The organism is Marinoscillum sp. 108 (genome assembly GCF_902506655.1).
GTDB classification, from domain to species: Bacteria; Bacteroidota; Bacteroidia; order Cytophagales; family Cyclobacteriaceae; genus Marinoscillum; species Marinoscillum luteum.
The window spans coordinates 403,701-460,693 of sequence record NZ_LR734817.1; the positions used below are offsets into that span (position 1 = coordinate 403,701).

The following is a 56,993-nucleotide window of genomic DNA, read 5'->3' on the forward strand; positions in this document are numbered from 1 at the left end:
TTGGAAACTGTTTCTTTCAATAACTCCAAACTGTTATAATACCTCTTCTCAATGAGTTCTTTCTCCACATGATGTCCTCCTTTTTTAACCCTGAGATTCACCCTCTCAATATTTATTTTAGGAGATGATGTGCAGATAAAATATAGGTAAGTTTTGTAGCCATTCTGATTGGCTCTTTTGATTAAATCAATCTTAGATGGATGTGACATCACAGTCTCAAAGGTCATTTTCTTCCCCTTATTGAGTAATTCTTGTCTTAAAAATTCTGCGATAAGAGCTGCTTCATATGACACTTCTGCTGAATTGTCCACTAGAATATTTTCTTCATTGAGACGCATATCAAGTTTATAGCCCATTGAACCAGCTTTCTTAGTCATGCCATGATTTTGAATGAAAGAATCGAACAACTTTGGGTCGATTGAATCTAGATTGTAACTGGAAAGGTCAAACTTGCCTGATAAACTAACTTCCTTTTCTATGTCATCGGCATTGATATAGAAGCCTACATCAAAACTTGATTTGATTAATTCTATGATGGTGGTTTTACCGGATCCATTAGGACCACCAAAAACCCTCAATCGACGATTCTTAATGTAAGGTGAGTTTGGCATCTTGATCTATTGTTACAGGTGTATTATTCAGTCTTCCTATAACTTCAATCCTACCATTTGGAAATTCTCTGACTATCTCAGAACCCCTAGCATAAGTAATATAATGGCCCGCTTCCTTTGCTGATGCAATACCTTTTCGAACCCCTCTAACAATTACTTTCACAAGTTGGCCGTGATGTTTAGGAGTTTCCTCAATATAACTAAGCGTCTTTCTTCTAGCAGATTTTGACATGATGTAAATATAACAGTGAATGGCCACTATTATGTTCACTAACTATACATTTATGTATACGAAGAGTACAAAGCACTACATTCGGCGAATAAAACATACCCATTGAATTTGCCAGTTTTAACCGCTCCCGGATATACTCGTTCTACCCTGATTGAATCATTAAAAAACCCCTCACCCAAAAACAAAAAACCCTTCTCTTTTGGAGAAGGGCTTTTGTACCTGAGGCCGGAATCGAACCGGCACTCCTTGCGGAACACGAGTTTGAGTCGTGCGCGTCTACCAGTTCCGCCACTCAGGCTTGTTAAATGCTCACCGAACTCATCAATCAAATCCGGCAAATCTGAGCGTCTACCTCCCGATAGTTATCGGGATCGCCACTCAGACTTCTTAGGTTGGAACTGAATTCCATCAGGGTTTTCACAGACCCTGCCGATAAACGGATGGCAAAAGTATTTAAATGATTTAATTAATACAACAAAAAAGGGATGTCAAAACTGACATCCCCATTATTAGTTCTTTTGAGTTTCAGATTTTAAAAAGCAAACTTTTCTTCTTTGATCAATTTGCTGTCGTGATACAGGAGGAAAGTCACATCTCCACTCTTCAGGCTTTGGAAGTTGAAGCTCTTGTGCACCTGATTGTCCTGATCGAATGATTCTTTGTATACCACATCTCTGGCTTCATCCAGGATGTAGAGAGTCAGTGACTTACCTTGCTCTTTAGCCCCTACCATGGCGATCTTACGGTCAGCTTTCTGATCAAATGAAAACACAAAGCTGGAGATATCTCCAATCTTCAGATCTTCACTGAAAACGTATCCGCTTGACTTTACCTGGATCTGGTAATCCCCGTCGGGGAGGTTCGTGAGATCAAACTTTTTGGAGAAACCTGCTGACTTTAAATTTTCTTTATAAACTAAGTGTTGTTTCTCGTCGAAAAGCTGGATGGTCACATTCTCTTCATTTGCAGCCTGATAAATTACTTTGTATAACTTATCCTCTTCGGCCACAACCTTACAGATGGTAGCCATGTAAGCAGAGTCTGCTGAGTAGGCTACTGATGCACTAAAAACTGTTAATAGTGCAAGTACGTGTTTGATTGAATGTTTCATAGTTCTATTCATTTTTCGTTATGAATTACATTACAAAGTTGAATAGATTCTGGTATCATTCGCAAGTAAATGCTGTTTTTATTGAATGAATTAATAGTCAAATAACAAATATTTACACTTTGCGTAATGTAAAAACGATTTCATTGAAAATGTGATGGTTTATCTCCTATGATGACCGATTGCATTGTATTATTTTTATCATTCATGTAAACATTCTAATGATTACATGAAAAACCGGCCAAAAATTCACTTTAAGCCGGTTTTCCCACACATTCTTTTGAGGTATATAGAGAAACGCAAATTTTATTGTACCGGATAGTAAATATTGGTGGTCCAAGTAGCTGTATCCGGGTTGGTCTCAGGGTCTGTGATGTATTCTTCCCAGGGATTATCTACCAGATCGTAGTTATAAAAAGCTGCAAACTCCATGATTTGATCATATCCTTTGTCCAGATTTTCATATCCACCCTGGCAGTTGAGAACTATGGCCGGCCCGCCTTCCTGGCGAAACAACTCAATGCGCCCGCTACCGCTCAACGGGTCGGCCACTGGATATCCGCAAACGAAGGATAGATCAGCATAGCCGAAATCCGTGAAGACAGCCAGGGGATTGCCGGTGGCCTCCACTCCGCGTATAGACATATAAGTGACCAGTTCACCATAATTCTGCGCCATCATGGTAGACACCAGTGCCGGGTCATTCACAGTAGAGTCCCTGATGCCCAGATACTGAAAAGGCGCTATGGTTCTTAAATTCATGGGAAACTGAAAATCTGGCGCCGACTCCACCCGTTCTTTCAAGGCCAGCAGTCCCTGCTCATAATCTTCTCCCAAAAACCCATCGATACCCAGCATGAAAATTTTGGCCAATCCCTGCACATCGAATTCGTCATAGGTCCAGACCACCTCAGTGCCCCCCGCTACGGGATTCAGAATAAAGGCCGCTGTTGGGTCACTTTCGTATTCATCAAACTTCATCAGGTTCACCACCTTGCGGTTTTCCATCACCTCAACGATCTGCATAGATCCATTGCCCACCACAGTACTCTTCCATGAAATTCTGGCTCCCACACCAATCACCGGTCCATCCCACAGATACTCTGCCATAGGATCCTTTGTGGCCCATGGTGACCATTCGTTAAAGGTCCTGAACGATATCAACTCCGTATACACCGCCTCAGGTTGGCTTTCAATTAATATCTTACGCTCCATGTGAGCATTATCCGGTAGCAAATAAATAGTTATGAGCACTACCGTGGCAAGAATCATCAGAATGATTCCTACGATTTTAATTGCTTTCATCTTTGAGATTGTGATTGAGTTTTTTCAATATAGCGGAAAATTAAGAGAAGCACGATGCATCCTGTTGGATTTTGGACCAGATTGATGGCGCACAATATAGACCTGATAGTTATGCTACCGGTCTATTATCTGATGAGCTTCTTCATTGATTCAAACCAGATCCTCATTTGGCTATGTCTGGTAGTCACTTATCTCTATGAAGTGATAGCCATAGCCAGCTCCTGGAGCGGCACCCTGGGCAAGAAAATGATGAAAATAAAAGTGACCAATGATGACCTGACACCAGTCTCTCCCTGGAAGTCCGCCCTGAGGGCCTTTGTAAAAGCCTTCTCCGTGCTCACACTTTTCATCGGTTACCTCACCATTGTACTGCACCCTCAGAAAAAAAGTCTCCATGATCTGGTGATGAAAACTTCCGTTATTTTTTCTCCCACTGACTGATTTTTCATTTATTCATTCGAATGGAAACTATAGAATATCGTATCTTTCGCCTTTGTAACTATTAGCAATTCAAAATGGCACAAGATTCTGGTATTAAAAGATTTGAAAATTTCTTCGAGGGTTTCATGTTCTGGAGTAGATGGGTGCAAGCGCCACTTTATACAGGACTTACTATAGGAGCCTTCCTTTATCTGGTTAAATTCTTTCAGGAACTCTATCATACTTTTCAACAAACCACATCTCTTCACGAAACTGAGATGATGCTTCGTATTCTGGGCCTGGTGGATATCTCCATGGTAATGAACCTTGTGGTCATGGTAACAATAGGTGGTTACTCTATTTTCACCAGTAGAATAGATGTGGACTCACACGAAGACAAGCCGCTTTGGCTGGAGGATCTGGATGCAGGACAGTTGAAAATTAAGCTGGCTACTTCGCTGGCATCAATCTCCGGGGTTCAGTTACTTAAAACTTTCATTGATTACCGGGAAGCGGAGCAAAAAGCCGGAGCTGAAGGGATCATTATTGAAATCGTTATTCACATGGTCTTCATCATCTCTGCCCTTCTACTGGCGCAGACAGAAAAAATCACTCACAGCTATAAGCATGGACATGCTGCTGCCGTGAAGTTTAGCGACGAGGATCATTAAAAAATAATACAGACTAAAAACTAAAGCCGCCGCGATATCCATCGCGGCGGCTTTAGTTTTTTACATTGAGCTCAAAGTCCAACACTACTTGTCCTTCGCTCCAAATGATCGAATGAGCTCTGTCCACCGGAATGGATCCAGAAAATGATTAGGCTGCACCACCCCGGTCAGCTCATACAACCGGCGATCAGCCCACATATCATAGTAGTAAATGTCATTCTTATAAGAATCCTTGAGCAGCTTCATGAGGTCTCGTTTGGCTTCCAGGGCGCGACTTTCCATGTCCGTTTTTGGCGACACTTTCAGGAAGGCCTCTCTGAATTCCTCTTCACTGGGAAAAGAGAAGACCTTCACCTCATTCAGCAATACCGCAGAAGGCTGTAGAAGCTGAATGATCCCATAATCGGACGCCTGCAGTACAGATGGCACCACCAATGTAGATGGCTGATATCTCAAATCACGAAAGACAAGGGTATCTCCTGACTGAGCCTCAATACTAAACAGACCAAGGCTATCGGTCACTGCTTCATGGTTTCTGGAAAGATTGAAAATATAGGTGCCATCAATTGGCGTGATCTGCTCTCTGTCGAGCACCACTCCTGAAAATCTGAGAAAGTCCTGTGCCCAAAGCACATTGGATAACATCAATCCGAAAAGCAGCAGTAGTGTCTTCATGATCCCTTTATTTGGTTTTCAATATTCCCAGCTGGCAGTATCTATCTCTTCTAACGCATAAACGAGCAAATTAATTGACGCAATGATGTCATCTTTGTGTGCCATCTCTATTACCTGATGCAAATGACGTGTAGGAATGGAAATCGCCCCGGCAATGGAGCCATTTTTTCCCATACGCTGCACGCCCGCTGTATCTGTGCCTCCGGCGGCCAGAATTTCAGGCTGCCATTCTATCTGGTGGCTGTCTGCGGTCTTCTTTAAGAATTTCACCATTCGGCTGTCACATATCGTCATGGCATCCATGATTTTGATGGCTGTACCCTTGCCCAGCTCTGTAACTTTTTCGTGCGCCTGAGCCCCAGGAAGGTCATAAGCGATGGTGGTATCCAGAGCGATCCCAAAATCAGGGTTGAGAGTGTGTGAAGCTACATTGGCACCTCGTATGCCCACCTCTTCCTGTACGGTAAACACACCGTAAAAATCAAAAGCCGGGTTTCTAATCTGCTTAAGGGCCTCAATCAATATATACACAGACACCCGATTGTCGATGGACTTGCAGTTCACACAGTTGCCCATTTCTATCAGCTCCCGCTGACGGGTAATTGGGTCACCAATGGTTACCCATTTTTCTACTTCCTCTTTGGACATCCCACAGTCGATAAAATACTCTTCGATCTTCGCAGGCTTGTTGCGCTCCTCTGCCTTCATCACATGGATGGGCTTACTACCCATCACCCCAATCACTTCTTCACGTCCATGAATAATCACACGCTGTGCGGTCAGGGTTTTCGGATCAAAACCACCCAGGGTCTGAAACCTGATAAAACCATTGTCATCTATGTGCGAAACCAAAAAACCAATCTCATCCATGTGAGCGGCCACCATCACCTTCTTGCCTTCAGGGTTTTTTACCCCTTTCTTTATGGCAATCAGATTCCCCATATTATCAATGCTATATTCATCCACATGGGCCTGTATCTCCTTGATGATCAACTGACGAACGGGATTTTCGAAACCCGGTGCTCCGGGAGCCTCACAAATGGCTTTCAACAATTTTACGTCTACCTTCATAATTTGGAATTTAACAAAAAAAGTCCGGCTGTATCAACCGGACTTCAAAGATTTTAACACTGAAAATGATCTCCATGAAAGACTTATTTTTTGCCAAAAAGCAACGAATATGATAATCATTTTGACCTTAAGTGCCCAGAGGGGGAGTCGAACCCCCACGTCCTAACGAACACATGGCCCTCAACCATGCCTGTCTACCAATTTCAGCACCTGGGCAGATGCGACGGCAAATTTAGCCGGATAATTTAAAATGGAAGCACCAATCTTTAGAATTTATCAGATTACTTCCCACACAGAATCGCAGAACAAATGCTCCTGATCAAAAAAGTTCTGAACAAGCCTGAATCCGGTTTTCCCGGCCAGCTCTTGGATTTCCTCCAGGTCGTATTTTTTGGACACTTCCATGAAAATAGGCTCCCATTCTCTGAAAGAAAAAGTCTCATTGAGAGCTCCCACATGCACTTCCAGCGCTTGCTTGCTGATCAGATAGCTCCGACACTGCCCGGTCATGGGATCATAGATAGGGTTATGATCAAACATGGAGGTATCGAAATTAGCGTCTAGCTCACGATTGATGCGATCCAGCAGGTTCATATTGAACGCCCGGGTCACCCCGGCGGCATCATTGTAAGCATTCAATATCCTTTTGGGGTCTTTCTTCAGATCAAAACCGATCATCAAATAATCTCCCTTCTGCAGGTTATCATGAATGCTGGACAGAAAAGCAATGGCCGTATCGCTCAGGAAATTACCAATATTGGACCCTAAAAAAAACGCTACTGAATGGGTGTGATTTTTGAACTTCAGGTCTGCCAAAACCTTGAAGTAATCGCCTGCCAGGGGCTCGATTTTCAATGTTGGCATTTCATTTAAGAGATTTTCCTGCAGATGCTCCAAAACATCGGGAGAAATATCCACCGGTGCATAGGAAAAGTCGACTCCTTGCTGAAGGAAGTGCTTCAAAAGCACTTTAGTCTTCAAGCCATCTCCTGCCCCAAGTTCCACCAATCTAAACGGGACGCCGTGATCCATGATGGTGAGGAGCGCCTCCTTATGCGTCTGAAAAATCTCAAGCTCCGCTCTGGAGAGATAGTACTCATCCAAATGCATGATCTGCTGAAAGAGCTTATCCCCGCGGGCATCATAAAAATACTTAGAAGACAGCCGTTTCGGGCTGGATGAGAGGCCTTCCTTTACATCCCTGGCAAATTGATTCAATGGCACTGTGATTGTTTTAGTGATGATAGATTCTTAACGTTTATTGATGTCTTGCCAGCCGCAAGCCTGAAAAAAGCCATTGACATTGAGGGGCGAAGAAATTTCGATATGTGGCGCGAATATGCGCTTTTGGGGTAGCAAACGAACCGCCCCTCAGCACCATTTGATTGATCATAAACTTGCCGTTGTATTCGCCAAGTGCTCCATCAGGAGCCTTGTAAAATGGATAGGGCAAATAGGCACTGGAGGTCCACTCCCACAGATTTCCCATGAAGCCAGGATCAGATTGGGCCTTCGGGGCCAGATGACCACCCTCCACGAAATTACCATTCTCAGGAGTACCCGCCTGATGTATCCCTACAGCCACCTCCCACTCAAACTCAGTAGGCAGCCGACAGCCTTTCCACGAGGCGTAGGCATTAGCCTCATAGTATGACAAATGCATTACTGGCGCATTCAGGTCGATGGGCCTCAGACCATACAGGGTGTAATGCAGCCAATGGCCACCTTCGTTGATCCAATACATTGGTGCCTTCACTGCCTGATTACCCAGCCAGTCCCAGCCATCTGAGAGCCAATGTTGATGATTGGTATAGCCTCCATCCTGCATAAACTCCAAATACTCACCATTGGTAACCGTTCGACTGGCAATCTCATAGGCCTCCAGGTGTACCTCATGACGCCCCTGCTCATTGTCAAAACAAAAACCTTCTCCCTGATGGCCCACGTGGTAGTTGCCCTTGTTCACGGCCAACCATTCTAATGGGCTACTCCCATCACTACCCTCGGTAGGGTCTTCTTTATAAGGTGGAAAAAGTGGATTGTGTCCAAGAATGTATTTGATGTCATAGAGCAGAAGCTCCTGGTGCTGCTGCTCATGCTGCAAACCTATCTCTATCACGTGTGTCAGCTCAGGGCTCAAGGGCTGCTGCAGAAGCAACCGCTCCATGTGCTCCTCCACATGAGTGCGATAGGCCAGTACTTCCTGCACGGTAGGTCGGGTCAGGTGTCCACGGGAAGCCCTGGCCCATCGATCACCCGCTGCCACGTAGTAACTGTTGAAAAGAAAAGGGAAATCTTTATTGAAAAGCTCGTAACCATCCAGATTGGGCACCAGCAAAAACACCTCGAAAAACCATGTGGTATGTGCCAAATGCCATTTTGGAGGGCTTACATCTGAAACCGGCTGAACCACCAAATCCTCAGTCTCCAATGGCTCCACCAGATTCAGGGTTTGCTTTCTTATGCTTTTGAACCTCTTCAGGTAGTCCAGAGCAGGATCCGCGAGGGTGGCTTGCGATTGTGACATCTCGTTTATTTTTATTTTAGTTAACTACAAAAGGCGCTGGAGGTTTTGGCAAAACCAAATGAAAAAGCCCTGACCAGACTGACCAGGGCTTCATCAAAAACTCAAAAAAACTTAACCTTACTGAAGTAAGAATATAACGACGATTGGTTTTAAAAAAGTTCAACTCCCGAGCTCAATCATTCAGCCATTTCTTGAATGGACCGGAGCGTTCCACGCTTACGATCACATCCATGGCATTGGGGGGTGGCGGTATCAGGTCTATTTTGACCCTACTTTTAGAGTACGCCACCATGTTCTGAATGCTCTGATAAGAAATGATAAATTTCCTGTTAATCCGGTAAAATTTCTTAGGATCCAGGCTCCCTTCCAAATCTCCGAGATTCATATTGATGATGTGTTGTGTGCCCTTCTTGGTCACCAAAAAAGTGTAACGGTCTTCACTGAAAAAATAGGCCACATCTGCAGACGGTATGGAGTTAATCTTTTCCCCCAGGGTGACCAGAAAGCGCTCCTGATACTTCTGATCAGAGTACGGCCGCAAGGCTTCCAATAAGTTATCAACGTCAAATTCCTGACCTTTCTGCTTCCAGTTGCGGTATTTCTTGATGGCCGTCTCCAGCTCGGTTTTGTCTATAGGTTTGAGCAGGTAGTCTATGCTATTTTCCTTGAACGCCCGGATGGCATACTGATCATAAGCAGTGGTGATGATGATCGGTGTATTATTTCGCACCTTGTCGAAAATATCAAAACTCAATCCATCTCCCAGCTCTATATCCGACAGAATCAGGTCCACCTCATTTACATCCAGCCACTGCACCGCGGTATGCACACTATCCAACTTCACCACCACTCTGGCATCGTTATAAACCTCCATGAGTGTTTTCTCCAAATCTTCGGCAGCTAGAGGCTCATCTTCAATAATTGCGACGCTTAACATAGTATCCATTTTTTAAAAGTTAAGACTTATCCAGCAATAATGGAATTTTAGCAATATAAAATTCTCCTTCCAGATAAAACTCGGGGCTACTCAATGACAAATAGGACAATCGTTTCTTCAGGTTGTCCTGGCCAATGCCGGTAGACTCTTGTCTGGCATCTTTCGGTTGATAGTTGTTTTTCACAATCAACCATTCACCTTCTATAAAAACCTCCACTTTCAGGGGGTTTTCCCGGGTGACTATATTGTGTTTGAGGGTATTTTCCACCAATAGCTGAAGTGAAGCACTGGGCAGCTTAAAGTACTTGTGGTGCTCACTCACACTGTGGGTAAACATAAGTGCATCCTTGAATCGGACCTTCTGGAGGTAGATATAGTTCTCCACAAAATTCATTTCAGACTCCAACGACACCAGGTTATCATTATGCTCCAGCAGGTATCGGTACGTATTAGCAAGATTCTTCACAAAATCACGCGCCTGACTGTTGTCATGCACCAGCGCATGGAGTGTATTCAGGCAATTAAATAAAAAGTGCGGATTAACCTGATTGCGGAGATTTTCCAGCTGGGCAACCACCCGCTCCTTTTCCACCCGCTCAGATTTAATCAGCAATTCCTTATTGATTAGCCTGAGTCTATAGGTTTCTATGGCCCTTTTGATGATGATTTTCATCTCATCGTAGGTCCAGGGCTTTGAAATATAGTAGTAAATATGGCCCAGGTTCACCGCATTGATCACCGTCTCCATATCAGCATACCCTGTCACCAGGATCCGTATACTGTCACGAGAGATATTAATGGATCGTCGGAGAAACTCCACACCACTCATTCGAGGCATTCGCTGATCCGTGAGAATAACCGGGATGTCCTGATTTTCAAAAAGCAAATCCAGCCCTTCTTCACCGGAATTGGCGGTAACGATCTCATACTCCCGCCTGAAAACAGACCTGAAGTAATCAATATTGCCCCGCTCATCATCTACATAAAGGATTTTTATCAGTTCTGACATCCGCGCAAACGCTTTTAACCTCCCAAGCCTCGTTTAGCAATCAAAAATATGAGCAACACGCCCATGATAAAAATCAGACTCAGCATAAAAACGCTTAAATATTCGGGTATGTAGCCAATGTCATTTTTAATCATAATCAGAACAATGGCCATCAATGCAATGAAGAGCCCACCAAAATATACAATTCTCCTCAGGGTAGTAATCATGCTATAGTTAGGTTTGGTCAGTAATAAAAGCTTAAAATAGTTGATTTCCTGATTAATGCATCCATTTTTTCGTCGAACAAATCCAGAAATACAACACGCTTGTGTTTTCAAGGTAAAACGCAGGATTGACCATACCTAACGATTCCGAAGTTTTCCAGAAGAAAAACTCCGACAATCGGATGCTCCGATTGTCTGCAGCAAAACTATTCGTATTTCAGCGTATCCGATGGATTGATGAGGGTGGCTCTGTATGCATGAAAACCAATAGTGAGCATCGCTACCACAAAAACCACCACACCGGACAAGATGAATGGCCATGCCGCAATACTCACCCTGAATGCAAACCCATTGAGCCAGGCATCCAATAGCAAATAGGCGAGCGGAATGGCCACCACAAAGGCCACCCCAATCAGCAGCACAAACTCCCTGGACAAAAGCATCAGGATTTGCATTGAAGAGATGCCAAGGACTTTCCTCACGCCTATTTCCTTTTTTCGCTGCTCCACCGAATAAGTAGCCAGCCCAAACAAACCGAGACAGGCTACCACAATGGCCAGGCCAGAAAAAATAAGGGTTACGGTGCTGAGTTTTCTTTCAGCCTTGTAGGAATCGTTCAGCCGATCGTCCAAAAAGAAGTAATCAAACGGTCGGGTGGGCATCACCCCCCTCCAGGCCGCTTCCAAATCGGCTATGGCTTGCTCCGTGTTGTTGCCATCCACTTTCACAGCCACATACTTGATAAATAAATTAAATGCCCCCGGGAAAGTATTGAGTGTAATCACCAGTGGTGCTATGGGGTGGTGCTTGGAAACGAAATTATAGTCTTTCACCACGCCTATCACTTTTCCGCGAAGCTCTCCACCAAAGTAATATCGTTTGTTGAGTGCCTCCTCCGGAGTGCCCCATTGCATACTCCTGACCAGTGTTTCGTTCACTATCAGTGCCAACGAGTCATCCGTCTGCACCTCATAACTAAAGTCCCGGCCTGCAACCATCTCCAGCTCCATGGTCTCACTGAAATCATGGCGAACATGAAAATGAGGAAAAGGTTTGGACTGATCCATCCCCTCAAACTGGTAATTATTGACCTGATGCTTGCTGCCCACGATCTCCTCCACCGCAGTGACGGATCGGATCAGGGTGCTCTGAAGGGCAGCGTTCTTAAAGGATTCATAGTGCTGCCCCATGGGAGAGCGGATGACAGGAATCATCATTACATGCTCCTTATCAAAGCCAAGGTCATCATTTTGTAGAAGCTGGAGCTGACTTACGGCCACTATGGTACCGATGATCAGCATGATGGAAATGGCAAACTGGATGGTCACAAGTACCCTTCTGAAATTAAACCCACTGACTTTCTGATAAGCATTTTTGAGGACCAGCACGGTATTGAAAGACGACAAGACAAATGCGGGGTAAAAACCAGAAAGCACCCCCACCAGAAGTGTGAGTCCTAAAAGCCCGCCTACATCCAGAGGATTGACCAAACTGGCAATGGAAATGGATTTTTCGGTGAGCTCATTGAAGGCCGGAATGGCCAACCACACAAACACCAAGGCAATGATCACTGCAAAGAATGTTAACAGTACCGATTCAAAAACGAACTGACGTACCAGCTGCCGCTTCTCGCTCCCTAGTGATTTTCTCACACCTACTTCCTTTGCTCGCTTGCTGGCACGAGCCGTGGAGAGGTTGATAAAATTGATGGCTGCGATCAACAACACAAAAATGGCCACCAGCCCGAAAATCTTGAGGTTTTCAGCGGTGCTGTTGGCCTGAATCTCATAGTCCAGACGGGAATGGAGATGGATATCCTCCAGTGGCTGCAGCTCCAGGGTGATATCATCCACCACAAACTTGGGGAAATACTTTTGGACAAAGTCCGGAAAGAAGGCCTCCATTTCCTCCTTCCCCACCCCCTCTTCCAGTACCACATAGGTCCAGCAGGGGTTCCAGTACCACGTGCGGGGATAGTTGCCCCCGAAAGATTGCTTCAGAGTGGAAAAAGAACCGATAAAGTCAAACTGAAAATGAGCATTCCTTGGCGCATTGGCCAATATACCAGTCACCTGCAAATGCTGATTCCCCTGAAACTCCAGCACCTTTCCCATGGGATCTTCATCATCGAAATATTTCCTTGCCATCTCCTCTGTGAGCAGAATGGAGTTGGGCTCGTCCAGGGCAGTCTGCTTATCTCCTGTTTTTAGTTCAAAGTCAAATACATCAAAAAAGGTGGAGTCCGCAAAGAAGATTCGCGACTCATTGAATGCTTTATCTTTTTCACGATAGGCCAGCGCAAGACTGGGGCTCTGAAAGTTAAAAAGTCGGACCTGATGCACAATCTGCCGGCCAAAGTCATTCACCAGGGTGGGGCCAGTAGGAAAAGGCTGAGAAGCCGAGTGCTCCCCTATGCCTTCACTTTCAAAGTGCTCGATCACTCGGTAAGTCCGGTCAGATTTGGAATGAAACCGATCATAACTCATCTCATCCCGGATGTAAAGAAAAATGAGAATAAAGCATGCCAGGCCTATCGCAAGTCCGGTGATATTGATGAGTGAGTAAACCTTCTGTCGGAGAAAGGATCGATAAGTGACTTTTAGGTAGTTCCAGAACATATTTGTCAGGATTTGGTGGTTTTTAAATATACGGGGATCAGCGATTTCAAAGACACTATTCTTTTATAAGCGCATCCATATAACAATGACCGGTCGTAAGTACCTAACCAAACGATATCCGTAAGTCCCGAATGTTGTCTTTCGAATAATCCTTATATTTATTCATGTACAAACACTTATTTATGAGACCAATCCTACTCATTCTTTTAACTCTGTGGACCTCAGTGGTCTTTTCTCAAACAGAATATGCTTACGAAATCTTTGATGATACCCGGGTTGTAAATGGTCATTCGGTTGAAACCAACCTGGAAGGTGTTCTCACATTTATCATTTCGCACCGCTTCGGCACCCTCAACCGGGGTGCCTATGAAGTCTGGGGCTTAGACAATGCCACCATGCGGATGGGGCTGGACTACGGCCTCACCAACAACCTCATGATTGGTATTGGGCGAAGCACTTTTGAGAAAACCGCAGACGGTTACCTGAAATATAGGCTCCTGGCTCAATCAAGTGGTGACCGGACAGTCCCCGTTACCATTACCCTACTGGGCACCACCGCCCTCAAAACCCTCAAAAGGTTTGACGGGATTGACCCGACGTTTCAGCAAAAGCTCTCCTACACATTACAGCTGCTTATCAGCAGAAAATTTGGCCCCAGATTTAGCGCACAGCTCATGCCCACCTACCTGCATCGCAACCTGGTGGAGGATGACGAACAAAATGATATTTTGTCTCTGGGTTTTGCCGGACAATACCAGCTGTCTAAAAACTGGAGCCTCTCCATGGAATACTATGCCACCCCCGGAAGTGCGCTCCCCGACGGGTCGGGGGCTAGTCCCGAGTATTCTCAATCCATGGCGCTAGGGGTGCAGATAGACACCAAAGGACACGTTTTTCAGCTGCACTTTGGCAACAGTCGTGGTATGATTGAGAAATTTTTTGTGGCGGAGACTGATGGTAAATGGCAAAAAGGAGACATCCATTTTGGTTTCAACATCACCCGTGACTTCACAGTAAAAGGCAGGAGAGTCAGATGAAAAAGCACCTAACCATTTTCGGATCGCTGCTCATCTTCAGCATAGCTATGATACCAGCAGGCTTTCAACGTTCTCTGGATGCCTCCACTCCCATTGCGACCCTCCTTTTCGACCTGGGAGAGGTAAAGCCTGAGCACTTTATAGAAGCACCTACCACGGAAGCGATCCTGCGTGGAGAAGAGATCGTGAAACTGGGCAGGACCATAGCGCCCAATGGCTCACAAAGCAGCTACGTAAGTAAGTACTACACCTGCACCAGCTGCCACAATGTGGTACGTGAAGATCCGAACCTGACTGTGGTAGATCAGGATGCCCGACTGGAGTATGCCATGACCAATAACATCCCATACCTCCAGGGATCTACCTTCTGGGGGATGGTGAATCGTGAGACCTGGTACAACGATGACTATGTGCTGAAATATGGTGATCTGGTTCGGAAAGCAGAAAAAAGCCTCAAAGAGTCTGTACACCTTTGCGCGACAGTCTGTGCTCAGGGAAGACCACTAGAAGACTGGGAAATGCAAAGTGTATTGGCCTACTTCTGGTCGTTACAGATGCAAATCGGAGATTTAAACCTTTCCGATTCGGAAAAAAAACAACTGGCAGGACCCACCCTCACCAACGAAGAGAAAATAGCCCTGGTCAAGTCCCAATATCTGCAAAAGTCCCCGGCCACCTTTGCGAACCCACCTGATAACAAGAAAAAAGGGTATCCTTATGAAGGAGACCCCAAACTAGGGAAGGGCATCTATGAACTGGGATGTCAGCACTGTCACAGACCTGAAGGGGAAAGTGATGTAGTGTTTGATAACAGTAACCTTACCTATAAGTGGCTGAAAAAGCACATTCCTGACAACTCAGAATTGTCGATTTATGAAATCATCAGAAAGGGTACCTATGCGGAGTATGGCCATAAGGAATACATGCCACATTACACCCAGGAAAAGATGTCTGACAGGCAGCTGGAGCATCTGCGTGCCTTTATAGAGCACCCCGAAGATGCCAAGTAGATGCTACTGTAGCGCTATCCTCAGGGTATCGCCACTGCCCAAAAAGACCTTTGCATCGTCAAAGGAGGGTGGCCCAAAGGTACCCCGGGCGTTATTGGAGAATCCATAGCGTTCCGTTGGGATGCCAAAAAAGTTTTTATTGAGCTTGCCATCTTCATTCACATCATGCATGACCGCAAGAGCATATTCCCCTTCGGGTAAATCTATCATGAAAGTCAGGGTACCGCTCTCTCTTACTTGAATGACATAACCCTGGGTCATCTGGGACTCATCCAGATAATTCTCGCGTGTGTTGTATGCGGCGATGAGCAAATTCCCGATGGGCTTTTTAATACCACTTATTTCCAACTTCACCTCATTGGGTGTGAGCAACAAAAGGACAATGAGGAGTATGTTGATCATGAAAGGGCTATTTATAAAAAAGCCTGACTTGATCTTTCAAGTCAGGCTTTAATATATTCAAACCTGCAACTCTACGCTGCAGCTTTCTTTTCTGTTTTTTCCAATTTCACGGTTTTTTGCTTCGCTACCTGGATGACTCCCACAGCGTTCAGCACTTTGATCACCTGATAGGTAGGATCAATCTCATGCCATCTCACGCCACCAAAGTTTGGTCTTGAGCCATGCTTGTGGTGATTGTTGTGATAACTCTCGCCCATCATCAGGAAGTCTAAAGGCAGGAAGTTTTTGGAAGTATCTCCCACTTCAAAGTTTCTGTATCCGTAGATGTGTGCAAACCAGTTGATAATGGCTCCGTGGATAGGAGACAACAACCACTGCGCTGGCAACAACAACCACAACCACCATACATCGGCATAAAACCAATATACCATGAAGTATGAAGTGGCCCAGAATAATCTGGAAACCCATGAGCGAGCGAATTTATCAAATGCATGCCACTGCGGCACACCCTCTGTAAATCGCTTGTCTACGTCTACTTTTTTATTAGTAATGTCTGAATAGATGCTTTTGGTCTTCCACATCATCTTAAAGATGGTCTCATCGTACTTCGGTGAGTGTGGGTCATTTTCCGTATCTGCAAAAGCGTGGTGCATTCTGTGCATCACACCATACCCATAAGGACTCAGGTAATTGGAGCCCTGAAATAACCAGGTCAATACGAAGAATACTTTCTCCATGAAAGGACTCATAGTAAACGCTTTGTGCGCTGCGTATCTATGCAGGAAAAACGTTTGAAAGAATAGCGACAAATACCAGTGCGCTATGAAAAAGGTGATAATTACTGCCATTTAATTTGTTTTACTTCTGTTTTGTGAAGGGGTTCTTTCCCTCAGTCATTAGTAAAGACAAAGTCGTGGCTGGTTTGTGACAGAAATCCGAAAAATATTTTCGAAATTATTTTATTTCCTTTTGCTCATCATTCAGATGATTGATCAAATCATCGAAATTTCCATCAGAACAGGCTTTTTGAAAAGCAGAAAAGTATTTTTCAGAGTCGAAAGAATAGGTGAATTTGTCAGTCTCCCGGGCTAGTTTTTCCTTAGCACGGCACACCATCTGGCGACAATGATCCTTCTTCTTATTGAATATCTGCTGTAGCTCATCGTACTCAAAATCGAAACCCTCTCTGAGCAGGTACAATCCACGCTCCAAAGGCCCCAATTTTTTATGCAGCACGCTCAGCATGGCATCCAGCTCCTGCCTAAAGTCCAGGCTGGAGAAGTCTATTTTCTCAAAAAGTTCTGGCAGTTTCACTGATTCTAGGTACTCCTTTTTCTTTTGCTTCAGGCTATTGAGATGATTGAGGCAGTTATTGGTCACCGAGCGAATCAGATAGGCCTTGGTATTCTCTATTTTCTTAGGATCCACCGCCAGATACTTCAAAAAAGCATCCTGCACCATGTCCTCCGCATCGTGCATGCAGCCCAGCATTTTGAATGCAATAGATTGCAGCAGGGGTTGGTATAACGTGATGTTGGCTGAGTGGGTCATGGTATATTTAAAGTGCAAAGTTAACTAAGAAGTGTGAAAACTAAAGCCGGAAGGGCATTACCACAAAATATATTTGAAGATTTGCAATTCGCATAGATTTTAGAGCGTGTTAGAGATACTTTATCAAGATGATCACCTGGTCGGGATCAACAAACCTCCCGGGTTATTGGTTCACAGATCGCCCATAGCCAAAGATGCTGAAGAGTTTGCGGTGCAGCTGCTCCGTGATCAGCTGGAAATGCACGTGTATCCGGCCCACAGGCTGGACAGAAAGACCTCCGGGGTATTGCTCTTTGCTTTGGAAAAAGACATTCACCGCGCCCTGAACCTCCAGTTTGCCGAAAAGACCGTGAGCAAAACCTACTATGCCATCGTACGCGGATTCATCCCGGATGCAGGCACCATAGACTATCCACTGAAGCGGGAAGATGGCAAGGAGCAAGAGGCCGTGACTCATTTTGAATGTGTAGCGAAAGCCGAACTGGATGTTCCTTTTGGCAAACATGCCACCTCGCGCTATTCGCTTGTGAAAGTGAAACCTGAAACCGGCCGAATGCATCAAATCAGGAAACACTTTGCGCACATCCTCCACCCCATTATCGGCGATCGACCACATGGGTGTAACAAGCAGAACAAACTTTTCAAAGAAAAATGGGATCTGATGGAAATGATGTTGCATGCTCATGAACTCACATTTATCCACCCGCAGAGCAGTTTACCTGTCACCATCAAGGCCGGCTTTCCAGACGAATTTCGCCGAATGATGATGCTTATGGAGTTTGAGATTCCCAGTGCATAAAACGATTCGGGGAAGATCCTGAAATTGACTTATGGGTTTCTCCCCGACATTGCCATAAATTCTCTAATATTGAAGAAAAAACATCAAGATGATCAAATGCCTGGCTATTGATGACGATCCGCTTTTCCTGAAAATGCTCATGGTGCTGTTCAATGACATCAAGTCTGCAGAACTAATTGCCACCTACAACAATCCGGTAGAGGGTATGATGGCCACTGTGAAATCCAAACCAGATGTACTGCTGCTCGATTTGGAAATGCCCTATCTGGATGGATTTGAAGCACTGGAAACCCTGGATGTACCACCAAAGGTCATTGTGATCTCAGGACACCTGAACGAACCACGGAATACCGTGATTCCTATCAGCCGGTACATCAGCAAATCTGAGGTACAATCGGCTGTGATGCTGGAGGCAGCGATCAAAGAAGTGATGGGTGTATAAACTCCTCTTAACAAAAAAATCCCTCATCATTATCAGATGAGGGACTGCAAGCAAAGAGTTAGTATTTATTTTATAATAACCTAAAGGTAGAAAATCCTTTAGTGATTCAAAAATGAATGCCTGCCTATTCGCTAATGGCCATCAACAGATCACTCTGAGTGACAATGTGCACCACATTCTGATGGTCCCTTACCAGCAACGCTTTATTCTCTTTCTGAATCAATGAGGACAGCACATCGATGGTATTGTCCATCCCCACAAATTGGAACGGAGAATCCATAATGTCGCTGACCGGCTGATTTTTGATGTCCGGGTTTTGCAATAGACTCTTGAGGACATGGGTATCATTCAGACTGCCCACAAACTCATCGCCATCCACCACCGGCACCTGATCTATCCCGTATTGGTTCATGGTGAGAATGGCTTCTCCCACTTTCAGGTTTTTATCGATGGTCTTCAGGCCAGAACTTCCGTTACGGCTGCTGATGATATCCTTGGCCGTAGCAAACTTCCTGGTCTCCAGAAAACCATGATCCTTCATCCAGTTGTCGTTGTAAACCTTGCCCAGGTAACGTGTGCCATGGTCAGGCAACAGAATGACCATCACATCATCTTCTTTCAAGTGATCTCTGGCAAACTCCAGTGCTCCATGCACTGCAGAACCACAAGACCAGCCACAAAACAGGCCCTCTTCTCTGGCCAGCCTTCTGGCCATCACTGCTCCATCCTTATCTGTCACTTTCACGATGTGATCGATCATATCAAAATCCACATTCTTTGGCAGGATGTCCTCGCCAATCCCTTCGGTGAGATAAGGGTAGATTTCTTTTTCATCAAAAATGCCGGTCTCCTTATATTTCTTAAAAACCGAACCATAAGAATCAATGGCAACCGACACTACCTCCTTTTTCTGCTCTTTCAGGTATTTGGAAGTCCCGCAAATGGTTCCTCCGGTGCCCATTCCAGCTGCATAGTGGGTAATTTTTCCATCCGTGTCATTCCATATTTCAGGCCCGGTAGACTCGTAGTGCGCAAGTGTATTGGAGGGGTTGTCGTACTGATTGGGGTAAATCGAGTTCGGAATGTCCTCATTGAGTTTTTTGGCGACGGAGTAATATGACCTGGGATCATCCGGTGAGACGTTGGTGGGGCAAACGATCACCTCCGCGCCCACAGCCCGTAGGATGTCCATTTTTTCCTGCGACTGTTTATCAGCCAAGGTGAAAATACATTTGTAGCCTTTGGCCTGAGCCACCAGTGCCAGTCCCATCCCTGTATTGCCCGAAGTACCCTCGATGATGGTGCCACCAGGCTTTAGCTGCCCTGATTTCTCTGCATCCTCAATCATCTTGAGCGCAATCCTGTCTTTTACAGAATTGCCCGGATTAAAATATTCTACCTTCACCAGTATAGTCCCTTTGATGCCCTTATTCACCCGGTTGAGCTTCACAAGGGGCGTGTTCCCAATGGTTTCTATCAGCGTATTGTAGTATCGCATGTGTGTCTGTTGTTTATTTTGCGCAAATTTATGGAATAAGGAAACGCGCAGCCTGAAGTAAAAGATTCTTTTTCAAGAACTTTCAATCAAAACTGTCGTATGCTGGTTAATTCATATAGATATGACGAATAAAAAGGAACCCGTTCTCTCTGGAGAACTCAATGTACAACTCAGACACTTGCAACTCTCTGACTATCCCGAGCTGCGCGAAATCATGGAACTCGCCTATAAGGGGATCGATGAGCCCTATTGGGAAAGAATGGACATCAAGCGGTTGCTCAAGATTTTCCCGGAAGGGCAGCTCTGCGTAGAGGTAGATGGCAAAATGGTGGCTGCAGCGCTGGCCATCATAGTGGATTATAAGAAATTTGGTGACAACCATACTTATAAGCAAATCGTGGGCAATGACTCCTTCAGCACGCATGACGATGCTGGAAATGTGCTGTATGGGATAGACGTATTTGTGCATCCCGACTACCGCGGGCTCAGGCTGGGCCGTAGACTATATGATAGCCGAAAGGAGCTTTGCGAAAACCTGAACCTCAAGTCCATAGTAGCTGGCGGCCGCATCCCCAACTATGAGAAGTATGCCAAGGACATGACGCCCCGTCAATACATAGACGCGGTGAAGAACCGTGAAATCAATGACCCGATCTTGAACTTTCAGATTGGGAACGACTTTCACGTGAAGAAGATTCTCAAAAACTACCTGCCCGGAGATAGTAAATCCAAAGACTATGCTACCCTGCTGGAGTGGAACAATATCTATTACGCCGAGACGGAAAAGCTCATCAACGCTCCCAGAACCTACGTGCGTGTAGGTCTGGTGCAGTGGCAAATGCGTCCTTTCAAAGACCTGGAGTCACTCGTGGAGCAGATGGAGTACTTCATTGATGCGTTTGGCGATTACCAGTCAGATTTCATCCTTTTCCCGGAGCTCTTCAATGCTCCACTCATGGCGGAGTTTAACCACCTGGGAGAGCCGGAAGCCATCAGAGGTCTGGCCAAGTATACCCACGCTTTGCGCGAAAAGTTTACCGAGTTTGCCATCTCTTACAATGTGAACATCATCACAGGCTCCATGCCGGAGATAGAGAATGAAAAACTCTACAATGTCTCTTATCTCTGCCGACGTGATGGCTCATGGGACAGCTACAAGAAAATTCACATCACACCCTCAGAGCAAAACTCCTGGGGAATGACAGGCGGTGACAAAGTAAAGGTCTTCGATACAGATGCCGGAAAAATCGGAATCACCATTTGCTACGATTCGGAGTTTCCGGAAATCTCCAGGTTATATGCGGAGCAAGGCATGCAAATCCTGTTTGTACCCTTCCTTACAGACACACAGAATGGATACAACAGGGTGCGCTACTGTGCACAGGCCCGGGCGATAGAAAATGAGTGTTATGTGGCCATCGCGGGATGCGTGGGTAATTTGCCCAAGGTGAACAACATGGACATCCAATATGCCCAAAGTGCCATCTTCACTCCCTCTGACTTTGCGTTCCCCACCAATGCCATCAAGGCTGAAGCTACGCCAAACACCGAGATGACGGTGATTGGGGATCTGGATTTGGAGCTGCTCAAGGAGCTCCACGAGTTTGGCAGTGTAAGAAACCTAAAGGACAGAAGGCTTGATCTTTACAATATCAAACTCAAAAAGTAGGGAGAGCAAATACCTCATAAATGGTATTGTGATTGGCCCAGCTTTTGCCGACCTTAGTAAAACGATTGAGTAGCGTACATACTTCATCAATCCTCTTCAGATTACGCACCTTTTTGGTGCGTAATTTTTTTGTCTACCACAGGTGATGTACCTCCGGTCGGATGTATTCATCATAGATGTCTTTCACAGCTGTCATCTGCTCATCATCCAACGCTGGCAAATCACCCACCTTCAAATTGGAGATCACTTGCTCGGGTCTGCTGGCACCGGGTATCACCGTGCTCACTTCCGGAAATTGTAAAATCCACTTCAGGGCATATTGATACAGGGCCTCCTGCCCAAAAACAGACTTTAACTTACTGACCGCCTGAAGTCCCTGATCTAATGGCACGCCTGAAAAGGTCTCGCCCTTATCAAATACTTCACCATTTCTATTGAAAGCCCGGTGATCGTTTTTGTCAAACTCCCGATCGGCAGACATCTTGCCACTCAGCAGCCCACTGGCCAGCGGCACCCTGGCTATGATGCCAATATTGCGCTCACTCAATAGCTTAAAACAATCCTCGGCTGGCTTCTGGCGAAACATATTGAAGATGATCTGAACACTCTCCACCACATCGTAATCTGCAGCCATCCTCGCTTCCTTCACTTTCTCCACACTCACTCCAAAATGCCGCACCCGGCCTGAAGCCTTGATCTTCTCCAACCTGGCAAACACGTCATCAAATTGATAAACGGGTGTAGGAGGACAGTGAAGCTGCACCAGGTCCAGGTATTGAAGCCCGGTATTTTTCAATGCCTCGTCCACGAAAGCCTCCATGGCTTCTGGTGTATAAGCATCCGCCACGTGTGGGTTCAGCCTTCGGCCAATTTTGGTGGCTATGATCAGCTTATCCCGGTTTTCCTTGACAAACCCTGCCACGGCACGTTCGCTTTGCTGGTCATCATACACATCCGCAGTATCCAGAAAATTCACCCCGTTTTCTACAGCAGTGCTGATGATTCGTTCGGCAGCTTTTTCATCAAACTCACCACCCCAGCCACCTCCTACCTGCCAGGTGCCCAGTGAGATTTCTGAAATTTTGAGACCTGTTTTTCCTAAAATTCGATATTGCATGGGCCTTTGGTTTTAACGTATTGAATGAATAACTCCGAAAATTGTTCGTCGGCAATTTCTACCCTCCCTTCGAAAAATGAAAGTCTTGCGGGTTAAAGATTTCGGGGTTCAGGGATAGTTTACCTATTTTTAGCCTGCACCAACAATCCCTCATCCTCATGACCAAACGACTCGCCGTATTTTGTGGTTCCAGTACCGGAAAAAACATCAGCTATTCCCAGGCAGCCAGCGCCGTGGGTAAGCTTATGAGTGAGCAAGGAATAGGGGTGGTCTATGGAGGTGGTAAAATAGGCCTGATGGGAGTGGTGGCCGATGCTGCCCTGGCCCATGGTGGAGAAGTGATCGGGGTGATCCCCGAAAAGTTGATGACCAGGGAAGTAGGACATACGGGGCTTACAGAACTGCGCGTAGTAGCCACCATGCATGAGCGCAAGGCCATCATGGCAGAGCTATCAGATGGTTTTATCGCTCTCCCTGGTGGCATTGGCACCATCGAAGAAATCATAGAGGTATTCACCTGGCACCAGATCGGGTATCACAACAAGCGCTGTGGCTTCCTCAATACCGATGGCTACTATGATAAGCTGTTCGGCTTTATTGATCACATGGTGGAAGAAGGATTCCTGTCCGCCAAACAACGCAATGAACTCACCATCTCGGAAGACCCGGAGGAGCTGATCAGGTTAATGATCAAATAAAAGCCAAATGTTTCTCACGGTCCATATTCCCACATACCCCATCAATCAGCTCGTAGAAAGCATCACCTACTATTCTAACTATTCGGTGGAGCACTTTGCCGAGAGACTCTTGCCTGATGGACATGCGGACTTTATTGTGAACCTGACAGAGGCGCCCAAACATACCTTTGACAATACCACCCTCAAAGTCAATGATACATTCAAAAAAGGATGGCTCTCCGGGGCAAGAAAAAAATTACTGTCCATAGATGCCGGTGGCCAAAATGACAGCATGATGATCGTTCGCCTCAAATTCGGGGCCGCCTACAACATCTTCAAGATTCCACAGGAGGAACTCACCGATAAGGTCTATGAAGCAGATCTGATCCTTGGAAGCCCTTTTGAGGACCTTCGTACAAAAATCCTGGAAGCGCACTTTGTGGAGACCAAAATTCAGATCATGGAAGATTTTATCTTCGCGAGATGTGTGGGTGTAATTGATTTGCCTCCGGTAGTCACATTTGCCTTTCACCAATTGGTACACTCCCCCTCCAATACTTCTATTAAACTTCTCGCAGACCAGTCGGGCTACAGCCACAAGCATTTCATTAGTCTCTTCAAAAAACATGCAGGTATGTCACCAAAGGAGTTTCTGAAAGTAATGAGGTTTCAGCGGGTCATACGGGAAATCGAAACCTATGGCAGTATCGACTGGACCAGGCTGGCTCTCGATTGTGGCTACTATGACCAGGCACATTTCATCAAAGAATTCAAGAACTTCTCTGGCTTCAGCCCAGAGCAATATCTTTCTCAAAAAGGTGACTTCCTGAATTATATACCGGTTAGGTAAATTTTTTACAATACAGCCTTCTGGTGCCACTCTATATTTGAAATCAAAAAACGAAATGGAAGACATGATAATCAATCACTGGGCTGTGATAGTCGCCGCCCTAGCCAATTTAGTTGTAGGAGCCCTCTGGTATTCACCGGCCTTGTTTTACAAAGCCTGGAAATCAGAAAACCAACTGACAGACGATCAACTGAAGACCGTCAATCCCGTCAAATTGCATGGAATCTCCACACTTCTTTCGCTAATCATCTGCTACAATCTGGCCTTCTTCCTGGGTGATGCGAAAACAGACTGGGTATGGGGGACCACCGCCGGATTTTTAGCTGGTTTTGGCTGGGCAGCCATCATTTTTGCCATCATTGCCATGTATGAGTTCAAATCATGGCGATATATTTTAATCAACGGAGGGTATATTACTGTCTATTTTACTTTAATCGGATTTATCCTGGGCATATGGAGATGAGAAACCTAATCATACTTGGTTTACTGGGCCTGACGGCCTGTCAGTCCACCGAAAAAACGACTTCTAAGGAGACCTATCGCATTGTCTACAATGTATGGCACGATCGGGAGAACGATGATTACGAAGTATTCAGCATGAAACCCGATGGCACAGACCGTCAGAATATTTCCAACTGGGAAGGCGTGGACTGGGTGTATTACGCCTATGATGACAAAGTCTATTTCATCTCTGACCGGGATACCACCCACAGGATGTATTTTCTTTATGAAATGGATGCTTTCGGACAGAATGTGCGCAAAGTATCTGACCAAAGGCTCAACGATAGCTGGCTCAGCTCCAGAAAAAATGGTTCAGAACTGATCGTGGATCCCAGAGTACCTGGAGACAGTGCTTTTCACATCATTGACCTGAATGGAAAACTGGTATTCAAACTATACACTAACCTGGCCTATTACAACGACCCCTTCTTTTCGCCGGATGGCAGTGAAGTGGTCTTTCGTGGGGCTACAAAAAAATTCAAGAAGGAAAGTGGTTATCTGGATGAACTCTATATCATCGGGGCAAATGGAAGCGGCCTGAAAAAAATCACTGAGTACCCTAAGAATGACACCCTATCCGAGTGGTATCAATATCATGCCGGACCGCCCTTCTGGGAGCCAACTCGCAACATCATTACTTACAATTCTGTGCAGGACGGCTACAGCAGCCTCTTCATGACAGACCCTACCGGCAAAGAGCCCAAAAGAATCACCCCGGACACACTGTATGCAGCATGGCATGCCTGGTCTCCTGACGGGCAATGGATCACCTTTGATGGATACCCACGGGAATATGAAGGTGACAGGGATTTTGACATCTACCTGATGGAATACGAGACCGGCAACATCAGCAGGCTAACCTCAGACTCTACCTATCAACAAGGGCCGGTCTTTGTGAGGGTGAAGGAATAAAAGACAAGGCCTTGAACCAATGGAGTTCAAGGCCCCATTCCCTACCTCCAGGCAGTCAGGATCACACCCATCAATGTGAAGGTGATCACGAAATAGAAGGAGTTGATAAACCACAGCTTGAAGGAGCTTCTGGAAAACAGCGCATTCACCCCCATGGCCAGAGCCACCCAACCAAAGCCTGTCAGAAAGCCGTACAAAGCCCCTTCGCTCACGCTGGCTTCTCCGATGAACATCGCCAGGTTTATCGCCATAATCAACTCGAGCACAAAGGCTATCCCGTAGATTTTAACCATATTGGCTTCTTTGAGCTCTTCTTCGGTGAAGCCCATCTCGTCCATCCAGGTCTGCCCGAAAAGTGGGCCATACCAGATGCCGCCCACTACAAAAGTCATAACTGCTGATGCGATCACCGCCAGCCAGTTCAATGATGAAATATCCATAATTTCTAAGGTTAGTTGATGGAGAAATATAGCTATTCTATGTGAAAAAATTGAACTCTTTCATCACCGGTATTGTGAAGCCATAGGCCTGGCCTTTCCTGAAATACCTTACCTATTCAATCCTCCAATGGAACCGCCCGCTCGTACTCCTGCTCCCTGATGAGATAGGTAAAGTAGTGTTCCGGGTCTTCCGCATAGGACAGGTCATCGAGAATGTTTCCCGAGTGAGGACTCCAATATCCCCTTCCGGGGTTGAATACATGGTAAGTTACCATAGCACTATCGAAGATAATCCGCATTGAATCAGTTCGGATACCCTCATTTATGCCCAAAGGCTTACCTTCGAAAGTACCGATTTCAAAAAGAACACTTTCGCCACCATACCCGATCTCCACGGTTTCCTTAGATCTTCCGTACTTGAAATACTCCAAAGAGACATGATGATCAGTGATATTACGGATTTCGAAGGTCTGTACGTAGTTCTCCAACCTGTGGCAGGATGTGAGCAAAACAATTGAGAGCAATAATAAAAACACCTTCATATCTAATTGCAGTTTACTCCTGAATTGCTCTATTATTCGTTTTTTCAAACATAACTGACCCTGGTATAAAAACAAAATCAGACGGATCACCATTCCCTTACTGCCTTCCAGTCCACTTCGAATTTCCTGTTCACTTCTTCCAATAGAGCAGGATCAATCAATGGCTCCTCACCTACCCATCTGTCGGGAAGAAGGGCAGCACCATACAGCACCAGATGATAAAATGCCCAAACGGGCCGGTACAGGAGCCAGTGTTTCCACTTATGCTGATAATTGACCGGAACACGGCGTACCACTTTTCTGCAAAACGTGCGCAGTACTTTGAGCTGCTTTTCACTGAAAGAAGGATGAATGATCTTGTCCGTCACCTGGGGCGCAGGTACGCCCATAAAGCCTGCCAATGAGTTCAGAAATGCCTCCGGATTCGTTTTTAAATCGTCGTAAAACAACACCAAGGGCGGATCTATGCAGCATTCTGAGATCACCCGCAGCATTGGGGCATAGCACAGGTCTTTTTGTTTCCAGTACCCGGCATCATTTTCCAAATCCAAAAACGCTTCAAAACTTCCAAACCACCCGTTCTTCACATGTCGCTTGTACTGTGAAGCGATCCAGTCGGCATGCCGCCGCAGAAGGATAATCACCCGCGCCTGCGGATAGGTACTGGTGAACCAGCGCACCTCCTCTTCCAGCTGACGATCAAACTCCCGGGAAACCAGAACCTTCTCTGCACTTAGCCTGGGTATGATCGCCTTGGACTTACGGTAACTGTGGGTGGAAATATAATGCACACCCTGCAGTCGGGGGAAAACCGCCTGCTGTAGGTAAGTGGAGGCTACCTTACCCAACCCGACATGAAAGTAAATCTCCTGCTCAGTGTCCATCTAGCGAAATTAAGGTTTTGGTGCCAACTGACTTTTCTTCATTTTCCCAGATCAAGCAGAATTCCCGTGGGGAGATTGCAATAAAGGTGGATGGTGAGGTAGTGATCTGAAACCTTATACACCTCAATCTAATTGATTGGCTACTTACCCTTCATTTTCTTTGCTTGCCCCGGGCCGCGTAGGCAAAGAAAACAATTCGTTGATCCACATAAAGGCACCAACCTGGTCGGTCGCACGCAAAAAATCATTTTGACTTAACGAACTAGGTCTTTTTTAGAACTTTTGGAGTCAAAATGATTCACACTTGTCCCGGCCGGGCAAGGCTTGGATGCCCTGCCCGCCTTTACGCCCCTACTTTTCTGAATTCAAAGTGGATTAATTCAGTGTTGCAAAATATAGTTATATAGTGATACCCCCATAAATATTGTTTGATCCATTTTTCCAGCCACTCTTTGAGTAATGTTGCCGTAATATTTGAATAATGTTTTATTATTTTAGCCGATCACTCCATGTGGGTGCCCCATACATTTTGAAAAATTTGGATTCTACTACCGAAAACCTTGTGAGGAAGGGCAAAAATAACTGGAAAAATATCATTCTGATGATCGAGATCGGGCTGGTGATTGGGTTTCTGGCCATCGTAGTTCTCAACTACTTTTTCAGGTTTCTCCTCTGATCCTTCATACAGTTAATCACCAAAAAAGGATGCGTCATTTTTCACTTTCCAACCCCGAAGTTTGAGGGTTTAAATTAGATTTGCCGAATGGCAAGTGAAGTGCAGGCAGACTATCTCAACGAGCTCAATCCCCCCCAACGAGAAGGCGTAGTAAACACAGAAGGACCCACCATGCTGATAGCAGGCGCAGGATCGGGCAAAACGCGTGTACTCACCTATCGGATCGCGCACCTTATCCAGCATCACCATGTAGAGCCCTTTAGCATCATGGCGCTTACCTTTACCAACAAGGCCGCTAAGGAAATGCGCGAGCGTATTGAAAAAATCGTGGGCAATGAAGCGAGAAACCTCTACATGGGCACTTTTCACTCGGTGTTTGCCCGTATTCTTCGGTCTGAAGCTTCCAGACTTGGTTTTCCCAGCAACTTTACCATCTACGACACTGACGACTCCAAGACACTCATTCGGCAGATCGTAAAACAGATGAAACTGGACGACAAGCTCTACAAGGCCAATGTAGTGCTCAACAGGATCTCAGCAGCCAAAAACCGACTGGTTTCGTGGCAGGATTACCTCAACAACCCCATCTATGCACAGGATGACGCGGACAATATGCGCCCTGAAATGGGGAAACTCTATCAGACCTACGTGATGCGCTGCTTCAGCGCAGACGCCATGGATTTTGATGATTTGCTCTTCAATACCAATGTGCTTTTTCAGGAGCATCCGGATGTACTGAACAAATACCAGCAGCGATTCAAATACCTGCTCATCGACGAGTTTCAGGATACCAACATCTCTCAGTACCTCATCGCCAAAAGACTGGCCGCAGTGCGTCAAAATATTGCGGTGGTGGGAGATGACGCCCAAAGTATCTATGCTTTTCGTGGAGCAGACATACAAAACATCCTCAACTTTGAGCGGGACTACCCGGACCTTAAAGTCATTAAGCTGGAGCAAAACTACCGCTCCACGAAGACCATTGTCAATGCAGCAAATTCGGTCATCAATAAAAACACTGCCCAGCTGCAAAAGAATGTGTGGACGGACAACGACGAAGGTGACCTGATCGAACTGATCAAAGCCACGTCCGACAATGAAGAGGGTAAGCTCATCGCGTCAGCCATTTTTGAAACCAAAATGCAAACCCAGTCGAGCAACGCCGAGTTTGCCATTTTGTACCGAACCAACAGCCAGTCCAGGGCCATGGAGGAAGCCCTCCGCAGAAACAACCTCAAGTACAGGGTAGTCGGCGGGCTGTCATTTTACCAAAGAAAAGAAATCAAGGACCTGATCGCCTACCTGCGGTTTATCGTGAACCCCAATGACGAGCAGGCCGTGCGGCGAAGCATCAACCTACCCAAAAGAGGGATAGGGCCAGGCACCATCGAAAAGCTGGTGGTAGTGGCCTCAGAGGAAAACCAGCCCCTCTGGAATGTCATGGAAAATGCCAAGAGCTATCTGGGCGGACGCGGTGGCAATCAGGTAGATGAGTACGTCACATTGATCAAGAGTTTCAGACTCACTGCGGAGAAAAAAGACGCCTACGACACAGCGGCTCTGGTAGCCAAAAACTCAGGTTTACTAAAGGAACTCTATGCGGACAAGACCATAGAGGGGATGAGCCGATACGAAAACGTACAGGAATTGCTCAACGCCATCAAGGAATTTACGGACGACAAAGAGCGCGAAGACAAAAGTCTGAGTGCTTTCCTGCAGGAGGTCACCCTGCTCACAGACGAGGACCGAAGTGACTCTAATGAAGAAGCTGTCACCCTCATGACCATTCACATGGCCAAAGGGCTGGAGTTTAATCACGTGTATATCGTGGGTATGGAAGAAGACCTCTTCCCCTCACAGATGATGCTGAGCAGCCGCGCCGACCTGGAGGAGGAACGCCGATTGTTTTATGTGGCCATCACCAGAGCCAAAAAGAAGCTCACCCTGAGTTACGCCCTCAACAGATATCGCTTTGGGAGGCTGAAAAATTGTGAGCCAAGTAGATTTCTGGAGGAAATAGACCCCCGGTTCATCAAAGTCAACAAGAAATTTGGAAGCAGGGCTGCACTGTCCAGCGCGGAGAGCTATGTCACCAAAAACTTTGTGAATAACCTGAAAAAGGACCAGAACAACCGAAAGTTTGCCTCGGCTCCTAAACACAAGCCCAGTCCGGATTTTCAGCCCAGCGACACGAGTGGCCTGCACGAAGGGATGCGAGTGGAGCACGCCAAATTTGGCTTTGGCAAAGTGACCGTCATAGATGCTGAGGGGGCCAATAAAAAAGCAAAAGTGGAATTTGATACCGCGGGAGAGAAGACATTATTATTGAGTTTTGCAAAATTGAGAATCATTGAAGATTAATTATCACAAGAAACGTTTTAAGGCCGTAACCAATAGTGAACACGGCGAAGTAGACCCACAAACCATCTTTCATTACTCACAGGAAGGTGACGTACTATGGGCAGTCTATCAGGGCAGCAGCATCAAACTGGGCACCATCACGGGCCTGGTGAAAACGGACGGCTCGCTGGAGTTTGCCTATCAGCATGTGAATACTGAGGGTGATATTCGCAGTGGGAAGTGTATCTCCTGGCCTGAAATACTGGAAGATGGCCGCATCCAGCTTCATGAAGCCTGGCAGTGGAATGATGGCGGAGAAAAGGGCGAATCAGTGATAGAAGAGATTGCCTAAGTATCTCCGGCCTGAAAACTAAAAAAGGACACGGATCACTCCGTGCCCTTCACACAAAACAGCTTTTGTTATTCTACTACTCAGCTATTAATACTCTGATACCGTAGCTCTGAGGGTCGTTCGGGGGATCCGCATTCCAGTCGTTAAAAGAATGCGACCCATCGGTCTCATAATTCAAGCGGTATTCACCTTTTGGAAGCCTGAGATTCTCCACGACCATTCGGTTCTTGCGGGCACCCCCTGCGTGATCCGTGTCGTAGTAGTCCATTTCCCAAACCACCTCGCCGGTGTTCATGTTTTTGATCCAGCCGTAGTCGTACATCCGGTTGTCGGAGCCTTCGCCTATGGCCATTATGGTTACCTTGGTATCTTTATCCAGGACAAAAATCTTTTTCAGATAGGCATTATCACTGGGCATTAAGAGCTCAGCAATCAGGTTCTTGGTCACAAAGTCCTCTACCTCAAAAGTCGTTACCAGCCCTACTTCGTTATCATTAGTGGCCCAGAGGGTCATTCCCCACCGATCTTCTTCATGCGGGCTGGCTGCATTCCATGAGTTGTATGCATGAGATCCGTCCGTGGTGTAATAGGCGATGTAGTCACCCTTATCAAGCGTCAGCACATCCTCAAACCTTCGGTTTTTGCTGGCGCCTCCGGCATGCTCCGTTTTATATCCACGCATTTTCCATACGGTCTTTCGGGTATTGGCATCCACAATCCACCCATAGTCAGCCATGTCATCATAGCTGGAACTCTCACCCAGGCAAAGCACCCGCACATCCATGTCTTTGCTAAGGGAAAAGCCTTTAGAGACCAGGGCATGATTGCGCACCTTCACCAACTCCGCTACGGGTTGCATAGATTTAGGAGCCTTAAACGTGGCAAAGTTTTTACGATCAGCTTCTGTGGCCGGAAAAAGCGCCACTCCCCAAAACTGAGGATCGTCTGGCGGCAGAGCATTCCATTTCTCAAAAGAGTGAGAATCATCCGTGCGGTAGCTCACGATATAGCTCCCTGCTGGCAAGGTGATCTGCTCATCTACCCTGAGGTTTTTATCTGCTCCACCTGCAAAGTCTGTGTTTTTATAATTCATCTCGAAGACCCGCTCTCTGGAGGCTGCGTTGTAGATCCATACATAGTCAAAGATCTCGTCCTTGCGGCCCTCGCCTAAAGCATAAATACGAATATCTGTAGAAGCTGTGAGTGTAAAACCTTGCTCAAAGCGCTCTTTGTTTTCAGCTTTCAAAAAATAAACCGGAGCTTTTTTCACCTTCGCATCAAAGAGTGCATCCACACTCACTGATGATACCCCGGAACCACTTACAGAGATCATCAAATCGTCCTGCAGGCTTCTTCTGAACTTCTCCTTATCTCTGGAGTCAAAAATTTCATCCACCAGGGCATCAAAACTATCGATGGTCCAGTCGCTCATGGTGAAGTTGTTGCCCCACCCACGAGTATCATACGCTCCCGTAAAATAGAGCTCGTAGTTACCCGGCTTCAATGGCAACTCCACTGAGAAGTCATACACCCCATCACTCTTGCGAAACTCATGGTCCTTCATCTCGTCAAACAAATGCCAAACCACCTCGCGGGTGTCAGCGTCCAAAATCCAGCCATAGTACAAGAGCAACCTATAATCATCTCTGAATACGCCACCAGAACCACTAATTTTCACAGTTGCATTCTTAGATAGGTTAAATGCTTTGATCTCAAGATTTTCAGGATTTACATCGTCGATGGTCACGGTCTGCGCATGGAGGTTTCCGAGGAGCCCAAACATGACACCAACCAGGATAGCTAAGTATTTCATAGGTTATTGTTTTGTGATATGAGCACATCGTGCCAATTTTTGTGCCGTAAGCAAAAAAATGCCCTACAGAGCCATAGGAGAAGATTCCCTATTGCAAAGAGTGACCGAATACGGTCAATACTGTCCTTTTCTGATACACCCTAAAACCTTGATCGGACCAATGCGATCACAGCCTCGCCCATCACCCTCGGGCTTCGCAAAACATATAAACCGGCCCCCAGTGCTTTAAACCATTGGCCCGCCTTCAGCAAAAAATAAGCCTCGAGTAAATGCAGATAAGCCTTTTCAAAAGGACCTCTGAGCCAACCAGATCGCTCCAGCTTTTGGATAAAAGTCAGCTGACGAACAACCAGCGGGGGCTCCTGTTCATGTATGCGATACCTGCCACCCACCACATCCGTTGAATGGAAAGTCACTCCTTCGTTCCGCATATGCATGAGCAAATACCTGTCCTCCCCATAGGTGAGGTCTTCAGGAAATCTGTGCTGCTGAAAAGTGCCCTTTCGGAAAACCATCGAATGTATGGCAGGGCAATAGATCAAAAAATATGCAGGGTGATTCGCAGACTTGAAATGATCTCTTTGCTGAATATAAGTGTAGTAGCGTCTCAACCTTTCGAATCGGGCAGATGAACGTTCGGCAAACAGTGTAGTTCTGGAAATAAAGACATCCACCGTGGAGTGTTGCTCAAGGTATGAAACAGCGACTTTCAAAAAGTGCTCTTCCAGCAAATCATCGTCATCCAAAAACAGCAGGTAATCACCAGTAGCCAGATCTACTCCATAGTTCCTGGCAGCAGACACTCCCCCATTTCTTTCCAACCTTGTGAGCTTCACCTGATCAAATTCAGCCACAATTGCTGCGATCTCGGCAGCTTGCTCTGTATCGGATCCATCATCTATCACCAGCACTTCACAGGGAGGCAGTGACTGTGCAAGGGCGGAGGTCAGCGCAGCTCTGAGAAAGGCCACCCTGTTATAAACCGTGACAATAATAGAAACCCTGGACAATGTGTTGAGGTTATTAAATGAGTTGATCGAAATGAAAGTAGCAAAATACAACCAGCGAATCTGATAAACCTAAAAAATGTTTTCATTTGCCCCGGAAACCCGCTCGTGAAGGAATGCCTGAATCTGAAAAAATCATACTTCCCCCAAAATACTATCTGGACTACTTCAGGGACCTGCTGGCGTTTATCCAAAAGGGCTCATCGCACCTGCTAAGTGCAGATGACGTCATTTTCATTCAGCTATTCGAAGCCCTCTCCGAAGATGCGCAATGTCTGATGGTGCGCATGATGAATCGCAAGGGTGCCTACTTTCGACTGGACAAGTTGGCTTATGAGGAAATTGGAAGCATTCCGCAAGCCGCTGAGGAGCTGGTAGCATCTGGTCTTGCTTCTCTCGATCCTCCTGATGACTTTTTGCTCTTTGGGCTATTCACCAAAGCGGAGCTCCACCAACTCTATCCGGACAGGGGTTTTAACAAGCGTCGAAAAGAAGAGGTGCTGGAAGAGTTAGCAGAAGAAAACCATCCCGAAGATTTTCAAACCCTCAGATCAGCTTATACCATACTCCACTTCCTGGCACAAGAGCAGGTGGAGTACCTGAAAATGCTCTTCTTTGGCCATACCCATGGGATGATGACGGAGTTTGTCATCAGGGACATTGGCAATATCAAGCTGGAAAATCTGGATGACCATGAGTTCACCCCTTGGTTTGAGACCCAGGCGGAGGCCAGAGCGGTATTCGAACTCCATGGATGGAACCGGCTCGTCAAAAAAGCCATGCACATACTGCTGCCGGAGGAGATTTTGGAGCTCATCGCCCCGGTCAACTGGAGCAATTTTCTGCAACACCCAAAAGCCAGAAAAATCGGGGACAAATTCATGCTCCACCTCGGAGAATATTTTGAGAAATGCGGCCTCCTCACCGAGGCACTGGACTACTACAGTCTGGCACGCAAGCATCCGGCGCGTGAGCGGAGAATCCGGATTCTGGAAAAGATGGATGACCTGGATGCCGCTCGCGAAATTGCCGAAGTGGCTTTTGACAGTCCATACAATGCCTCAGAGAAGATTTTTGCCCAGGACTATCTGTCCAAAAAAAGCAAACGAAACTACCGCAGTACTACGGCCAAAGCCAACCTGAGCCCGGAAATCATCATTGAAAATCCTGAGGGACCACGCGTGGAAGCTCATGCCCTGGCCTATTTTGCTAAACAGGGCTATGAGGGTATACATACGGAAAACTACCTCTGGCGTGGGCTGTTTGGTTTGTTTTTCTGGGATGAACTTTTCGCCGCTGAGCACGCCTCCTTTCACCATCCGCTGCAGCGTATGCCGAGTGACCTGCACAGCGACACCTTCTATGAGAACCGGGCTCCGCTTTTGCAGGAAAAAGTGAACGCCTTCAGAACCAAGAAAAAATTACAAGCCTACTTAGCGGAGGTTCACAGACAAAAACAACACATCAATAACTCACTGGTGGGTTGGCACGAGAGCCTCCTCCCCACGGTGACGGCCTGTGTTCATCACCTGCCACTGGAGAGCCTTTTCAATATCCTCATGGAAATGGCCAAAAACGTAAAAGACAACAGCTCCGGATTCCCGGACCTCTTCATCTGGACACAGGAAGATTATCACTTTTATGAAATCAAATCACCCAACGATCACCTGTCTGCTCAGCAGCTCTTCTGGATCGACTTCTTCAATACGCACAACATCAAAGCCGATATCCTCAGGGTAAAGTACCAGTGAGTCTCCCCTATATTTTCGTGACTTTACCTCCAATCAAAAAGTTTTATCATTCTACCTGCAAATAGCTCCGCATTGGTCAACGGATACCTGATTTTATTCCTAAATTATTGCTTCAAAAGAAATCAACTATGACAATACTCATGTTGGGCTGGGAATTTCCTCCCAAGATATCAGGAGGGCTGGGGGTGGCCAGTCAGGGACTTTCAGAGGCGATGGCCAAAGCAGGTCATAAAGTCACCTTTCTCCTACCCAAAAAAACCAAAAACCAGGTAAGTAAACTCGTGAAGCTGGTAGATGCTTCAGCGCTCACACCCGACCTGGACTATTGGAAAGAGAAAAAAACCTACGAGCAAATCATCAAAGATGTGGAAATGGGAGAAAGGGTACTCCCTTACCTACCCGCTCAGGCCTTCCAGCAGGTGAAAGAGACCAAAGTCAAGAAAGTGGTGCTGGAACCAACAGAAGAATCCGAGCTACTGGAGCGCATTCGCCTCACAGGGGAGTACGAAGGTCAGCTCAATGATGAGCTCATTAAATATGCTATGCTGTCTGTACAAGTGGCCATCAAAGAGAAGCCAAAGATGATTCACGCCCACGACTGGATCACCTTTCGTGCCGGGCGAATGATCAAATCGCTACTCAAAAAGAAGCTGTGTCTGCATGTACACAGTACCGAATATGACCGGAACGGATCTTATGCGCAGCCCTTTATTCTGGAAGAAGAACAGCTGGGTTTTCAGGCCTGTGATCACATCTTTTGCGTAAGCGAAAAATTAAAAAACACCATCATCGCTCAATACGGTATTGCCGCCAGGAAAATCACAGTGGCTCCCAATGCCCTCACGCTGAGTGCCCCGGAACATCCCGTCAAAAGAACACCCATGAATATCGCATTTGTGGGCAGGCTCACTCCCCAGAAGAGCCCGATTACTTTTCTGGACATTGCCAGAGAGCTGACATCCCTGGGCTACGATTTCCACTACTTCATTATGGGAGATGGCTATCTGCGTGCCGAATTGGAAGAAAAGGTGCAATCATCCAATTTCTCTGACCGGGTCACTTTCACCGGCTTTCTGGAAAGAACTCGTCTACTGCAAAAGTTGAATGAAATGGATCTCCTGGTGATGCCCTCTGCATCCGAGCCTTTTGGGCTGGTGGCGCTGGAGGCGATCATGAAGAAAATCCCTGTAGCTGCTGCCACAGGATCTGGGGTGGGTGAGTTCATCCCCAGTATGCCTCAGGTAGACAGATGGGATCACTACAGCTACAATAAGCTGATCGTTCGGCTGATGACTGAAGACCAGTACAGACAGGAGATCACAGAGAACTGCCTGAAGGAAGCCCTTAAGCTTACATGGGAGAATACAGTGAAGCGGATAGAAAAGGGGTACGAAAAGGTATAAAAGCCGTTTTTAATACCTAAGGCCCAATTTTTTATAGATGAAATGCATCAGCCAGGCAGGCCCCACCAGTAAAAACTGAAGGTCTTTGAAGAAAGATGGCTTCTTGCCTTCCACTTTGTGACCGTAAAACTGTCCTATCCAGGCCAAGGCAAAAATGATCAGGCTTACCTGCCACAAGGGCAAAGCCACATTCATTTCGATCAGTCTGACAGACCAGAGGCAAAACACCGAGAAAGCAGCCATCCCGATGGACAGCGGGAAGGAAATCCTCATGTAGTATAATACCGTGACGAAGAGCGCAATAGTGGCCCAGTTGTTAAAAGGGCCGGTACCCAGCACAAACCTTAGGTTGTCAGATGGGACCGACCACAGCAGTCCCACAATACTCAAAAATATCAACGGAACACAAATCCAATGAATAAGCTTATTGGTCTGATTTTGATGACTTTCACCATACTCTGTCAGTAGCTGATCTATTTTCCTCATTACTTTTGGGGTTTTGTAGAAGATAACAATGATAACGCATGGTAAGTTTTTGGGAGCAGCAATCTTTATTGTCCTATGATGTCATCGTAATTGGGGCAGGTATCACAGGTCTCTCCACCGCAGCTTCCCTCAAGGAAAAATCCCCAAACCTGAACATACTGGTCATTGAGCGGGGGTCGCTACCTACGGGTGCCAGTACCAAAAATGCAGGCTTTGCGTGCTTCGGTAGCATCTCCGAACTGGTTCAGGACCGGAAGGCACTGGGTGATGAAGGCATGACCAGGCTGGTGAAACGGCGTTGGGATGGCCTGCAGAAAACCATCCAGCGCCTTGGCAGGGACCAAATCGGTTTTTTGCAAAAGGGGGGTTACGAGCTCCTGACAGAAGTCAATAGCCACTACCTGGACGATATGGAGTCGCTGAATGAACTACTCCGCCCGGTTTTTGACCAGCCTGTTTTCTCTCAGACAGATGAAGCCATCGGTACTTTTGGTTTTGCAGGGACAAAGCACCTTATTTTTAATCAATACGAAGGTCAACTCCATACCGGCAAGCTCATCCGATCACTCTGGCAGTACTGTGCGCAATCAGGCATCCAGATCATTACCGGCACAGAAGTGACTGCACTATACTCCCAGGGTGAACAAGTGACTGTGCAAACCAAGAACTATGCATTCAGGGCGGGTGCTGTAGCCGTGTGTACCAACGCATTCACTAAAGAGCTGATCCAAACACCACTGGATCTCACCCCTGGACGCGGCATGGTCATGGTCATTTCTCCGCAGCGTCCTTCCACTATTTCCGGGACTTTTCACTACGACGAGGGGTACTACTACTTCCGCGATTTTGAAGATAAAATCATTTTCGGAGGCGGTAGGAATCTGGCGTTTGAAGAGGAGACTACCACGGAGTTTGGATTCAATGAAAAAATCGAGCAAAAGTTGCATCAAATTTTGAAAGAAATCATCCTACCGGGCAACGCCTACACTGTGGACCTCAAATGGTCCGGAATAATGGCCTTTGGCCAAACCAAAGAGCCTATTCTGCAAAAGGTACAACCCGGAATATACCTGGGGGTAAGACTTGGCGGCATGGGTGTGGCCCTTGGCAGCCTTCTGGGTGAAGAACTGGCAGAGCGGATAGTTAGGGATGGTTTTTGAAAATTGTATTATCTTTTCGTTTTGGCAAAAAAACAACTGATGGCGATTAAGCGAGACCCTACACTTTTAGAGTCCTTTATACCTGTACTTTTTCTAATTATTCTTCTTTCTTTTAATGTGGGCATCTTTGGTGATGCTGCACTGGATGGATCCAATCAGATCGTCCTCATCCTATCAGCGGGCGTTGCTGCCATCGTGGCCATCAGATTGGGTTATCGGTGGGATGAAATTCAGGATGGAATCGTCAGAAGTATTAGCTCAGCCATGACCTCTCTGCTTATTCTTCTGCTCATTGGCTCCCTGGCTGGTACCTGGCTGCTTAGTGGCATCGTGCCTGCCATGATCTACTATGGTTTGCAGATTCTTAATCCCACCATATTTCTTGTTGCTGCGTGCATTGTGTGTTCCATAGTCTCTGTGGCCACAGGAAGCTCCTGGACCACCGCAGCCACCGTGGGCATCGCCCTCATTGGGATAGGTAAGGCCCTTGGAATCTCTGAGGGAATGGTGGCTGGGGCTATCCTCTCTGGCGCCTATTTTGGAGACAAGATGTCTCCCCTCTCCGACACGACCAACCTGGCCCCGGCCATGGCGGGCACTGACCTTTTCACACACATCAGGTACATGGCCATTACCACTGTTCCTTCTATCAGTATCGCCCTCACGATTTTTCTGGTGCTGGGCTTCACCAATGAAACGAGTACCTCAGTGGTGGATACACAGGCCATACTTAATGCCATAGACGATAAATTCTACATTTCTGGCTGGTTGTTCATAGTCCCCGTAGTAGTGGTGGTACTTATCGTACGGAAAATGCCAGCCATTCCGGCTTTGCTTATTGGCACCTTGCTGGGTTCCGTTTTCGCACTCTTCTTTCAGCCACAACTGGTGGCAGAAGTAGGTGAAGGCTTTACAGCATCAGGGATGTTCATAGGCACGATGAAGTCCCTTTATGGCGATATATCCATCGCCACCAGCAACGATATGGTCAACGAACTCCTGAGCTCTGGCGGTATGGCAGGCATGCTGGGTACCATCTGGCTGATCCTCTCGGCTATGATTTTCGGTGGGGTCATGGAAAGCTCCGGAATGCTCAAAAGAATTGCCAAAGCCCTGATCAGTCTGGTCAACTCCACAGGGGCTTTGATCACAGCTACAGTAGGTACCTGTGTGTTTTTTAATGTCACGGCATCTGACCAATACCTGGCCATCGTAGTACCTGGCCGTATGTATGCAGACATTTACAAAAGGAAAGGACTTGCCCCCGAAAACCTCAGCAGAACGCTGGAGGACTCCGGTACGGTAACTTCGGTACTCATCCCCTGGAACACCTGTGGAGCCTACCACTCAAGTGTGCTGGGTGTGTCCACGCTGGTCTATGCGCCTTTTTGCTTTTTCAATATCATCAGCCCCTTTATGTCCATTCTGGTTGGATATCTGGGGTATAAAATCAAAAAACTAAATCCCGCTAAATAAACCTAATGTTTGCAAGTTCGATACCAAAAGAAGACATCAAGCACTTACCCCTCATCAAATTTGAGGGAACTATCCACACTGTGGAAACTATGGAAGCCCTTGATGAGGCCCTGAAAATCATCCGCACTCAGGAAATCATGGGGTTTGATACAGAAACCAAGCCCACTTTCACCAAAGGAGACTATAACCATACTGCGATCATCCAGCTCTCCACCATGACCGACGCATTCATCATTCGCATTAGCGAAATTGGCATTCCTGATCAACTCAAAGACATTCTTGAAGATCAGGGCATTCTGAAAGTGGGGATTAGTATCCGTGATGACATCAAAGAGTTGAAAGCAATGAGGGCATTCAAGGCTGGTGGATTTCTGGACCTGAATGAAGTAGCTAAAGAATTAGGAATTACCCAGATCGGGATGAAGAGCCTAACGGGCATTTTTCTAAAAGCGAGGATTTCTAAAAGCCAGCAAACGTCTAATTGGGAGACCAAGGAGCTCAGTCCGGGTCAGCTCTCCTACGCGGCCACTGATGCCTGGGTGTGTATCAAAATCTACCGGATGCTGATGGACAAGGGCGTCATATAGCCCCCTGTAATACTTGAAAGTCTACTCCCTTTAGCAGGCTCACCTTCTCAGCAAGCACGGGTACATCCTCATCCCGGAGCAACCCCACAAACTGGCAGTCTGCTGTGTACACCTTATCCTCATAATCCACAACAAACTCAGCCAGCGCACGCTCCACCTCTGAGGTCTGCTCATAGCCAAAACTGATAGAAAAGCGCGTTTGGCTATAAATCTTCACTACCTCCACCTTATTGAGGGCATCTTCGGCAGCTATCTTATAGGCACTGATTAGCCCGCCCACACCCAATTTTGTCCCACCAAAATACCGTACTACCACCACCAGGCAGTTGGTTAGCTCTTTGGATCTGATCTGTCCCAGAATGGGATCTCCGGCCGAATGGTTGGGTTCTCCATCATCATTGGCTCGATAGGCCTGCTCTTTAAGCCCGATGATATACGCATAGCAATGGTGACGGGCATCGTAGTACTGCTTGCGCAAAGCCTCAAGGTGTGCCTTGATATCATCTTCGGTTTTCACATGGTAGGCAAATGACAAAAACTTACTTCCCTTCTCCTTGTAGAAACCTTCAGTGGGATGGACAATGGTCTGAAACTCGTTGATCACGGCGCAAAGAAAGTCAGATTAGGTTAAAATGCTCAAAGCTGATCCAGCAAGTCCCGCGCCTCGCTGAGAAGATCCTCAGACTCACCCGATTCCAACACCTTCCTTAGATTATACTCAGCCTGCCCTTTCATTCCTTTCTTGGCATATACCCTGCCCAAACCCAGGTAAGCCAGGGTACGATAATAAGTCCCGTGCCCGGGTATTTCCTGGCCTACCCTCAGGGCCTTTTGATAATCATTCAAAGCCTTATCTGGCTGCCCTTTCACCTTCTCGTGATAGATGCCCATGAAGGATGCGCCTGCCATCTGATAGTAGGGCCGGTCAGAGTTGGACAACTCCTTAATCACCGGCACGGGAGCCTGCACAAAATCATTCTTTGGAGTAAGTGATTCCAGAAGTTTGGCCTTGATATAAAGGTTATTGGGATACGCTTTGGTCAGTTCCCACAAATACGACTGGGCTTTCTGAGGCTGATATTCGTAGCGGAGATAGATATAGGACATGTAGACATAGGCCTCCACCCTGGTCAGTACTGCCTTTTGGGTGGCTTCATTGATTTGCTGAATCCCCAACTCCACATCTCCACTTCTGAAAAACCAGAGCAGCGGTCTGTACACAGGGTATTTTTCAGGATATTTTTCACGAAAGTAGTTGTATACCCCGGTGGTAAGAAGAAACTCGGGAATCTCCTCAGAGAGGTCAAATCCTTTTTTGATAAGATCATAAGCCTTGCTTGCCTCACTCAGGGCTTTCATGTAGTGCCCATCATCGGCGAAGTATTCTGCCAGGAGTCCCCGGGCCGCCATTTCAAAAAATATGGCCTCCGGGTGTGTCTGTCGGCCGCCATCCAGGTAAGCCGCCAACCGGATGGTCTCCCTGAGATGCCCGCTAAATACCTTAAATACCGAATCTACAGTCACAAGGGGTATATTAGCCCAGAGCACCTTGAGGGCACGCATCATTGGCACAGTGGGATGTTTAGGGAGTCTGGCTTCTACTTTTTCAATGTACACATCGGCAGAGTCCTCCTCTACATTGTAAATGAAGTATACGCCTTTCTGTACCAGTTGCATATTGACAGGATTATCGAACAGCTGGGCATAAGATACCTGACAAATAAATAGTAATGTGGCGATGATTACTGTTTTCAATTTGTGCTAAAAGTAGATTTAATTGTACAAAATGAAGGGTAATTTAAAGCAAGCCGGGTAGAACTGGAAACGATCACCTGACTAACTTTAGGGACACAATGAATGTAAGAATAGATGGTCTATGAATAAGGATTTGGGGTTTATGCTTTATTGTCATGAAGATTACGCGAAGGTACAGCACTTTCAAAGTTATCACCGATTTCATTCTGACCATATAGTTTTTTGTGTTGAGTGTATCGATAATAAGGCCATTTGTCTTCCCAAAAGCCCCATTGGTGGATTTACATGTTTTAACGGCCGGAAATCAGATTTCTTACAATTTTACGAAAAATCAGAAAAGTCACTTACTCAAAACGGTATTTCCTCATTGGAAATCACACTTCCGCCCCACTATTATACGGGGGTTCCGGATAGAAGCTGGCTGGAGCAGCTCGGTTTTTCTGAGCGGGTCAGTGAAATTGCTCATTACATTCCCATCAATGGGCCGTTGTGGGAAAAAATCCACACTATGCAACAGAGAAAACTCAAGCAAACTCCCACTTTTGATCTATCGCTGGTCAATGTATCAGAGTTGCGGTCTGTTTACGACTTCATCGCACAATGCCGAAAAAATCAGGGTCTGGAAATCAATATGGATTTTGAAATCTTAGAGCGACTGTTCCGGACATTCCCGGATCGCTATCAGATTTTCACTGCCGAAAGAAATGGGACGCTGCTTGCTGCCGCTATTATGGTGATTCCTATTGAAGGAATCACCTATTATTTCCTACCAGCCACTGCCCCAGCCTATAAAACAGAAAGCCCGATGGTTCACCTCATAGCTTACCTGTACCAGTACTATCAGGAGCGTGGGTTTCAATTCATCGACCTTGGCATTTCGTCTGTCAATACCGCGCCTCAAAAGAGCCTGATCACCTTCAAAGAAAGAATGGGTGGTATCAGAACCACCAGAAGCACTTTCATCAAATCACTCCAATAGCCTTTGGTAATACTGTTCCAGCTTTTGTACCTGAGCAACAGTGCCAAAGTGATCTTCGAAAGTGGCTCTTACCTTTTGAGGATCATATGGATTTTTCTGAGCCAAAGACTTCACTTTTTCAGCCAGCAGAATGGGGTCAGATGGCAATACCTCTCCAGCATCCCCAAAAACCAGCTCATCCGCCCCATCCCAATCGAAAGTAAGCACGGGTACTCCGCAGGCCATCGCCTCCAGGATGGCCACCGGCTGATTTTCGTGCCTACTTGTATTCACCATCAAATTGGCCGACCTTAAGGCCTGGCGTACCTCATTCTGATTACATTCTCCCAGCCACTCCACATTTCCGTCAAGGTGAAGCTGACTACATTGATTTCGCAGGTGTTTTTCCCTGGAGCCTGTGCCAATGACCTTCAGTGCAAAATCCACACCAGTCTTCTGCACATGCGCGATGGATTCCAGCAGCGCCTCATAATTCTTCTGTGCCTCCAATCGGCCAACGGCCACAAGCGTAAACCGCCCCGTTTGAGCACTTCCTGGTGTAAAAAAACGATCGTCCAGAAAGTTGGAAATACGATCAGCCCTTACCCCGAATTCACTGAGCCTCTTGATCAGTGCCTGACTCACAGCAAGTACCTGACCGGCTGCACGCAAGGGCGGAAGTACGGTTTTTTGAATGTCCTTCTTGAAAGAAGCCATAGGAAAAGGACTCATATGCTCGGTGATCACATAAGGTACCTGATAGGCCTCAGATAGAGCCCTGGCGATGGCTCCCGCAGGATAGGATACATGTGCGTGGATTACATCGGGCCTTCCGAAGTGTGTAGTAAAGCGCTCGAAGTTTTGTCGATTGGCCGCAATGATCCCGCGGATGTTGCCATTGCGAAACTTTCGGGTCCACGTGAAAGCTGGGGTGAAAAACTCCACGCAATTGTATTCCAGTTGAATCTCATATTTACGAATAGGCGGCTTGGAATTGTATTTGATGAAGCCGCCCAATGGCGCGTAAGCTTTCAGCCACAGCTTGGGTTCATGAGATCCCCAAAGACTGATCCCAACGTTCCAGTTGGGACGGTGTGTCGCCAGGAGGTGTGACTGCTCCCGGAAGAAGATCCCGGTGGAGGGATATTGCTCTGAAGGGTACCAAGAAGGTATCACGAAGACATTCATCGATAATCAAATTTAGCAAGCCAGGGGTTCATGATAGTACAACTCTTCAAATCCTCCTCACTCAGGACTTTCTGCCAGTTTCCAATGGAAGACTTGTCCACAGGTTTCAAAATTTTAGCATGCTGCGGTTCCTGATACATGGGTGCGGTGGGGGTTGTCTGGTGGTACGTCAGCATTCTATCCTCATAATCCACCTTCAGATGATCACAAACCTTCATCAATTCCACTTCAGGTTGGGTGACCAAATCTTCATATCTAATCAGTAAAACCGCGCTCTTTTTTCGCAGCATTTGATATTGCTCAAGGGCGTGCACCCAGTGAATGGCAGCTTGCTGTGGCTGAGCCAACTTACCCAGGTAAGCTTCGCCTCCACGCTTGTAGGAAGCCACCACGTCACGGCCGTCCCTTAGCAGAAAGAGGTATCGCGCGTTTGGAAAAACACTCAGCAACTCCGGCACATAGTATGTATTGAGGGGTGTGGTATCTCCCCACTGACTAAATGTCGGCTTATTCTTTAACCCATAGGTTCTGAAAATAACCTCCAAAACACTTTGCAAACTCTTGTCATCTGTCGTATTGAGCGTATCAAAGATCTCCTCTGCGCTGAAATCCCAGGTGTGACTGCCAGTCACCTTCATCAACTCTCCGGCAATTACCTTCATGAGGTCCCGCCATATCAGGAAATTATAAAGCTTGTACTTAATGATGCTGTTTCCCAGAAAATACTGTTCAGATGGTAAAAAAAGCTCACTATGCTGGTTCAGCATTCTATTGAGGAGTGTGCTCCCGTTTCTCCCTGACCCTAAGACGAAAAAAGGTTGCTCAGCCAGGCCTGCCCTACTTTTGACCGGATATTTTCTGGGTAGAAAATCCGAAATGCGCTGAAGTGTTCTGGCTAGTTTTATTCTTCTCATATTTGTGATCAGAACGGAAATTTATGGATTCTCTGCCTTTAGTTTCAATAATCTGCCTCTGTTATAATCAAAAAGCTTTTGTGGGCCCGGCTATCCGGTCTGCGCTGGCTCAAACATACCAGAACCTGGAGATCATCGTGGTGGATGATGGCAGCACGGATGGTAGCAAAGAAGAAATTTCAGCAATCATCAAAGACACCTCCATTCAGTTCATTGACCTCCCAAAGAACATTGGCAACTGCGCCGCTTTCAATGTGGGCTATCGGGCCAGCAAAGGTGAATACCTCATCGATCTGGCAGCAGATGATCTGCTCCTGCCCACCAGGGTGGAGCTGGGCATTAATGACTTTACCAACGGACCGGCACAGGCAGGTGTACATTTCTCTGATGCCTTCATCACCGATGAGTCTGGCAACGTGCTCAATACTCATTATCCCAGAAATCAGGACGGAGGCATGCGAGCGAAAATCCCGTCTGGAAATGTTTACGAAAACCTCATCCGTAAATATTTTATATGTCCACCATCCATGATGACCAGACGAAAGGTCTTTGACGACCTGGGAGGGTATGACGAAAACCTGAGCTATGAGGACTTTGACTTCTGGATCAGGTCTGGCAGAACCTACGAATACCTATTCAACCCTGCCCCACTGGTCAAAAAAAGAGTAGTAAAAAACTCACTCTCCACCCGCCAATTTGGCTTCCGTAGCAGGCATCTCGCCTCTACCTACCAGGTGTGCGAGAAAATATTTAACCTCAATCAGAGTGTTTCTGAAGACAAGGCCCTCATCCGTAGGTGCCGATATGAAATCAAACAATGCGTGAAAACATTCAATTTTGAGTTGATCCTGAAATACGGCAAACTCATTGGGCAAACTCAGCGCCGGTTGTCATCGCTCTCCAGCATGGAGAGGTAGCTATAGTAGCGCTCCTGAGTGATACCGCCTTCCTCGAGTGCCTTCTTCACCGCGCATCCTGGTTCATTCACGTGCTGGCAATTATGAAACCGGCAATCATTCATGACTTCCCTGATTTCAGGAAAGTAGTGACCCAGTTCTCCTCCTTCTATCTCTGAAAGACCCAGCTCCTTGATACCGGGTGTATCAATGATGGCTGTCTCACCGTCTAAAAAGAACATCTCCGCAAAAGTGGTGGTATGGGTACCCTTCTCGCTAAACGAAGAAATCTCAGAGGTCTTCTGACTGATCTCTGGCAGGAGCAGATTGATGAGTGTAGATTTCCCTGACCCGGAGTGCCCCGACAACAAGGTTCGCTTTCCCCGAAGCAATGTGGAAAGCTCCTCAGGTACCTTGCCGCCAATAAAGGAAGTCTTGATACAAGGGTAGCCCACCTTTTTCTCATAAATAAAACTGAGATAATCAGCTTCTTCCAGTCCTTCTGCATCCAGCAAATCCACCTTATTGAAGACAATCACACCTGGAATTCTATAGGCCTCCAAAGTCACCAGAAAACGATCTATAAACCCCAATGAAGTGCGAGGCTCCTTCAAGGTAGCAATCATCAGTGCCTGGTCCACATTGGCAGCAATCAGGTGGTCAAAATGCTTTTTCTTAGGTGATTTGCGAATGATATAGTTTTTACGCTCCTCTATTTCGTTGATCACCCACTCATCCTGCTGCGATTCCATCACTACCTCATCTCCTACCGCAATCGGGTTTGTGATTTTCTTGTTGTCCAGCTTAAATTTTCCTCTCAAACGAGCGTTAACCTCTTCTCCATTGGTCATTCTCACTCGATACCACGATCCGGTGGATTTAATCACCAATCCTTTCATATCAGTTCTTCTATTTTCTTCATCACCTGCCCAGAGGCTCCGGTGCGGGCCGAGACATACGTACGTGACAGCCTGCAAACTTCCTGATAAAGATCGGCATCATTGGTCATTTCATCCAATTTTGATTGTAGGTCGGCAGAATTTTCATAAGTAAACCCTCCGCCATGTTTCACCAGCTCAATGGCCTCTATGAATTTTTCATTGGAAGCATCCGCTCCAAAAAACACGGGAATACCATAAACAGCAGGTTCCAGTACATTGTGCAGCGCACCTCTGAATGCTCCACCCACTATAGCATAGTCCGCATAGCGGTAAAGCTTTGACAACATCCCGTAATTGTCGATAATCAGCACTCGCAGAGCGGAAGCACTGCCTTCATTCAACTCAGAGTACTTTGCGGACGCATGAATTTTCTCATAAATACGGAGATCTCCTACCTGATGAGGGGCAATGATAAATTTAAAACGATCATGATTGGCTTCAACAATGGGCAGTAGATATTTCATATCAGATGGCCAGACACTCCCCATCACAATGAGTTTTTCATTTCCTTTGAATGCTTCGACAAGCGGAACCTCACCGGCCGCATTGGCCACCTCAAGGACACGATCAAACCGGGTATCACCGGCCACAGTATACGCCCGAATGCTCCTGGACCGCAACAAGGCAGCGGAGTAATCATCCTGCAAAAAGAAATGATTGACAGTGCTCAGTGCCGTCAGGTAAAACTTTCCCATAGGATGGAAAAAAATCTGCGAGCGCCTAAAAATACCCGAAACCAACAAAAGCGGAATATTTCTCGCATTCAGCGCCATCAGGTAATAGTACCACAACTCATATTTGATAAAAATGGCCAAACTCGGACGCACAGTCTCCAAAAACCTGGAAGCATTGCCGCGGGCATCTAATGGCAGGTAATGCAGATAATCAACCAACTCTTGATCTTTGAAACCCAACAGACCGGAAGGTGAGAAAAAAGTAAGTAGCACTTTCACCGATGGTCTTCTCTCCTGAAGCAGGCCCAGAACAGGCTTGGCCTGCTCATATTCACCCAGCGAGGCACAGTGGATCCAGATCAACTTACCCTCGTGATTCCTGAAGTCCGACTCCAGACGCTCAAAAATTCCCTTACGCTGGCTGATAAATTGCCCCGCCCGACGATGAAATGGGGCAATCACCCTGACGATCAGGGCATAGAGCCACACGCTCATTCTGTACAATAACAGCATAAGCGAATGTAGACAATCAATCCTCTAAATGCTTAATGCATCATTCAAGACGGCAGGAGAAATTATTTCTCAATAGTGAAATAAGCAATATCACTATCATTAGTTGGAAACACCTGCTCACCATTATACCAGACATTTATGATATAGCTGTAATTCTCACTTTTACCAGTCTCCGCTTCATATTCACACACTATGGTGTCCATATCCGCAGGAGAAAGTTGCAAATAGGTCATCGTGTTACCAGAAGTCAATCGCAGATCCGCACTTACATAAAGCCTAAATGGCTCCTCATTCTGTGGTACATTTTCAAGAAGCGTAAATTGTTTAGGTAGATCATTGTTTTCCAGGTAAACCTCCTCCAACTCACCGTCAACCTCATAAAACAAGCTCATCTGAGCTGTATCGTAATAACCTGGCGTATCCGGATCAAGTAAGTCCTGTCCCGATGAATCTCTAAAAGAGATCATCAAATCACTATTATAGTAATCCCCGCTTACGTCATTGGGAGAGTCTAAACCAAGATCGCAGGAGCCCAGGCCTAGCCATAGGATAAGTATTGTTAGCCTATACATACTATTTCGTTTTGAACGGCAGAGAACTTCTGTACCGTTTCATAGTAATTACGGTATGCGCTAATGTAGGCAAACAATCCTTAAATACTCAATCTTCTTCCTCGGGAGCAGGGGGTGCCTCGGGCAGTTGATCCAGGTCCATACCTGCCGCATAGCGCTTTAGAGTAGCTTCCTCCAGGCCATTTCCACTGATGGTGATCAGAAACCGCCCATTCACCACCAGAGCCAGGTTCGTTTCGTTGCTGTCGTAATTAGCCGAATACCAGCCAGGATTACCGTTTACTTCTATCGATCTCATCACACCGTCCGTAGACTCATGTTCGTACTGATTGGCATAGAGTCCGAGCAATGAAGCCGTTTGGGCATAATCGAAAATGCTGGCCTTGAGTTCTTCGTCACCCTTGCTGTATGACTTGCTACCGAAACTATATCGGTACTCCCCATACCGGGTGGTAGAGCCTTCTGGCTTTTCAGCAATGCGGTAATCTCCCAGCTCATCTGGTAGAAAATTGATCAAATCACGAAAACCCACCACTTCTGAGGGGCTCATGGTTCCATAATTTACTGATTCTCTCCGGTAGCCTCCAAGCGGATCAGAGCTATCGGAAGGCTCGTAAGTATCCAATACTTCATCATCTGTATTGGTATTGGTGTCGTCCGATTGGTTCTTGTTTTTATCTCCAAAAAGGAATTTATCAATCTCCTGATTGGCTTTTTTAGATAATTTTTCCTTGAGTTGTATTTGTGCAAAAACGGTATTGACCATTGTAAAGGTCAAGAAGAATAAAGTAGTGAGTAGTTTCATATTTTAGGCTATAAAAGTTACAGCCGCAAATATGAATATTTTCATGGAAAATATGAATATAAGAAAAAAGGCCACGCTATGGTGGCCTCTTCTCAGTACTGGATATTTAACTATTTCTTAGTGTGACGCCAGGTAAGAAGACACTCCGTCTCTTGTAGCCTGCATCGCATCTTTTCCTTCTTCCCAGTTAGCAGGACATACTTCTCCATGCTTCTCCACATGCTGCCATGCATCCACTATTCTGAGCATTTCGTCGATGTTTCTACCCAATGGAAGGTCGTTGATAGTCTCATGTCTCACCACACCGGTTTTGTCGATGAAGAATGTACCACGATATGCTACAGGTGCTCCTTCAAACACCAACTGACCTTCATCGTTGTAGTTCCAGTCTCCAGCCAATACACCGTAGTTATTAGCTACTGTTTTTGAACTATCCGCTACCAATGGATAAGTTACACCTGCAATTCCACCTTTGTCACGGTCTGTCATCAACCACGCCAGGTGAGTCTCTTCTGTGTCACATGACGCTCCCACTACCTGCACGCCTCTTTTCTCAAACTCAGCGAGCTTTTCCTGAAAAGCATGAATCTCTGTAGGACATACAAAAGTGAAGTCCTTAGGATAGAAAAAGAACATCACTTCTTTCTTCCCTACAAATTCTTCCAGTGAGAAATTTTCTACGATTTCCTCTCCGTTGATTACTGCCGGAGCATTAAATAAAGGCGCTTTTTTACCTACTAATGACATAATTGTTGATTTGTCTTTTATGATTTATAAAATTGTTACTTGTTGATCTGGGTCAGCCTTTTCTCCGTTAATCTGGAGCTTGATGTCCGTAATCTTGAAATTGCCAACCTGCTTTTTATCGAAATAATCCCGGATCAGTTCATTCAGCTTTGGGTCGTGATAGTCTTGAATCTCCTCAGTATTCACGCTGTAGATATGGCTATGAGGCTCCAGGTTCGCGTCATATCGTTTGGTTCCACTTCTGGTAGCCACACGATAGGCCAGATTGGCCTCCACCAACTTCTCCAGGATCCTATGGACACTACCCAGCGAGATGCTCGGATTCTGCTCCCTGATTTTCTCATGAAGCTGCTCTGCACTGGGGTGCTCATCCTTCGTCAGCTCATGCAGTACGGCTATTCTGGGATGTGTGGCTTTTAAGCCCGACTCCACCAAAAGTTCCTTTATTCGCTGATATGAATTGCTAATCACTTTTAAATGAGAATTATTCCTATTTGAGTGCGAAGTTAAAACAACCAACCGAACTGCCCAAAAATTTCTGAAAAGAATACCGAGAATACGGTATATGGTGCGGTCTCCGAGTTAATTACCTTTGAGGTCAATGAAAATAACAGGTATTTATCCCTATTTTTGTTTTAAACTCAAACAAACAATTACAATGAGAAATTATATTTCTATCGCTGCTCTGGCCTTTCTGGCCTTCTCCTGTGGAGAAGCCGGAGTTGGTTTCAATATTGGAAAGGAATTCCCTGTATCTATTCCGGTGGACTTACCAAATGGTACTCCCGAATTGATTGGAACTATACCTGGTGATCCGCCTCCAGTTAAAAGATCTGAAGAATATTCACTGGCAGGAGCCGGATACGACGATCTGGATGCTCTGGATGCAGTAGAAGTGATTGGTTTATCCTTTGAAATCACAGGTGTTGACGATTTCGAAAAATTTGATTTGGATGGTATTGAAATCGATTTGGTTGCTCAATCAGGAGCCACCATAGCACAAATCTCTGTGACCACTCCTCAACTGTCAAATGTTACCAAAACTTCAATCTCCAATTCAGCAGGTCTTGCTGCGCTGGAATCGGCACTTGCTAATCAGGAAGACATCACCACGGATGTAATCTTCGACTTTGGCGAAGTACCTAACGAAGATGTTAATTTTGAATTCGTGCTGTACTTTGATGTAGTAGCCAAAGTAAGAGACCTATAATCCGCCTAACCGATAACTTTAGAATCATGAAAAAAATCATACTAATATTTATTCTTGGAGCATTCATTACATCCTCCAATGCTCAGGATTTGGATAAATTTCTTGAAGGAGGTGCTGAGAATGGAGAAAAACTCTTGGAAGGATACCTGGAACCGGCTTTCGTTGGTTTCGGATATGCCCTGAACAGCGGCTGGTATAACACTGGAAAACCTCACAAGGTGGCTGGATTTGACCTCACGATCAACGCCAACCTTGCTTATGTACCACAGGATGCGCAATTTTTCAAGATCAATCCTGCTGACTACAACAACATGACCACAGCACCTGCTGAGAATGGTCAGACAAGCTATCCTACTATCATGGGGCCTAATCTGGAAGCTGATGACATCCCTTATTTGGTTTTCGACGAAGGTACAGAAGATGAAATTCGCATCACTGCACCTACCGGACTGGGTATGGAAGAAAGCCTTGGTAGCAATTTCGTTCCGGCTCCTTCTGTACAGATTGGAATTGGCCTGATCAAAAATACCGAGCTAAAGCTTAGGTTGTTGCCAGAGCAGACATTCGGTGATCCAGGTGAACAATTCACGACCAAAATGTTCGGTCTTGGGGTACTTCACGATGTAAAGCAGTGGATCCCGGGAATCAAAAATCTCCCGTTTGATCTTTCTGGATTCTTCGCGTTCAACACCATGAAAAACTCGATGGAAATCAACGCTGATGTACCAGATCAAATTGGTGAGTTCAATGTATCCGGTACTACGCTCCAGGGTATCATCTCCAAAAAACTATCAGTCCTTACTGTGTACGGAGGTGTGGGCTTCTCCACCAGCAAGGTAAACTTTAAGATGAAGGGAACTTACGACGGTATACCTGAAGTAGACCCAATCGACATTGAGTATAAAAATGGTGGCTTGAGGGCCAATGTGGGAGCACGTTTGAAGCTGTTAATCTTCACCTTCCATGCAGAATACGCCGTGCAGAAGTACAACACGCTTACTGCCGGGTTTGGAATCAGTATCAGATAATATTCAGAAAACTTCTTTTTAGAAAAAGCGGGCTTTAGTCCGCTTTTTTTATGTTTACCCGTTCCATGAGAACTCTCCTGCTACTCATCGTATTGCTCACCTCAGTAAAGGCCCTGGCCTTTACTGATACTGTGCGGGTTTCAAAAAACGAGATTCTCATCCTGAGAGATACCATTTTCGCCCCCGACAAAGACACCGTATACTTCGTGGACGCTGAAAAATATCGGGTCAGAAGCAACCCCTATAAGTCTTCTCAAGACTTCTATCAAAAAATGCGAGAGAAAACCGGGCAAAATAAAGTGACGGCTCAGCTATTTGATCTGCTATATGTAAGTCCCAACGCCAGATCCGAACTGGCTCCTTCTAAAAACAGTCGTACCTCCAACACGCCTTTTATGCCTTATGAGGGTATGCGGATCCGAAACATACGGATAAAACACATCGACCTGCTGGAAGGAAGCGTCAATGATACCTTGCGGCAAGCGTCCTCCCCACTGAGTATCATGGTCAATAAGGTCCACATAAACACCTGGAACACCGTGATCAGAAATAACCTGCTGATTGATAAAAACGAAGAGATAGACCCCTATCTGATGGCGGACAATGAACGAATCCTCAGGCGCCTGCGCTTCATTGAAGACGTAAGAATATATGTGAGACCCCTTCCAGATGGCTACGCAGAAGTGATCGTAGCGGTAAAAGACCGCTTTTCCTGGGGTACCGCTCTCAACATCACTGATTTCGATGAATTTAACCTGGCCCTCTTCAACAGGAACATAGCTGGCTGGGGTAAGTACGCATCAGCTACCTGGTTTTTTGATACCCAGAGCATTCCGGCATCCGGCTATGAAATACGCACGGGTGGTCAAAACATTGACAAGGCCATCACCAACTGGGAGCTCAATCATACCAATATCGGGGATAGGGAGTCCTGGGGCATAGACCTCCAGAAGGAATTTGTGGCACCGGGGATTAAGTACGGCGGGGGCCTGGACATCCGCACCATCCGAGACTCCACCATAACCCTGGATGGTGAAGAGTCTGACCACCAATACTACCACCTCCACTACCAGGATTTTTGGGCGGGGCGGTCATTTGCCCTACCCTCCAGTTACGAACGCAAAAACCTGATCGTAGCGGCCCGATTACTCAATAACTCCTTCGCCAGCCGACCGTTTGTCGCTGTGGACAGTAACTTTCTCTACTACAACCGGAAACTTTTAATGGGCGAAGTGAGTCTCTCCAGCCGGAAATTTCTCAAAAGCAACTACATAGCGGCATTCGGTATCTCAGAGGATATCCCACTAGGCTACAGGGTTTCATTCATTACCGGCCGTGATTTCAATGAATTTTACCAGCAAAATTATCTCGGATTCCAGCTTTTCTGGAGTTCCTATATCAAGAATTTCGGGTACCTCCTGCTCAATCAGGAAATAGGCGCTTTTGACCGAACAGGGATCAATGAAGGCGTGGTGAAAATAAGGGCCAGTTACTTCAGCCCTTTGCTCTCCTCTGGCAGGTACCATATTCGGAATTTCATGAAAATGTCCTTCACCAAGGGAATCGATCAGCCCCCGCAGGAAACCATCTCCCTGGAAGGCAGAATCAGGGATATCGAAGGAGAACGCATTTCGGGCAACAACATTCTTGCGCTTGGTGTGGAGTCCATTCTATTCACACCCTGGTATTTCTATGGATTTAGATTTGCTCCGTTTTTTTATTACAACGTGGGCGAGGTTTGGGACTACAGGCCTAATCAAAAAACAAGCTATGGCTATCAGGGTGCAGGTGGTGGGATCAGGATCAGAAACGAAAGTTTGGTATTCAACACACTAGAGGTGAGGTTGACACATTTCCCTAAAAGCCCCCCGGGAGCCAAGAAAACAGTGTTTTCACTATCCACCTCTATTCCCATCTCGTTTGACAACATCTTCAAATACAAGCCGGCGCTGATTCCCTACCGGTAAAAAAGAAAAGTCCCGATAAAATCGGGACTCTTCAAAGATGTCAAACAGGTGTATGAATATAAAATTTGTGTTATGCATTCGTATATACTTTATCTTTATAAAAGGTAACCAACCCAGAATAAAAAAATGTTAAATATTCTTTTTGTCTGTTTAGGTAACATCTGCAGGTCCCCTTTGGCCGAAGCTATTTTCAATCAGAAAGTAAAAGAGCGCGGACTAAATCAATCGATCAAAGCTGATTCTGCAGGTACTGCCAGCTATCACATCGGTGAAGACCCTGACTCCCGCAGCATACAAGTAGCGGTGAAGCATGGTGTTCCTATCGTGCACAAAGGGCGACAGTATCATTTCAAAGACGCTGCTACTTTTGATTATATCCTGGCTATGGATGCCTCCAACCATCGTGACATTATTCACGCCACATCAGATCGCCCTGAGGGCTTGTTTCTGATGCGTGACTTTGACCCAGAAGGCCAAGGCGGGGACGTACCTGACCCCTACTATGGTGGTGAAGATGGTTTCGAGAAGGTTTTCCAGATACTTGATCGTTCGATAGATGCTTTTTTGGACTTCCTTGTGGAAAAACACCATCTCTAACCATGTCAGGGTCCGAAAACCTCTTTCTGGCAGCAGTTCTCTTTCAATCCACAGGAACAAACCACCTCATCAGAGAAATACGACCCATCTCTGGCGGTGACATTAACGAAGCCCTGAAAGTAACCACTGACCAACATACCTACTTCGTGAAATGGAATACCTATTCGGAAAATCTGTTTGAAAGGGAATTGCACGGCCTATCCCTCCTCCGGGAGTGCGGGTGTGTGGGTGTACCGCAAGCCTATAAACATGGCCAGATCGGCGATCGCAGGTATTTGGTATTGGAGTACCTCCACCCGGCTCCTCAAAAGGATCATTTCTGGGAGAGCTTTGGCCAAGCCATCGCCAGGCTGCATCAGCATACGGCAGACTACTATGGCCTGGATCATGACAACCACATCGGGCGACTTCCTCAGAAGAATCAACCCACTTCCGATTGGATTGATTTCTTTATTGAAAACCGCCTGGAGGTACAAATTCGGCTGGCACACGAAAAAGGTTTGATTACCACGGACCTCCTTGAGAGCTTTGAGAAATTATATGGACAGTTGGAAAGCCTTATTCCCACAGAGCCAGCTTCTTTGCTCCATGGTGATTTGTGGGGTGGGAATTTCATGTCGGGACCAGGCGGAGAGCCCTACATCTACGACCCGGCAGTCTATTATGGCCACCGTGAAATGGACCTGGCATTTACACGGCTTTTTGGTGGGTTCGAACCCGCCTTTTACGAAGCGTATGACCAGCAGTATCCCCTGGAGCCAGGATTCGAAGAACGGGCTGACCTGTACAATCTGTATCCTATGTTGGTGCATGTGAACCTTTTTGGCCCCTCCTACCTCACTGGTATCCGACGTACGCTTAAACTTTTTCTATAGGGCGGTAAAGTACCTGATAATTGTTTCTGGTCTTTTGCTCCAAAATCACCTCTGTGGTTTCAGGCAAAAAACTAAATGAACCTTCCTGATAGTTTTTAATCGTAGCTAGCTGCAGTCCTTCATTATAGAGCAGCTGAAAGTCTCGCTGTAGAAAATCCCTCAGCCCATCCAGCTTGTCCTTTTGATAATCCATGCAAAAGGTAAATGTAAGGGCTGAGCTGTGCATCAGGTTTATCTTAATATTGGCATGATCCATCGCCTGAAAGATTTTCACCAGCTTTTTTTCGTCCATGAAACTGTTGTCTTTCACCCTGAGTGTGACCAGTAACTGATTTTCCTTAAAGACAAAACAATGCTTAGTGGTGGTCTTTTCCTGCTCCGAAATTCTGGTGCCTTTGCCTGATGGCTCCAGAAAAGAGCGCACAAAAAGAGGAATATTTCGCTGGGCCAGCGGTCTGATGGTTTTGGGATGAATCACCTTGGCTCCATAGTAAGTCAACTCGGTCACCTCCTGAAATGACAACTCATCGAAGAGCTCCGCCGAAGGGAATCGCTTTGGGTCTGCATTGAGTAGTCCCGGCACA

General features: G+C 46.3%; 60 protein-coding genes and 2 tRNA genes (2 of these 62 cut by a window edge). 26 read left to right on the plus strand and 36 right to left on the minus strand.

The genetic code is table 11. The features are described 5' to 3' along the window. The 5 genes from GV030_RS19130 to GV030_RS19150 form a co-directional block, all read right to left on the minus strand. On the minus strand, positions 1-377 hold the 5' portion of the coding sequence (locus GV030_RS19130; protein ID WP_221413413.1) for a zeta toxin family protein. It extends 133 nt beyond the left edge of the window; the window shows 377 of its 510 coding nt (coding positions 1-377); it begins with the start codon at positions 375-377; the stop codon falls past the left edge of the window. A 211-nt stretch (positions 378-588) separates the two neighbouring features. After that, positions 589-843, minus strand: coding sequence for a hypothetical protein (locus tag GV030_RS19135; RefSeq protein ID WP_159584963.1), 255 nt, complete (start codon positions 841-843; stop codon positions 589-591). 216 nt (positions 844-1,059) lie between these two features. Next, positions 1,060-1,141, minus strand: a tRNA-Leu gene (locus GV030_RS19140). Between the two features lie 234 nt (positions 1,142-1,375). Then, the gene (locus GV030_RS19145; protein ID WP_159584964.1) at positions 1,376-1,954 is read right to left on the minus strand and encodes a hypothetical protein; all 579 of its coding nucleotides are present in this window, start codon (positions 1,952-1,954) and stop codon (positions 1,376-1,378) included. A gap of 303 nt (positions 1,955-2,257) precedes the next feature. After that, positions 2,258-3,256, minus strand: a complete 999-nt coding sequence (locus GV030_RS19150) for an SRPBCC family protein (protein ID WP_159584965.1) — start codon at positions 3,254-3,256, stop codon at positions 2,258-2,260. Between the two features lie 54 nt (positions 3,257-3,310). Between GV030_RS19150 and GV030_RS19155 the strand changes: the two genes are divergently transcribed. Together GV030_RS19155 and GV030_RS19160 are read left to right on the plus strand one after the other, a co-directional pair. After that, positions 3,311-3,697 carry an RDD family protein gene (locus tag GV030_RS19155; protein WP_255465578.1) on the plus strand — a complete coding sequence of 129 codons (387 nt, stop codon included), beginning with the start codon at positions 3,311-3,313 and terminating at the stop codon, positions 3,695-3,697. A 74-nt stretch (positions 3,698-3,771) separates the two neighbouring features. Continuing rightward, complete coding sequence (locus GV030_RS19160) at positions 3,772-4,347, plus strand: TIGR00645 family protein (RefSeq protein ID WP_159584967.1); 576 nt, start codon at positions 3,772-3,774, stop codon at positions 4,345-4,347. Between the two features lie 84 nt (positions 4,348-4,431). Here GV030_RS19160 and GV030_RS19165 read toward each other — a convergent pair whose 3' ends face one another. From GV030_RS19165 to GV030_RS19205, 9 genes are all read right to left on the minus strand, one after another. Then, positions 4,432-5,022, minus strand: coding sequence for a hypothetical protein (locus GV030_RS19165; RefSeq protein ID WP_159584968.1), 591 nt, complete (start codon positions 5,020-5,022; stop codon positions 4,432-4,434). Positions 5,023-5,040: 18 nt separating this feature from the next. Beyond that, the gene (locus tag GV030_RS19170; protein WP_159584969.1) at positions 5,041-6,093 is read right to left on the minus strand and encodes a M42 family metallopeptidase; all 1,053 of its coding nucleotides are present in this window, start codon (positions 6,091-6,093) and stop codon (positions 5,041-5,043) included. A 132-nt stretch (positions 6,094-6,225) separates the two neighbouring features. Next, a tRNA-Leu gene (locus tag GV030_RS19175) sits at positions 6,226-6,309 on the minus strand. Positions 6,310-6,369: 60 nt separating this feature from the next. Further along, entirely contained in the window at positions 6,370-7,317 is a 948-nt protein-coding gene (egtD, locus tag GV030_RS19180) for an L-histidine N(alpha)-methyltransferase (RefSeq protein ID WP_255465581.1), read from the minus strand. Between the two features lie 34 nt (positions 7,318-7,351). Then, entirely contained in the window at positions 7,352-8,620 is a 1,269-nt protein-coding gene (egtB, locus tag GV030_RS19185) for an ergothioneine biosynthesis protein EgtB (protein WP_159584970.1), read from the minus strand. A gap of 172 nt (positions 8,621-8,792) precedes the next feature. Beyond that, positions 8,793-9,557: a LytTR family DNA-binding domain-containing protein gene (locus tag GV030_RS19190; RefSeq protein WP_159584971.1), complete on the minus strand. Its 765-nt coding sequence runs from the start codon at positions 9,555-9,557 to the stop codon at positions 8,793-8,795. Between the two features lie 19 nt (positions 9,558-9,576). Continuing rightward, entirely contained in the window at positions 9,577-10,566 is a 990-nt protein-coding gene (locus GV030_RS19195; RefSeq protein ID WP_159584972.1) for a histidine kinase, read from the minus strand. A gap of 14 nt (positions 10,567-10,580) precedes the next feature. Beyond that, positions 10,581-10,772, minus strand: coding sequence for a hypothetical protein (locus GV030_RS19200; RefSeq protein WP_159584973.1), 192 nt, complete (start codon positions 10,770-10,772; stop codon positions 10,581-10,583). A gap of 203 nt (positions 10,773-10,975) precedes the next feature. Next, positions 10,976-13,387, minus strand: a complete 2,412-nt coding sequence (locus GV030_RS19205) for an ABC transporter permease (protein WP_159584974.1) — start codon at positions 13,385-13,387, stop codon at positions 10,976-10,978. Positions 13,388-13,569: 182 nt separating this feature from the next. On the opposite strand from GV030_RS19205, the gene GV030_RS19210 reads away from it, so the two are divergent. Together GV030_RS19210 and GV030_RS19215 are read left to right on the plus strand one after the other, a co-directional pair. Continuing rightward, the gene (locus GV030_RS19210) at positions 13,570-14,424 is read left to right on the plus strand and encodes a DUF5777 family beta-barrel protein (RefSeq protein ID WP_255465583.1); all 855 of its coding nucleotides are present in this window, start codon (positions 13,570-13,572) and stop codon (positions 14,422-14,424) included. Next, a complete protein-coding gene (locus GV030_RS19215) occupies positions 14,421-15,434 on the plus strand; it encodes a cytochrome c (RefSeq protein ID WP_159584976.1) in 1,014 nt (337 codons plus the stop codon). Before GV030_RS19210 ends, GV030_RS19215 begins: the two co-directional genes overlap by 4 nt. 3 nt (positions 15,435-15,437) lie before the next feature. On the opposite strand, the gene GV030_RS19220 is transcribed toward GV030_RS19215, so the two are convergent. The 3 genes from GV030_RS19220 to GV030_RS19230 form a co-directional block, all read right to left on the minus strand. After that, positions 15,438-15,836, minus strand: coding sequence for a DUF2141 domain-containing protein (locus GV030_RS19220; RefSeq protein ID WP_159584977.1), 399 nt, complete (start codon positions 15,834-15,836; stop codon positions 15,438-15,440). Between the two features lie 71 nt (positions 15,837-15,907). Then, positions 15,908-16,684 (minus strand): acyl-CoA desaturase, encoded by a 777-nt coding sequence (locus GV030_RS19225; RefSeq protein ID WP_159584978.1) that lies wholly within the window; start codon positions 16,682-16,684, stop codon positions 15,908-15,910. A gap of 106 nt (positions 16,685-16,790) precedes the next feature. Then, positions 16,791-17,387: a sigma-70 family RNA polymerase sigma factor gene (locus GV030_RS19230; protein WP_159584979.1), complete on the minus strand. Its 597-nt coding sequence runs from the start codon at positions 17,385-17,387 to the stop codon at positions 16,791-16,793. 106 nt (positions 17,388-17,493) lie between these two features. Here GV030_RS19230 and GV030_RS19235 point away from each other — a divergent pair, with 106 nt between their 5' ends. Both GV030_RS19235 and GV030_RS19240 read left to right on the plus strand, forming a co-directional pair. After that, positions 17,494-18,186, plus strand: coding sequence for a pseudouridine synthase (locus GV030_RS19235; protein ID WP_159584980.1), 693 nt, complete (start codon positions 17,494-17,496; stop codon positions 18,184-18,186). An 88-nt stretch (positions 18,187-18,274) separates the two neighbouring features. Next, entirely contained in the window at positions 18,275-18,628 is a 354-nt protein-coding gene (locus GV030_RS19240) for a LytTR family DNA-binding domain-containing protein (RefSeq protein WP_159584981.1), read from the plus strand. A gap of 124 nt (positions 18,629-18,752) precedes the next feature. On the opposite strand, the gene GV030_RS19245 is transcribed toward GV030_RS19240, so the two are convergent. Then, entirely contained in the window at positions 18,753-20,126 is a 1,374-nt protein-coding gene (locus tag GV030_RS19245; RefSeq protein ID WP_159584982.1) for a cystathionine beta-synthase, read from the minus strand. 121 nt (positions 20,127-20,247) lie between these two features. Here GV030_RS19245 and GV030_RS19250 point away from each other — a divergent pair, with 121 nt between their 5' ends. Continuing rightward, entirely contained in the window at positions 20,248-21,795 is a 1,548-nt protein-coding gene (locus tag GV030_RS19250; protein ID WP_159584983.1) for a bifunctional GNAT family N-acetyltransferase/carbon-nitrogen hydrolase family protein, read from the plus strand. A gap of 133 nt (positions 21,796-21,928) precedes the next feature. Here GV030_RS19250 and GV030_RS19255 read toward each other — a convergent pair whose 3' ends face one another. After that, a complete protein-coding gene (locus GV030_RS19255; RefSeq protein ID WP_159584984.1) occupies positions 21,929-22,912 on the minus strand; it encodes an aldo/keto reductase in 984 nt (327 codons plus the stop codon). Between the two features lie 158 nt (positions 22,913-23,070). Here GV030_RS19255 and GV030_RS19260 point away from each other — a divergent pair, with 158 nt between their 5' ends. The 4 genes from GV030_RS19260 to GV030_RS19275 are packed head-to-tail and all read left to right on the plus strand — an operon-like array spanning position 23,071 to position 25,852. Further along, positions 23,071-23,610 carry a TIGR00730 family Rossman fold protein gene (locus GV030_RS19260; protein WP_159584985.1) on the plus strand — a complete coding sequence of 180 codons (540 nt, stop codon included), beginning with the start codon at positions 23,071-23,073 and terminating at the stop codon, positions 23,608-23,610. A 7-nt stretch (positions 23,611-23,617) separates the two neighbouring features. Beyond that, positions 23,618-24,439 carry an AraC family transcriptional regulator gene (locus GV030_RS19265; protein ID WP_159584986.1) on the plus strand — a complete coding sequence of 274 codons (822 nt, stop codon included), beginning with the start codon at positions 23,618-23,620 and terminating at the stop codon, positions 24,437-24,439. 55 nt (positions 24,440-24,494) lie between these two features. Further along, positions 24,495-24,902, plus strand: coding sequence for a DUF1761 domain-containing protein (locus GV030_RS19270; RefSeq protein WP_159584987.1), 408 nt, complete (start codon positions 24,495-24,497; stop codon positions 24,900-24,902). Continuing rightward, a complete protein-coding gene (locus GV030_RS19275; protein WP_159584988.1) occupies positions 24,899-25,852 on the plus strand; it encodes a PD40 domain-containing protein in 954 nt (317 codons plus the stop codon). Before GV030_RS19270 ends, GV030_RS19275 begins: the two co-directional genes overlap by 4 nt. A gap of 41 nt (positions 25,853-25,893) precedes the next feature. On the opposite strand, the gene GV030_RS19280 is transcribed toward GV030_RS19275, so the two are convergent. The 3 genes from GV030_RS19280 to GV030_RS19290 form a co-directional block, all read right to left on the minus strand. Next, positions 25,894-26,292 (minus strand): DUF1761 domain-containing protein, encoded by a 399-nt coding sequence (locus tag GV030_RS19280; RefSeq protein WP_159584989.1) that lies wholly within the window; start codon positions 26,290-26,292, stop codon positions 25,894-25,896. Between the two features lie 116 nt (positions 26,293-26,408). Then, positions 26,409-26,834 (minus strand): hypothetical protein, encoded by a 426-nt coding sequence (locus tag GV030_RS19285; protein ID WP_159584990.1) that lies wholly within the window; start codon positions 26,832-26,834, stop codon positions 26,409-26,411. A gap of 86 nt (positions 26,835-26,920) precedes the next feature. Further along, positions 26,921-27,718 carry a hypothetical protein gene (locus GV030_RS19290; protein WP_159584991.1) on the minus strand — a complete coding sequence of 266 codons (798 nt, stop codon included), beginning with the start codon at positions 27,716-27,718 and terminating at the stop codon, positions 26,921-26,923. A 481-nt stretch (positions 27,719-28,199) separates the two neighbouring features. On the opposite strand from GV030_RS19290, the gene GV030_RS19295 reads away from it, so the two are divergent. The 3 genes from GV030_RS19295 to GV030_RS19305 all read left to right on the plus strand — a co-directional run bounded on the left by GV030_RS19295 (position 28,200) and on the right by GV030_RS19305 (position 31,086). After that, positions 28,200-28,394 (plus strand): hypothetical protein, encoded by a 195-nt coding sequence (locus GV030_RS19295; RefSeq protein WP_159584992.1) that lies wholly within the window; start codon positions 28,200-28,202, stop codon positions 28,392-28,394. 87 nt (positions 28,395-28,481) lie between these two features. Beyond that, positions 28,482-30,755, plus strand: a complete 2,274-nt coding sequence (locus GV030_RS19300; protein WP_159584993.1) for an ATP-dependent helicase — start codon at positions 28,482-28,484, stop codon at positions 30,753-30,755. Beyond that, entirely contained in the window at positions 30,745-31,086 is a 342-nt protein-coding gene (locus GV030_RS19305; RefSeq protein ID WP_255465586.1) for a n-acetylglutamate synthase, read from the plus strand. Before GV030_RS19300 ends, GV030_RS19305 begins: the two co-directional genes overlap by 11 nt. Before the next feature lie 76 nt (positions 31,087-31,162). Here the strand turns inward: GV030_RS19305 and GV030_RS19310 are convergent, their stop codons facing one another. Then, entirely contained in the window at positions 31,163-32,899 is a 1,737-nt protein-coding gene (locus GV030_RS19310) for a hypothetical protein (protein WP_159584994.1), read from the minus strand. 140 nt (positions 32,900-33,039) lie between these two features. Beyond that, complete coding sequence (locus GV030_RS19315) at positions 33,040-33,960, minus strand: glycosyltransferase family 2 protein (protein ID WP_159584995.1); 921 nt, start codon at positions 33,958-33,960, stop codon at positions 33,040-33,042. A gap of 62 nt (positions 33,961-34,022) precedes the next feature. Between GV030_RS19315 and GV030_RS19320 the strand changes: the two genes are divergently transcribed. Together GV030_RS19320 and GV030_RS19325 are read left to right on the plus strand one after the other, a co-directional pair. Further along, positions 34,023-35,657: a VRR-NUC domain-containing protein gene (locus tag GV030_RS19320; protein ID WP_159584996.1), complete on the plus strand. Its 1,635-nt coding sequence runs from the start codon at positions 34,023-34,025 to the stop codon at positions 35,655-35,657. Positions 35,658-35,785: 128 nt separating this feature from the next. After that, positions 35,786-37,060, plus strand: coding sequence for a glycosyltransferase family 4 protein (locus GV030_RS19325; protein ID WP_159584997.1), 1,275 nt, complete (start codon positions 35,786-35,788; stop codon positions 37,058-37,060). Positions 37,061-37,069: 9 nt separating this feature from the next. On the opposite strand, the gene GV030_RS19330 is transcribed toward GV030_RS19325, so the two are convergent. Next, positions 37,070-37,546 carry a DUF962 domain-containing protein gene (locus tag GV030_RS19330; protein WP_159584998.1) on the minus strand — a complete coding sequence of 159 codons (477 nt, stop codon included), beginning with the start codon at positions 37,544-37,546 and terminating at the stop codon, positions 37,070-37,072. 38 nt (positions 37,547-37,584) lie between these two features. On the opposite strand from GV030_RS19330, the gene GV030_RS19335 reads away from it, so the two are divergent. From GV030_RS19335 to GV030_RS19345, 3 genes are read left to right on the plus strand one after another with little or no spacing between them, the layout of a single operon-like run. Then, complete coding sequence (locus tag GV030_RS19335) at positions 37,585-38,706, plus strand: FAD-binding oxidoreductase (RefSeq protein ID WP_159584999.1); 1,122 nt, start codon at positions 37,585-37,587, stop codon at positions 38,704-38,706. Positions 38,707-38,745: 39 nt separating this feature from the next. Further along, positions 38,746-40,182 (plus strand): Na+/H+ antiporter NhaC, encoded by a 1,437-nt coding sequence (nhaC, locus tag GV030_RS19340; RefSeq protein WP_185155837.1) that lies wholly within the window; start codon positions 38,746-38,748, stop codon positions 40,180-40,182. Positions 40,183-40,187: 5 nt separating this feature from the next. Next, positions 40,188-40,769, plus strand: a complete 582-nt coding sequence (locus tag GV030_RS19345; RefSeq protein WP_159585000.1) for a 3'-5' exonuclease — start codon at positions 40,188-40,190, stop codon at positions 40,767-40,769. Here GV030_RS19345 and GV030_RS19350 read toward each other — a convergent pair. Both GV030_RS19350 and GV030_RS19355 read right to left on the minus strand, forming a co-directional pair. Beyond that, positions 40,762-41,373, minus strand: a complete 612-nt coding sequence (locus tag GV030_RS19350) for a YigZ family protein (RefSeq protein ID WP_159585001.1) — start codon at positions 41,371-41,373, stop codon at positions 40,762-40,764. The two genes, GV030_RS19345 and GV030_RS19350, sit on opposite strands and share 8 nt — an antisense overlap. Before the next feature lie 32 nt (positions 41,374-41,405). Beyond that, entirely contained in the window at positions 41,406-42,524 is a 1,119-nt protein-coding gene (locus GV030_RS19355) for a lipopolysaccharide assembly protein LapB (protein WP_159585002.1), read from the minus strand. Positions 42,525-42,891: 367 nt separating this feature from the next. Between GV030_RS19355 and GV030_RS19360 the strand changes: the two genes are divergently transcribed. Beyond that, positions 42,892-43,503: a GNAT family N-acetyltransferase gene (locus GV030_RS19360; RefSeq protein ID WP_159585003.1), complete on the plus strand. Its 612-nt coding sequence runs from the start codon at positions 42,892-42,894 to the stop codon at positions 43,501-43,503. On the opposite strand, the gene GV030_RS19365 is transcribed toward GV030_RS19360, so the two are convergent. After that, the gene (locus tag GV030_RS19365; RefSeq protein ID WP_159585004.1) at positions 43,492-44,670 is read right to left on the minus strand and encodes a glycosyltransferase; all 1,179 of its coding nucleotides are present in this window, start codon (positions 44,668-44,670) and stop codon (positions 43,492-43,494) included. The two genes, GV030_RS19360 and GV030_RS19365, sit on opposite strands and share 12 nt — an antisense overlap. Continuing rightward, positions 44,667-45,584, minus strand: a complete 918-nt coding sequence (locus GV030_RS19370) for a sulfotransferase (protein ID WP_159585005.1) — start codon at positions 45,582-45,584, stop codon at positions 44,667-44,669. The genes GV030_RS19365 and GV030_RS19370 overlap by 4 nt, the downstream gene beginning before the upstream one ends. A gap of 23 nt (positions 45,585-45,607) precedes the next feature. Here GV030_RS19370 and GV030_RS19375 point away from each other — a divergent pair, with 23 nt between their 5' ends. Then, entirely contained in the window at positions 45,608-46,501 is an 894-nt protein-coding gene (locus tag GV030_RS19375; protein ID WP_255465587.1) for a glycosyltransferase, read from the plus strand. On the opposite strand, the gene rsgA is transcribed toward GV030_RS19375, so the two are convergent. The 6 genes from rsgA to GV030_RS19405 all read right to left on the minus strand — a co-directional run bounded on the left by rsgA (position 46,462) and on the right by GV030_RS19405 (position 51,203). Beyond that, positions 46,462-47,379: a ribosome small subunit-dependent GTPase A gene (gene rsgA, locus GV030_RS19380; protein ID WP_159585007.1), complete on the minus strand. Its 918-nt coding sequence runs from the start codon at positions 47,377-47,379 to the stop codon at positions 46,462-46,464. The genes GV030_RS19375 and rsgA overlap by 40 nt on opposite strands. Continuing rightward, positions 47,376-48,608 carry a 3-deoxy-D-manno-octulosonic acid transferase gene (locus GV030_RS19385; RefSeq protein WP_159585008.1) on the minus strand — a complete coding sequence of 411 codons (1,233 nt, stop codon included), beginning with the start codon at positions 48,606-48,608 and terminating at the stop codon, positions 47,376-47,378. The genes rsgA and GV030_RS19385 overlap by 4 nt, the downstream gene beginning before the upstream one ends. A gap of 62 nt (positions 48,609-48,670) precedes the next feature. Then, complete coding sequence (locus GV030_RS19390) at positions 48,671-49,180, minus strand: hypothetical protein (RefSeq protein ID WP_159585009.1); 510 nt, start codon at positions 49,178-49,180, stop codon at positions 48,671-48,673. 88 nt (positions 49,181-49,268) lie between these two features. Continuing rightward, positions 49,269-49,985 (minus strand): hypothetical protein, encoded by a 717-nt coding sequence (locus tag GV030_RS19395; protein ID WP_159585010.1) that lies wholly within the window; start codon positions 49,983-49,985, stop codon positions 49,269-49,271. A 117-nt stretch (positions 49,986-50,102) separates the two neighbouring features. Further along, positions 50,103-50,732 carry a peroxiredoxin gene (locus tag GV030_RS19400; protein ID WP_159585011.1) on the minus strand — a complete coding sequence of 210 codons (630 nt, stop codon included), beginning with the start codon at positions 50,730-50,732 and terminating at the stop codon, positions 50,103-50,105. Positions 50,733-50,756: 24 nt separating this feature from the next. After that, positions 50,757-51,203 carry a Fur family transcriptional regulator gene (locus GV030_RS19405; protein ID WP_159585012.1) on the minus strand — a complete coding sequence of 149 codons (447 nt, stop codon included), beginning with the start codon at positions 51,201-51,203 and terminating at the stop codon, positions 50,757-50,759. 187 nt (positions 51,204-51,390) lie between these two features. Between GV030_RS19405 and GV030_RS19410 the strand changes: the two genes are divergently transcribed. The 5 genes from GV030_RS19410 (at position 51,391) to GV030_RS19430 (ending at position 56,409) form a co-directional block, all read left to right on the plus strand. Beyond that, entirely contained in the window at positions 51,391-51,942 is a 552-nt protein-coding gene (locus GV030_RS19410) for a hypothetical protein (RefSeq protein ID WP_159585013.1), read from the plus strand. Between the two features lie 26 nt (positions 51,943-51,968). Continuing rightward, positions 51,969-52,970, plus strand: coding sequence for a DUF6588 family protein (locus GV030_RS19415; protein WP_159585014.1), 1,002 nt, complete (start codon positions 51,969-51,971; stop codon positions 52,968-52,970). Positions 52,971-53,035: 65 nt separating this feature from the next. After that, positions 53,036-54,937 carry a hypothetical protein gene (locus GV030_RS19420; protein ID WP_159585015.1) on the plus strand — a complete coding sequence of 634 codons (1,902 nt, stop codon included), beginning with the start codon at positions 53,036-53,038 and terminating at the stop codon, positions 54,935-54,937. Between the two features lie 126 nt (positions 54,938-55,063). Then, the gene (locus tag GV030_RS19425; protein WP_159585016.1) at positions 55,064-55,534 is read left to right on the plus strand and encodes a low molecular weight protein-tyrosine-phosphatase; all 471 of its coding nucleotides are present in this window, start codon (positions 55,064-55,066) and stop codon (positions 55,532-55,534) included. Positions 55,535-55,536: 2 nt separating this feature from the next. Then, positions 55,537-56,409: a fructosamine kinase family protein gene (locus tag GV030_RS19430; RefSeq protein ID WP_159585017.1), complete on the plus strand. Its 873-nt coding sequence runs from the start codon at positions 55,537-55,539 to the stop codon at positions 56,407-56,409. On the opposite strand, the gene GV030_RS19435 is transcribed toward GV030_RS19430, so the two are convergent. Further along, on the minus strand, positions 56,393-56,993 hold the end of the coding sequence (locus GV030_RS19435) for an aspartate kinase (RefSeq protein ID WP_159585018.1). The gene runs 650 nt beyond the window's last position; the window shows 601 of its 1,251 coding nt (coding positions 651-1,251); its start codon lies off the right edge, out of view — the gene reads right to left on this strand; its stop codon occupies positions 56,393-56,395. The two genes, GV030_RS19430 and GV030_RS19435, sit on opposite strands and share 17 nt — an antisense overlap.

Excerpts from the sequence above, each read along its gene's own strand:
- GV030_RS19135 (WP_159584963.1), bottom strand. The coding sequence starts at position 843 with ATGTCAAAATCTGCTAGAAGAAAGACGCTTAGTTATATTGAGGAAACT.
- GV030_RS19145 (WP_159584964.1), bottom strand. The coding sequence starts at position 1,954 with ATGAAACATTCAATCAAACACGTACTTGCACTATTAACAGTTTTTAGT.
- GV030_RS19150 (WP_159584965.1), bottom strand. The coding sequence starts at position 3,256 with ATGAAAGCAATTAAAATCGTAGGAATCATTCTGATGATTCTTGCCACG.
- GV030_RS19155 (WP_255465578.1), top strand. The coding sequence starts at position 3,311 with ATGCATCCTGTTGGATTTTGGACCAGATTGATGGCGCACAATATAGAC.
- GV030_RS19160 (WP_159584967.1), top strand. The coding sequence starts at position 3,772 with ATGGCACAAGATTCTGGTATTAAAAGATTTGAAAATTTCTTCGAGGGT.
- GV030_RS19165 (WP_159584968.1), bottom strand. The coding sequence starts at position 5,022 with ATGAAGACACTACTGCTGCTTTTCGGATTGATGTTATCCAATGTGCTT.
- GV030_RS19170 (WP_159584969.1), bottom strand. The coding sequence starts at position 6,093 with ATGAAGGTAGACGTAAAATTGTTGAAAGCCATTTGTGAGGCTCCCGGA.
- egtB (WP_159584970.1), bottom strand. The coding sequence starts at position 8,620 with ATGTCACAATCGCAAGCCACCCTCGCGGATCCTGCTCTGGACTACCTG.
- GV030_RS19190 (WP_159584971.1), bottom strand. The coding sequence starts at position 9,557 with ATGTTAAGCGTCGCAATTATTGAAGATGAGCCTCTAGCTGCCGAAGAT.
- GV030_RS19195 (WP_159584972.1), bottom strand. The coding sequence starts at position 10,566 with ATGTCAGAACTGATAAAAATCCTTTATGTAGATGATGAGCGGGGCAAT.
- GV030_RS19200 (WP_159584973.1), bottom strand. The coding sequence starts at position 10,772 with ATGATTACTACCCTGAGGAGAATTGTATATTTTGGTGGGCTCTTCATT.
- GV030_RS19205 (WP_159584974.1), bottom strand. The coding sequence starts at position 13,387 with ATGTTCTGGAACTACCTAAAAGTCACTTATCGATCCTTTCTCCGACAG.
- GV030_RS19210 (WP_255465583.1), top strand. The coding sequence starts at position 13,570 with ATGAGACCAATCCTACTCATTCTTTTAACTCTGTGGACCTCAGTGGTC.
- GV030_RS19215 (WP_159584976.1), top strand. The coding sequence starts at position 14,421 with ATGAAAAAGCACCTAACCATTTTCGGATCGCTGCTCATCTTCAGCATA.
- GV030_RS19220 (WP_159584977.1), bottom strand. The coding sequence starts at position 15,836 with ATGATCAACATACTCCTCATTGTCCTTTTGTTGCTCACACCCAATGAG.
- GV030_RS19225 (WP_159584978.1), bottom strand. The coding sequence starts at position 16,684 with ATGGCAGTAATTATCACCTTTTTCATAGCGCACTGGTATTTGTCGCTA.
- GV030_RS19230 (WP_159584979.1), bottom strand. The coding sequence starts at position 17,387 with ATGACCCACTCAGCCAACATCACGTTATACCAACCCCTGCTGCAATCT.
- GV030_RS19240 (WP_159584981.1), top strand. The coding sequence starts at position 18,275 with ATGATCAAATGCCTGGCTATTGATGACGATCCGCTTTTCCTGAAAATG.
- GV030_RS19245 (WP_159584982.1), bottom strand. The coding sequence starts at position 20,126 with ATGCGATACTACAATACGCTGATAGAAACCATTGGGAACACGCCCCTT.
- GV030_RS19250 (WP_159584983.1), top strand. The coding sequence starts at position 20,248 with ATGACGAATAAAAAGGAACCCGTTCTCTCTGGAGAACTCAATGTACAA.
- GV030_RS19255 (WP_159584984.1), bottom strand. The coding sequence starts at position 22,912 with ATGCAATATCGAATTTTAGGAAAAACAGGTCTCAAAATTTCAGAAATC.
- GV030_RS19260 (WP_159584985.1), top strand. The coding sequence starts at position 23,071 with ATGACCAAACGACTCGCCGTATTTTGTGGTTCCAGTACCGGAAAAAAC.
- GV030_RS19265 (WP_159584986.1), top strand. The coding sequence starts at position 23,618 with ATGTTTCTCACGGTCCATATTCCCACATACCCCATCAATCAGCTCGTA.
- GV030_RS19270 (WP_159584987.1), top strand. The coding sequence starts at position 24,495 with ATGGAAGACATGATAATCAATCACTGGGCTGTGATAGTCGCCGCCCTA.
- GV030_RS19275 (WP_159584988.1), top strand. The coding sequence starts at position 24,899 with ATGAGAAACCTAATCATACTTGGTTTACTGGGCCTGACGGCCTGTCAG.
- GV030_RS19280 (WP_159584989.1), bottom strand. The coding sequence starts at position 26,292 with ATGGATATTTCATCATTGAACTGGCTGGCGGTGATCGCATCAGCAGTT.
- GV030_RS19285 (WP_159584990.1), bottom strand. The coding sequence starts at position 26,834 with ATGAAGGTGTTTTTATTATTGCTCTCAATTGTTTTGCTCACATCCTGC.
- GV030_RS19290 (WP_159584991.1), bottom strand. The coding sequence starts at position 27,718 with ATGGACACTGAGCAGGAGATTTACTTTCATGTCGGGTTGGGTAAGGTA.
- GV030_RS19295 (WP_159584992.1), top strand. The coding sequence starts at position 28,200 with ATGTTTTATTATTTTAGCCGATCACTCCATGTGGGTGCCCCATACATT.
- GV030_RS19300 (WP_159584993.1), top strand. The coding sequence starts at position 28,482 with ATGGCAAGTGAAGTGCAGGCAGACTATCTCAACGAGCTCAATCCCCCC.
- GV030_RS19310 (WP_159584994.1), bottom strand. The coding sequence starts at position 32,899 with ATGAAATACTTAGCTATCCTGGTTGGTGTCATGTTTGGGCTCCTCGGA.
- GV030_RS19320 (WP_159584996.1), top strand. The coding sequence starts at position 34,023 with ATGCCTGAATCTGAAAAAATCATACTTCCCCCAAAATACTATCTGGAC.
- GV030_RS19325 (WP_159584997.1), top strand. The coding sequence starts at position 35,786 with ATGACAATACTCATGTTGGGCTGGGAATTTCCTCCCAAGATATCAGGA.
- GV030_RS19330 (WP_159584998.1), bottom strand. The coding sequence starts at position 37,546 with ATGAGGAAAATAGATCAGCTACTGACAGAGTATGGTGAAAGTCATCAA.
- GV030_RS19335 (WP_159584999.1), top strand. The coding sequence starts at position 37,585 with ATGGTAAGTTTTTGGGAGCAGCAATCTTTATTGTCCTATGATGTCATC.
- nhaC (WP_185155837.1), top strand. The coding sequence starts at position 38,746 with ATGGCGATTAAGCGAGACCCTACACTTTTAGAGTCCTTTATACCTGTA.
- GV030_RS19345 (WP_159585000.1), top strand. The coding sequence starts at position 40,188 with ATGTTTGCAAGTTCGATACCAAAAGAAGACATCAAGCACTTACCCCTC.
- GV030_RS19365 (WP_159585004.1), bottom strand. The coding sequence starts at position 44,670 with ATGAATGTCTTCGTGATACCTTCTTGGTACCCTTCAGAGCAATATCCC.
- GV030_RS19370 (WP_159585005.1), bottom strand. The coding sequence starts at position 45,584 with ATGAGAAGAATAAAACTAGCCAGAACACTTCAGCGCATTTCGGATTTT.
- GV030_RS19375 (WP_255465587.1), top strand. The coding sequence starts at position 45,608 with ATGGATTCTCTGCCTTTAGTTTCAATAATCTGCCTCTGTTATAATCAA.
- rsgA (WP_159585007.1), bottom strand. The coding sequence starts at position 47,379 with ATGAAAGGATTGGTGATTAAATCCACCGGATCGTGGTATCGAGTGAGA.
- GV030_RS19385 (WP_159585008.1), bottom strand. The coding sequence starts at position 48,608 with ATGCTGTTATTGTACAGAATGAGCGTGTGGCTCTATGCCCTGATCGTC.
- GV030_RS19390 (WP_159585009.1), bottom strand. The coding sequence starts at position 49,180 with ATGTATAGGCTAACAATACTTATCCTATGGCTAGGCCTGGGCTCCTGC.
- GV030_RS19395 (WP_159585010.1), bottom strand. The coding sequence starts at position 49,985 with ATGAAACTACTCACTACTTTATTCTTCTTGACCTTTACAATGGTCAAT.
- GV030_RS19400 (WP_159585011.1), bottom strand. The coding sequence starts at position 50,732 with ATGTCATTAGTAGGTAAAAAAGCGCCTTTATTTAATGCTCCGGCAGTA.
- GV030_RS19410 (WP_159585013.1), top strand. The coding sequence starts at position 51,391 with ATGAGAAATTATATTTCTATCGCTGCTCTGGCCTTTCTGGCCTTCTCC.
- GV030_RS19415 (WP_159585014.1), top strand. The coding sequence starts at position 51,969 with ATGAAAAAAATCATACTAATATTTATTCTTGGAGCATTCATTACATCC.
- GV030_RS19420 (WP_159585015.1), top strand. The coding sequence starts at position 53,036 with ATGAGAACTCTCCTGCTACTCATCGTATTGCTCACCTCAGTAAAGGCC.
- GV030_RS19425 (WP_159585016.1), top strand. The coding sequence starts at position 55,064 with ATGTTAAATATTCTTTTTGTCTGTTTAGGTAACATCTGCAGGTCCCCT.
- GV030_RS19430 (WP_159585017.1), top strand. The coding sequence starts at position 55,537 with ATGTCAGGGTCCGAAAACCTCTTTCTGGCAGCAGTTCTCTTTCAATCC.